Origin of the sequence: Propionivibrio sp., from assembly GCF_049316945.1 — a bacterium.
GTDB lineage: Bacteria > Pseudomonadota > Gammaproteobacteria > Burkholderiales > Rhodocyclaceae > Propionivibrio.
Genome location: NZ_JBMOJE010000023.1, coordinates 1 through 51,638, shown reverse-complemented (window position 1 = coordinate 51,638; position 51,638 = coordinate 1). Strand labels below are relative to the sequence as shown.

General features: G+C 59.3%; 56 protein-coding genes and 1 pseudogene. 38 read left to right on the top strand and 19 right to left on the bottom strand.

The window, feature by feature from the left end; translation table 11 throughout:
• Positions 1–53 precede the first annotated feature (53 nt).
• The 13 genes and pseudogenes from ACOYNV_RS07720 to ACOYNV_RS07660 form a co-directional block, all read left to right on the top strand.
• Positions 54–458, top strand: a pseudogene (locus ACOYNV_RS07720) (arsenic resistance protein); the annotation flags it as partial.
• Between the two features lie 248 nt (positions 459–706).
• Positions 707–1,078, top strand: coding sequence for a hypothetical protein (locus ACOYNV_RS07715; protein ID WP_422899175.1), 372 nt, complete (start codon positions 707–709; stop codon positions 1,076–1,078).
• Positions 1,079–1,203: 125 nt separating this feature from the next.
• Positions 1,204–1,437, top strand: a complete 234-nt coding sequence (locus ACOYNV_RS07710; protein WP_422899174.1) for a DUF2789 domain-containing protein — start codon at positions 1,204–1,206, stop codon at positions 1,435–1,437.
• Between the two features lie 86 nt (positions 1,438–1,523).
• The gene (gene atpD, locus ACOYNV_RS07705; RefSeq protein ID WP_422899178.1) at positions 1,524–2,879 is read left to right on the top strand and encodes a F0F1 ATP synthase subunit beta; all 1,356 of its coding nucleotides are present in this window, start codon (positions 1,524–1,526) and stop codon (positions 2,877–2,879) included.
• On the top strand, positions 2,876–3,277 hold the full coding sequence (locus tag ACOYNV_RS07700; RefSeq protein ID WP_422899173.1) for a F0F1 ATP synthase subunit epsilon: 402 nt from the start codon (positions 2,876–2,878) through the stop codon (positions 3,275–3,277). Before atpD ends, ACOYNV_RS07700 begins: the two co-directional genes overlap by 4 nt.
• Before the next feature lie 178 nt (positions 3,278–3,455).
• The gene (locus ACOYNV_RS07695; RefSeq protein ID WP_422899172.1) at positions 3,456–3,728 is read left to right on the top strand and encodes an AtpZ/AtpI family protein; all 273 of its coding nucleotides are present in this window, start codon (positions 3,456–3,458) and stop codon (positions 3,726–3,728) included.
• Complete coding sequence (locus ACOYNV_RS07690; protein ID WP_422899171.1) at positions 3,728–4,396, top strand: F0F1 ATP synthase subunit A; 669 nt, start codon at positions 3,728–3,730, stop codon at positions 4,394–4,396. The genes ACOYNV_RS07695 and ACOYNV_RS07690 overlap by 1 nt, the downstream gene beginning before the upstream one ends.
• Positions 4,397–4,560: 164 nt before the next feature.
• Positions 4,561–4,818 carry an ATP synthase F0 subunit C gene (gene atpE / locus ACOYNV_RS07685; RefSeq protein WP_422899177.1) on the top strand — a complete coding sequence of 86 codons (258 nt, stop codon included), beginning with the start codon at positions 4,561–4,563 and terminating at the stop codon, positions 4,816–4,818.
• A gap of 9 nt (positions 4,819–4,827) precedes the next feature.
• Positions 4,828–5,586 (top strand): F0F1 ATP synthase subunit delta, encoded by a 759-nt coding sequence (locus ACOYNV_RS07680; protein WP_422899170.1) that lies wholly within the window; start codon positions 4,828–4,830, stop codon positions 5,584–5,586.
• Positions 5,576–7,057: a F0F1 ATP synthase subunit alpha gene (locus ACOYNV_RS07675; RefSeq protein ID WP_422899169.1), complete on the top strand. Its 1,482-nt coding sequence runs from the start codon at positions 5,576–5,578 to the stop codon at positions 7,055–7,057. Before ACOYNV_RS07680 ends, ACOYNV_RS07675 begins: the two co-directional genes overlap by 11 nt.
• Positions 7,041–7,949, top strand: a complete 909-nt coding sequence (locus ACOYNV_RS07670) for a F0F1 ATP synthase subunit gamma (RefSeq protein WP_422899168.1) — start codon at positions 7,041–7,043, stop codon at positions 7,947–7,949. The genes ACOYNV_RS07675 and ACOYNV_RS07670 overlap by 17 nt, the downstream gene beginning before the upstream one ends.
• Before the next feature lie 175 nt (positions 7,950–8,124).
• Positions 8,125–9,174, top strand: a complete 1,050-nt coding sequence (locus ACOYNV_RS07665; RefSeq protein ID WP_422899167.1) for a permease — start codon at positions 8,125–8,127, stop codon at positions 9,172–9,174.
• Entirely contained in the window at positions 9,171–9,428 is a 258-nt protein-coding gene (locus tag ACOYNV_RS07660; protein WP_422899166.1) for a thioredoxin family protein, read from the top strand. Before ACOYNV_RS07665 ends, ACOYNV_RS07660 begins: the two co-directional genes overlap by 4 nt.
• A gap of 187 nt (positions 9,429–9,615) precedes the next feature.
• On the opposite strand, the gene ACOYNV_RS07655 is transcribed toward ACOYNV_RS07660, so the two are convergent.
• Both ACOYNV_RS07655 and ACOYNV_RS07650 read right to left on the bottom strand, forming a co-directional pair.
• On the bottom strand, positions 9,616–10,983 hold the full coding sequence (locus ACOYNV_RS07655) for an ATP-binding protein (protein ID WP_422899165.1): 1,368 nt from the start codon (positions 10,981–10,983) through the stop codon (positions 9,616–9,618).
• Complete coding sequence (locus tag ACOYNV_RS07650; RefSeq protein ID WP_422899164.1) at positions 10,974–11,723, bottom strand: response regulator; 750 nt, start codon at positions 11,721–11,723, stop codon at positions 10,974–10,976. The genes ACOYNV_RS07655 and ACOYNV_RS07650 overlap by 10 nt, the downstream gene beginning before the upstream one ends.
• A gap of 235 nt (positions 11,724–11,958) precedes the next feature.
• Between ACOYNV_RS07650 and ACOYNV_RS07645 the strand changes: the two genes are divergently transcribed.
• Positions 11,959–12,372 (top strand): hypothetical protein, encoded by a 414-nt coding sequence (locus ACOYNV_RS07645; RefSeq protein ID WP_422899163.1) that lies wholly within the window; start codon positions 11,959–11,961, stop codon positions 12,370–12,372.
• Between the two features lie 135 nt (positions 12,373–12,507).
• On the opposite strand, the gene dnaB is transcribed toward ACOYNV_RS07645, so the two are convergent.
• From dnaB to ACOYNV_RS07605, 8 genes are all read right to left on the bottom strand, one after another.
• Positions 12,508–13,911, bottom strand: a complete 1,404-nt coding sequence (dnaB, locus tag ACOYNV_RS07640; protein ID WP_422899162.1) for a replicative DNA helicase — start codon at positions 13,909–13,911, stop codon at positions 12,508–12,510.
• A 294-nt stretch (positions 13,912–14,205) separates the two neighbouring features.
• Positions 14,206–14,655: a 50S ribosomal protein L9 gene (gene rplI, locus ACOYNV_RS07635; RefSeq protein WP_422899161.1), complete on the bottom strand. Its 450-nt coding sequence runs from the start codon at positions 14,653–14,655 to the stop codon at positions 14,206–14,208.
• A gap of 14 nt (positions 14,656–14,669) precedes the next feature.
• Positions 14,670–14,945, bottom strand: coding sequence for a 30S ribosomal protein S18 (gene rpsR / locus ACOYNV_RS07630; RefSeq protein WP_186411290.1), 276 nt, complete (start codon positions 14,943–14,945; stop codon positions 14,670–14,672).
• Complete coding sequence (gene priB, locus ACOYNV_RS07625; RefSeq protein ID WP_422899176.1) at positions 14,938–15,246, bottom strand: primosomal replication protein N; 309 nt, start codon at positions 15,244–15,246, stop codon at positions 14,938–14,940. The genes rpsR and priB overlap by 8 nt, the downstream gene beginning before the upstream one ends.
• Before the next feature lie 14 nt (positions 15,247–15,260).
• Entirely contained in the window at positions 15,261–15,653 is a 393-nt protein-coding gene (gene rpsF / locus ACOYNV_RS07620) for a 30S ribosomal protein S6 (RefSeq protein WP_422899160.1), read from the bottom strand.
• A gap of 254 nt (positions 15,654–15,907) precedes the next feature.
• Complete coding sequence (locus ACOYNV_RS07615) at positions 15,908–17,809, bottom strand: propionate--CoA ligase (RefSeq protein ID WP_422899159.1); 1,902 nt, start codon at positions 17,807–17,809, stop codon at positions 15,908–15,910.
• A gap of 38 nt (positions 17,810–17,847) precedes the next feature.
• Positions 17,848–18,990, bottom strand: a complete 1,143-nt coding sequence (locus ACOYNV_RS07610) for a GGDEF domain-containing response regulator (RefSeq protein ID WP_422899158.1) — start codon at positions 18,988–18,990, stop codon at positions 17,848–17,850.
• Positions 18,991–19,037: 47 nt separating this feature from the next.
• Complete coding sequence (locus ACOYNV_RS07605) at positions 19,038–20,033, bottom strand: acryloyl-CoA reductase (protein ID WP_422899157.1); 996 nt, start codon at positions 20,031–20,033, stop codon at positions 19,038–19,040.
• A gap of 251 nt (positions 20,034–20,284) precedes the next feature.
• Here ACOYNV_RS07605 and ACOYNV_RS07600 point away from each other — a divergent pair, with 251 nt between their 5' ends.
• From ACOYNV_RS07600 to ACOYNV_RS07585, 4 genes are all read left to right on the top strand, one after another.
• Positions 20,285–20,800 (top strand): C40 family peptidase, encoded by a 516-nt coding sequence (locus ACOYNV_RS07600; RefSeq protein ID WP_422899156.1) that lies wholly within the window; start codon positions 20,285–20,287, stop codon positions 20,798–20,800.
• A gap of 167 nt (positions 20,801–20,967) precedes the next feature.
• Complete coding sequence (locus tag ACOYNV_RS07595; protein WP_422899155.1) at positions 20,968–21,267, top strand: hypothetical protein; 300 nt, start codon at positions 20,968–20,970, stop codon at positions 21,265–21,267.
• Positions 21,251–21,958 (top strand): leucyl/phenylalanyl-tRNA--protein transferase, encoded by a 708-nt coding sequence (gene aat / locus ACOYNV_RS07590; protein WP_422899154.1) that lies wholly within the window; start codon positions 21,251–21,253, stop codon positions 21,956–21,958. Before ACOYNV_RS07595 ends, aat begins: the two co-directional genes overlap by 17 nt.
• Before the next feature lie 11 nt (positions 21,959–21,969).
• A complete protein-coding gene (locus ACOYNV_RS07585) occupies positions 21,970–22,725 on the top strand; it encodes an arginyltransferase (RefSeq protein ID WP_422899153.1) in 756 nt (251 codons plus the stop codon).
• A gap of 13 nt (positions 22,726–22,738) precedes the next feature.
• Here the strand turns inward: ACOYNV_RS07585 and ACOYNV_RS07580 are convergent, their stop codons facing one another.
• Positions 22,739–23,137: a hypothetical protein gene (locus tag ACOYNV_RS07580; protein WP_422899152.1), complete on the bottom strand. Its 399-nt coding sequence runs from the start codon at positions 23,135–23,137 to the stop codon at positions 22,739–22,741.
• On the opposite strand from ACOYNV_RS07580, the gene ACOYNV_RS07575 reads away from it, so the two are divergent.
• The 19 genes from ACOYNV_RS07575 to ACOYNV_RS07485 all read left to right on the top strand — a co-directional run bounded on the left by ACOYNV_RS07575 (position 23,136) and on the right by ACOYNV_RS07485 (position 42,551).
• Positions 23,136–26,672 (top strand): PAS domain S-box protein, encoded by a 3,537-nt coding sequence (locus tag ACOYNV_RS07575; protein ID WP_422899151.1) that lies wholly within the window; start codon positions 23,136–23,138, stop codon positions 26,670–26,672. The two genes, ACOYNV_RS07580 and ACOYNV_RS07575, sit on opposite strands and share 2 nt — an antisense overlap.
• 190 nt (positions 26,673–26,862) lie before the next feature.
• On the top strand, positions 26,863–28,512 hold the full coding sequence (locus ACOYNV_RS07570) for a site-specific DNA-methyltransferase (RefSeq protein ID WP_422899150.1): 1,650 nt from the start codon (positions 26,863–26,865) through the stop codon (positions 28,510–28,512).
• Between the two features lie 130 nt (positions 28,513–28,642).
• On the top strand, positions 28,643–28,855 hold the full coding sequence (locus ACOYNV_RS07565; protein ID WP_422899149.1) for a DUF2281 domain-containing protein: 213 nt from the start codon (positions 28,643–28,645) through the stop codon (positions 28,853–28,855).
• Between the two features lie 38 nt (positions 28,856–28,893).
• On the top strand, positions 28,894–29,100 hold the full coding sequence (locus tag ACOYNV_RS07560) for an addiction module protein (RefSeq protein ID WP_422899148.1): 207 nt from the start codon (positions 28,894–28,896) through the stop codon (positions 29,098–29,100).
• Positions 29,100–29,399 (top strand): type II toxin-antitoxin system RelE/ParE family toxin, encoded by a 300-nt coding sequence (locus ACOYNV_RS07555; RefSeq protein ID WP_422899147.1) that lies wholly within the window; start codon positions 29,100–29,102, stop codon positions 29,397–29,399. Before ACOYNV_RS07560 ends, ACOYNV_RS07555 begins: the two co-directional genes overlap by 1 nt.
• Positions 29,396–32,149: a DEAD/DEAH box helicase gene (locus ACOYNV_RS07550; RefSeq protein WP_422899146.1), complete on the top strand. Its 2,754-nt coding sequence runs from the start codon at positions 29,396–29,398 to the stop codon at positions 32,147–32,149. The genes ACOYNV_RS07555 and ACOYNV_RS07550 overlap by 4 nt, the downstream gene beginning before the upstream one ends.
• A 196-nt stretch (positions 32,150–32,345) precedes the next feature.
• Entirely contained in the window at positions 32,346–33,404 is a 1,059-nt protein-coding gene (locus ACOYNV_RS07545) for a quinone-dependent dihydroorotate dehydrogenase (protein WP_422899145.1), read from the top strand.
• A 105-nt stretch (positions 33,405–33,509) separates the two neighbouring features.
• The gene (rsxA, locus tag ACOYNV_RS07540) at positions 33,510–34,094 is read left to right on the top strand and encodes an electron transport complex subunit RsxA (RefSeq protein ID WP_422899144.1); all 585 of its coding nucleotides are present in this window, start codon (positions 33,510–33,512) and stop codon (positions 34,092–34,094) included.
• A 13-nt stretch (positions 34,095–34,107) separates the two neighbouring features.
• Positions 34,108–34,650 (top strand): electron transport complex subunit RsxB, encoded by a 543-nt coding sequence (gene rsxB, locus ACOYNV_RS07535; RefSeq protein ID WP_422899143.1) that lies wholly within the window; start codon positions 34,108–34,110, stop codon positions 34,648–34,650.
• Positions 34,651–34,837: 187 nt separating this feature from the next.
• On the top strand, positions 34,838–36,532 hold the full coding sequence (rsxC, locus tag ACOYNV_RS07530) for an electron transport complex subunit RsxC (protein WP_422899142.1): 1,695 nt from the start codon (positions 34,838–34,840) through the stop codon (positions 36,530–36,532).
• Positions 36,529–37,545 carry an RnfABCDGE type electron transport complex subunit D gene (locus tag ACOYNV_RS07525; RefSeq protein ID WP_422899141.1) on the top strand — a complete coding sequence of 339 codons (1,017 nt, stop codon included), beginning with the start codon at positions 36,529–36,531 and terminating at the stop codon, positions 37,543–37,545. Before rsxC ends, ACOYNV_RS07525 begins: the two co-directional genes overlap by 4 nt.
• A complete protein-coding gene (gene rsxG / locus ACOYNV_RS07520; RefSeq protein WP_422899140.1) occupies positions 37,542–38,198 on the top strand; it encodes an electron transport complex subunit RsxG in 657 nt (218 codons plus the stop codon). Before ACOYNV_RS07525 ends, rsxG begins: the two co-directional genes overlap by 4 nt.
• A 189-nt stretch (positions 38,199–38,387) precedes the next feature.
• Complete coding sequence (locus tag ACOYNV_RS07515) at positions 38,388–39,068, top strand: electron transport complex subunit E (protein WP_422899139.1); 681 nt, start codon at positions 38,388–38,390, stop codon at positions 39,066–39,068.
• Positions 39,065–39,721: an endonuclease III gene (gene nth / locus ACOYNV_RS07510; RefSeq protein WP_422899138.1), complete on the top strand. Its 657-nt coding sequence runs from the start codon at positions 39,065–39,067 to the stop codon at positions 39,719–39,721. Before ACOYNV_RS07515 ends, nth begins: the two co-directional genes overlap by 4 nt.
• Entirely contained in the window at positions 39,718–40,848 is a 1,131-nt protein-coding gene (locus ACOYNV_RS07505; RefSeq protein ID WP_422899137.1) for an FIST C-terminal domain-containing protein, read from the top strand. The genes nth and ACOYNV_RS07505 overlap by 4 nt, the downstream gene beginning before the upstream one ends.
• Entirely contained in the window at positions 40,829–41,257 is a 429-nt protein-coding gene (locus tag ACOYNV_RS07500; RefSeq protein WP_422899136.1) for a DUF1841 family protein, read from the top strand. Before ACOYNV_RS07505 ends, ACOYNV_RS07500 begins: the two co-directional genes overlap by 20 nt.
• A 72-nt stretch (positions 41,258–41,329) precedes the next feature.
• Positions 41,330–41,557, top strand: a complete 228-nt coding sequence (locus tag ACOYNV_RS07495) for a DUF433 domain-containing protein (protein ID WP_422899135.1) — start codon at positions 41,330–41,332, stop codon at positions 41,555–41,557.
• Complete coding sequence (locus ACOYNV_RS07490) at positions 41,554–41,895, top strand: DUF5615 family PIN-like protein (protein ID WP_422899134.1); 342 nt, start codon at positions 41,554–41,556, stop codon at positions 41,893–41,895. Before ACOYNV_RS07495 ends, ACOYNV_RS07490 begins: the two co-directional genes overlap by 4 nt.
• Positions 41,868–42,551: a hypothetical protein gene (locus ACOYNV_RS07485; RefSeq protein ID WP_422899133.1), complete on the top strand. Its 684-nt coding sequence runs from the start codon at positions 41,868–41,870 to the stop codon at positions 42,549–42,551. The genes ACOYNV_RS07490 and ACOYNV_RS07485 overlap by 28 nt, the downstream gene beginning before the upstream one ends.
• A 136-nt stretch (positions 42,552–42,687) precedes the next feature.
• Here the strand turns inward: ACOYNV_RS07485 and ACOYNV_RS07480 are convergent, their stop codons facing one another.
• The 7 genes from ACOYNV_RS07480 to ACOYNV_RS07450 form a co-directional block, all read right to left on the bottom strand.
• Positions 42,688–44,481, bottom strand: a complete 1,794-nt coding sequence (locus ACOYNV_RS07480; protein ID WP_422899132.1) for a GspE/PulE family protein — start codon at positions 44,479–44,481, stop codon at positions 42,688–42,690.
• Between the two features lie 219 nt (positions 44,482–44,700).
• Entirely contained in the window at positions 44,701–45,201 is a 501-nt protein-coding gene (locus ACOYNV_RS07475; RefSeq protein ID WP_422899131.1) for a hydrogenase maturation protease, read from the bottom strand.
• Positions 45,201–46,691 carry a Ni/Fe hydrogenase subunit alpha gene (locus ACOYNV_RS07470; RefSeq protein ID WP_422899130.1) on the bottom strand — a complete coding sequence of 497 codons (1,491 nt, stop codon included), beginning with the start codon at positions 46,689–46,691 and terminating at the stop codon, positions 45,201–45,203. The genes ACOYNV_RS07475 and ACOYNV_RS07470 overlap by 1 nt, the downstream gene beginning before the upstream one ends.
• Before the next feature lie 171 nt (positions 46,692–46,862).
• Positions 46,863–47,417 (bottom strand): NADP oxidoreductase, encoded by a 555-nt coding sequence (locus ACOYNV_RS07465; protein ID WP_422899129.1) that lies wholly within the window; start codon positions 47,415–47,417, stop codon positions 46,863–46,865.
• 1 nt (position 47,418) lies between these two features.
• Positions 47,419–48,147: a 2Fe-2S iron-sulfur cluster-binding protein gene (locus ACOYNV_RS07460; RefSeq protein ID WP_422899128.1), complete on the bottom strand. Its 729-nt coding sequence runs from the start codon at positions 48,145–48,147 to the stop codon at positions 47,419–47,421.
• Positions 48,144–49,970, bottom strand: coding sequence for an NAD(P)H-dependent oxidoreductase subunit E (locus ACOYNV_RS07455; RefSeq protein ID WP_422899127.1), 1,827 nt, complete (start codon positions 49,968–49,970; stop codon positions 48,144–48,146). Before ACOYNV_RS07455 ends, ACOYNV_RS07460 begins: the two co-directional genes overlap by 4 nt.
• A gap of 96 nt (positions 49,971–50,066) precedes the next feature.
• The gene (locus tag ACOYNV_RS07450; RefSeq protein WP_422899126.1) at positions 50,067–50,228 is read right to left on the bottom strand and encodes a hypothetical protein; all 162 of its coding nucleotides are present in this window, start codon (positions 50,226–50,228) and stop codon (positions 50,067–50,069) included.
• Positions 50,229–50,492: 264 nt separating this feature from the next.
• On the opposite strand from ACOYNV_RS07450, the gene ACOYNV_RS07445 reads away from it, so the two are divergent.
• Positions 50,493–51,353, top strand: a complete 861-nt coding sequence (locus ACOYNV_RS07445) for a tyrosine-type recombinase/integrase (RefSeq protein WP_422899125.1) — start codon at positions 50,493–50,495, stop codon at positions 51,351–51,353.
• Between the two features lie 105 nt (positions 51,354–51,458).
• Here the strand turns inward: ACOYNV_RS07445 and ACOYNV_RS07440 are convergent.
• On the bottom strand, positions 51,459–51,638 hold a 180-nt coding region (locus tag ACOYNV_RS07440; protein ID WP_422899124.1), incomplete at its 5' end, for a hypothetical protein.

Sequence of the window (51,638 nt, the reverse complement as noted above, 5' to 3'; positions counted from 1 at the left end):
GAAGGGTCACCGCGCAACCAGCTGAATCTATTCGATTTTTAACCGGACAGTAGTGGTATCACACCCGTTTCGTGCCGAAGATCGGGCCGCTCACGCTGGTTGCGCTGCTGTTCACCATCGTGCTCATGTTCAGCTTGAAGGGCAAGCTGATCGTCAGCATTCCGCTCGATGTGGTGCGTATCGCCATTCCGCTGCTGATCTATTTTGTGCTGATGTTCATCTTTGCGTTTTTCATGACCATGCGACTAGGGGCGAGTTACGAAAAGTGCGCCACGCTCTCGTTCACTGCCGCCAGCAACAACTTCGAACTGGCCATTGCTGTCGCCGTGGCGGTTTACGGCATCGATTCGGGCGTTGCGTTTGCGGCGGTCATCGGGCCGCTGGTCGAAGTGCCGGTGATGATCGGCCTGGTCAATGTCTCGCTGTGGTTGCAGAAGAAGTATTTCGTGGCGGCCTGAGAACAGAACGGAAAAATTCGCCGAGCCCATCCCGACTGATTCACCCTTGGCCTGCCTCAACCGGGCGTACTGGTTGTCGGGTAGTTGAAAATACGGTGATCGGGGAATTCTTATTTGTCCCTTTGCTACGTATGTTGGAGCACTCCGATTGGGCGGCCGATTTCAGGGTTTATGGCGGGGCTCCTTCTGAGCGTATTTGACCTGCAACAAGCTTTTTTCCTTAATTTGTCCCTCTCGGGAGATCCGTCATGGCAATGGTACAAAGTCCGATGGTAGCCAGGCAATCCACTTACCAACCGGTGCTTTCGAGCGCCGCTGCACGCTCTTCCGCTTATTTCGTTTCCAGTAATAGCAAGCATCTGCTTGAAGGGGTTGTACGAGTTGGCCGGATGTGGGTGATAAGCCTCTCTGTCCATCAACCGGAGCGGCAGAACGCTAGTCGCCTGGTCGCCTTGGCCGAGTCGCTCATCAAGAATGAAGATGCTTCGTCACTTGGCATGTTCAATGCCCGGACCCTGATGTGCAGCAATTGCGACAGTCTCGATGCGGTCCACGGGCAATGTCCCGGGCGGTCACTGGATCGTTGTCTGTTGCTCAAGGCGCTACATCCGTCATCCTAGAATCCGCTTGGCCTTCGTTTCATCAGCAAAGTTGCATGGCGCACTCCAAGAGTGCTTCCTGTTCCTGCGGGGCTCATGGGTGTCTCCTTGCGTTCGTCGCGCCGTTCACAACAAGGAGAATTAACATGGAAAACGCCATTCACAAACTCGGCGATTTATTTCGCCAGCTCGGGTTGCCCGATGACCCGGCCAGTATCGAAGACTTCATCACCTGCCATCGGCCCTTGCCCCCCGAGGTTCATGTCGCCGAGGCAGCCTTCTGGACACCGAGCCAGGCGCTGTTTCTGAGGGACCAAATCAACGACGACGCCGACTGGGCGGAACTGGTCGATTCGCTGGCTGTGCTTCTCTCTCGATAAGTGTGGCTGGTTAGGCCGAGTTCGTGATCTCACCTTCGCTGCTGAAAACGGCCAATCCCCCGTGCGGGTTTCCTGAGTTCCCGCCGCTGGGCGTCATCGAGGAAGTTCACGGGCCGGTGATCGACATCCTGTGCAATCGCCTGCCACCGCTGCATCAGGCGCTGTACGTCTGCCTCGATGGCGAGCGCTACACCTTTGAGGTGCATCGCCATCTCGACGAATCCCGGGCGCGGGCCATCGCCCTGCACCGCACTTCCGGGCTGCGCCGGCTGCTGCCGGTTTTCGATAGCGGCGGGCCGCTACAGGTGTCGGTAACGCCGGATTGCCTGGGGCGGCTGCTCGATATTTTCGGTCATCCGCTGGACGGCGGTCCGCCACTGAATGCAACCGAATTCCGCCCGATTGTCGCCGCCCCGGCGCCGCTTTCCGAGGCGGCCGGGATGGGCGAAATCCTGCCGACCGGGATCAAGGTGATTGACCTGCTGTGCCCCTTCGTGCGCGGTGGAAAAACCGGCCTGTTCGGCGGCGCCGGCGTCGGCAAGACGGTGCTGATCATGGAGTTCATGCACGCCATCGTCCGCCTGCACCAGGGCGTTTCGGTCTTCGCCGGGGTCGGCGAACGCATCCGTGAAGGCCATGAACTGTGGCACGACATGCAGGACGCCGGCGTCATGCCGCGCACGCTGATGGTGTTCGGACAGATGGACGAATCGCCCGGCGTGCGTTTCCGCATCGGTCTGTCGGCGCTGACCTATGCCGAATACCTGCGCGACCACGTGGCCAGGGACGTGCTGTTCCTGATGGACAACGCCTTCCGCTTTGTGCAGGCCGGCAGCGAACTGTCCGGGTTGCTCGGGCGCATGCCGGCAACGGTCGGCTATCAGCCGACGTTGCTTTCCGAGGTAGCGGAATTGCAGGAGCGTATTTCCTCCACGCGCAGCGGCAACATCACGGCGGTCGAAGCCGTCTATGTGCCGGCTGACGACATGACCGACCCGGCTGTCGGCGCCATCCTGGCCCACCTCGACACCACCGTCATCCTCTCGCGCAATCAGGCCGCCAAGGGCATCTATCCGGCCGTCGATCCGCTGGCTTCAGGCAGTCGCTTGATGGACCGCATCACCCTCGGTGATCGCCATTATCAGGTGGCACAAAGCGTGCGCGAGCATCTGGCGCGCTACCGGGAACTCGAAGACATCATCGCCATGCTCGGCATGGAAGCGCTGTCGGAAGCCGACCGGCGCACGGTATTGCGTGCACGCCTGCTCGAACACTATCTGACGCAGCCGTTCTTCGTCGTGGCCGAGCACACCGGCATTGCCGGGGCCTCGGTGCCGCTGGAAACCACGCTGGCCGATTGCGAGGATTTCATCGCCGGTAAATACGACGCGCTGCCCGAAGATCGCTGCTACATGCGTGGCCGCATGGAGGGCGCGCAATGAGCCTTTTCACCCTGCATCTGCAAAGCGCCGTGAGGACCGAGCGCGTCGATAACGTCGCCAGCTTTGTCGCCACCGACGCCAGCGGCAGCTTCGGCATCCAGCCGGGACGGGCGCGCTTGATGACCGTTCTCGACTACGGCCTCTCGCGTTTCCGCACCACGGATGGGGACTGGTTCTACCTGGCCTGCCCCGGTGCGGTGCTGAACTTTGCCGACGACCAACTGACGGTGAGCACCCGGCGCTACCTGTGCGACCAGGATTACGAACGGATTTCCGCCCTGCTGGCCGGGCAACTGGCGCAGGAAGAAGATGCGCTGAAGAGCGTCAAGGACAATCTGCAAACACTGGAGCAGGAGTTGTACCGGAGATTGCGGACGCTTGATCGGGGGTTGTCATGAGGCTGAAAAAAGCAGTTGGGGATAATGCCATTGCTGCTAGCCCTCATCCCCGGCCCTTCTCCCGCGGGGAGAAGGGTGCAAGCCCCCTCTCCCCGCGGGAGAGGGTTGGGGTGAGGGCTAACCACGCGTCAACCCTGGCTTTGCGGTCAATTTGTCGCGTTCAACTGCGGTTTTCAAGATGAACGATGAAAAATGGCACCGCGTCGTAGCCCGCGACAGCGAAAGGCTCAAGGAGGCCGAACGTAATCGCCGTTCGCTGCTGGCCCAGACCGTCTTCCTCGGCAGCCTTTCGGTACTGTTCGTGGTTCCCCTGCTGGCGGGGGCCTATCTGGGTCGCTGGATCGACAGCCAGGCTGACGGCTACACGGTGGGGTGGACGATCAACCTGATCATTCTCGGCCTCGCGCTGGGGGTGTTCAATGTCTATTTCTTCATCCGGAAATACTGGTAATGGAAGCGGCAAGCGTTGTCTTCAGCCTCGGCTGGTTAAAGATCACTTCCACGGTGGTGACTACCTGGGGGCTGTTGCTGTTTTTCGGAACAGGTTGCTGGCTGGTGACCCGACGCCTTTCGGTGGACCAACCCGGCCTTGTCCAGACTGCACTGGAAGGTGTCGTCCAGTCCATCGAAGCAGCCATCGAATCCGTATTGCCGGGCAGCGCGCAAATGCTCCTGCCATTCGTCGGCACCCTCTGGCTGTTCATCGCCGTGGCCAATCTCACCGGCATCGTGCCGCTGTTGCGTTCGCCCACCGGCGATCTGTCGACCACCGCCGCGCTGGCCATTCTGGTCTTCCTGTCGGTGCATTGGTACGGCATCCGCAGCGCCGGCCTGAAGAATTATCTGCGCCACTACCTGACCCCCAGTCCCATCCTGCTGCCGTTTCATCTGCTCGGCGAGCTATCCCGCACCCTCGCCCTGACCGTGCGCCTGTTCGGCAACATCATGAGCCTGGAAATGGCCGCTCTGCTGGTGCTGCTGGTAGCCGGGCTGCTGGTGCCGGTACCGGTGCTCATGCTGCACATCGTCGAAGCCCTGGTTCAGGCCTACATTTTCGGCACGCTGGCGCTGATCTACATCGCTGGCGGCATGCAGTCGCATGAAGCTGTGAAGCCATGACAAATCCACCGCAGAGGCGCAAAGGGGCAAAGGAAACGCAGAGGAACCCATTTATTTATCAAGGTTTTCTTTGCGAAACCTTTGCCCCTTTGCGCCTTCGCGGTGGGTGTGGTTTTTTCCAGCCCTGAATCTACCAACAAGAAAGGAAATGCATCATGAGCGACATGCACTGGTTCACCCTGATCTCTACCGTGGTGGCGGCGCTGGCCATTGCCATCGGCGTCATTTTTCCGGCCATTGCCATGGGCAAGGCCATTACCCAGGCGCTGGAATCGCTGGCACGGCAGCCGGAAGCGGAGAAATCCATTACCCGCACGCTGTTCATCGGTCTGGCAATGATCGAATCGCTGGCCATTTACGTTCTGGTGATCGTGCTGATCATCCTCTTCCGTAATCCGCTGCTCGAATACATGTTGAAGTAGGAGTCGTCCATGGAGCTGGACTGGACCACCTTTGGTCTCGAAATCGTCAATTTCCTGGCGCTGATCTGGATACTCAAACGCTTTCTCTATCGGCCGGTGCTGGCCACCCTGGCCGAGCGCCGGGCCGGGATCGAACGCTCGTTGAACGAAGCGCGCGAGACGCAAGCCGGGGCCGCCACGCTGAAGTCCGAGTTCGAAGGCCGTCTGGCCGATTGGAGTCAGGAGAAGGCCGCGGCCCGCACCCGTTTCGAGGCTGAACTGGCCGCCGAGCGAGCGCGTCAGATGGAAGCGCTGACTAAAGAACTGGCCGCCGAGCGCGAGCGCAGTGCGGCTCAGGATGCACACCGCCAGGAAGCACTGAAGCGCGAAGTGGTGGCCCAGGCCGGCACCGAAGCACGCCAGTTTGCCAGCGTGCTACTCGGCAAGCTGGCCGGGCCGGATCTGGAAGCGCGTCTGGTCGACCTTTTCGTCGAGGAATTGGCGGCCTTGCCCGAGGAACGCCTGGCTCCATTGCAGACCGGCCAGAATAGTCATGGAACAGGAATAACTGCCGGCATCGTAACCAGCGCCTATCCGCTTGCCGAAGCGCAGCGCCAGTTGCTCTCCAACGCCATCGAAGCACGATTGGGCCGGCATGAGCCGCTTGCGTTTGTCGAGGACAGCACGTTGCTTGCCGGCATTCGGTTATCGCTCGGGGCCTGGCAACTGGACTTCAGTTTGGCTGGTGAACTGGGTGTATTTGCGGAGGCATCCCATCTTGCTCAATGACCTGTCTGCCTTAAGCCCCGGCCCTAAGCGAAGCCCGTGGCTAAACACATACCGGCCCCAACTGCGCGTCAGCGAAATCGGCAAGCTGGTGTCGATCGGCGACGGCATCGCGCGGATTGAGGGCCTGCCCTCGGCGGCGATGGACGAAATCCTGCGTTTTGAAGATGGGAGCGAAGCCCTGGTCTTCGACCTTGGCAGCAAACGCATCGGCGCCATCCTGCTCAGCCAGAAGCAGGGGCTGGCCGCTGGCGCTTCGGCGCAACTCACCGGGCGGCGGCTGGATATCGGCGTCGGCGATGGCTTTCTCGGCCGGGTGGTCGATCCCCTGGGGCATCCGCTCGATGGCGGCAAAGAGCCAACATCCAGCCGGCGCCGCGCCCTGGAAGTTGCCTCTCCACCGATCACGGCACGAGATTACGTCGAGCGGCCCCTGCTCAGCGGCAACAAGATGGTCGACACCATGATTCCCATCGGCAAGGGCCAGCGCCAACTGATCATCGGCGACGCCGGCACCGGCAAGAGTTCGCTGGCGCTCGATACCCTGGTTGCGCAGAAGGGGCGCGATGTCCTTTGCGTCTATGTGCTGATCAGCCAGAAGCGTTCGGCAGTGGTCGCCACCATCGAAACCCTGCGCCAGGCTGGTGTTCTCGACATCACCTGCGTTGTCGTTGCCGAGGCCACCACCACGCCCGGCCTCAAGTACCTCGCACCGTTTGCCGGTTGCGCCCTGGCTGAAGAGTGGATGTGGGCCGGGCGCGACGTGCTGGTGATCTACGACGATCTGACCACCCATGCCCGCGCCTATCGCGAACTGTCGCTGCTGCTGCGCCGCCCACCGGGGCGCGAGGCTTACCCTGGCGATATCTTTTTCCTGCATGCGCGCCTGCTGGAGCGGTCCACCTGTCTTTCCGTCCGTTATGGCGGCGGCAGCATGAGCGCCTTGCCGATCGTCGAAACCGAGCAGGGCGAGATTGCCGCCTACATTCCGACCAACCTGATCTCGATTACCGATGGCCAGATTTACCTCGATCCGGCCCTGTATGCGCGTGGCTTCCTGCCGGCCATCGACATCACCCGCTCGGTATCGCGCATCGGCGGCAAGGCCCAGATGCCGGCGATCAAGGCCGAGGCCGGGCGCATGAAGCTGGATTTCCTGCAGTTTCTCGAACTGGAAGTGTTCACCCGTTTCGGCTCGCGCCTCGAAGCCGGCGTCGAGGCCAAGATCCGCCGTGGCCGGTTGCTTCGCGAACTGCTCAAGCAGGATCGCCTGGCGCCGCTGTCGCCGGAGCAGCACCTGGCCTGGCTGGTGGCCTACAACGAGGCTTACTTTGACGGGTTGGAAGGGGCCGCCGTCCACTTACGGTTGAGTACGTTGCTGCACAGGGCGGAGGCCGGTGCGCCGGGGCTGGCCGCCGGTCGGGACGCCGTTGTCCGTTGGTTGCGCGAGATCGGCGATGAGCCGCCGGCGTGAGATTTCCAGGCGCTTGGAGGCGCTCTCCTATATTGCCGGCATCATGTCGGCAATGAAGGGCCTGGCGCTGATGGAAGTCCGTATCCTGACCGATTTCCTCGCCAGCCAGCAACGGATGGTGGCAGGCATCGAGGCGGCCGCCGTCGATTTCCTGGCCTGGCATCCCGAATTCGCCAACGTGCCTGTGGCCGGCCAGGAATTATGTGTTCTGATCGGCTCGGAACAGGGTTTCTGCGGCGATTTCAACGAGGCCTTGCTGGCCCGCATGGAGACTCTGTGCGCGGAGAAGAACACACCGCTACGCTGGGTCATCGTCGGCCGGCGTCTGGCCAGTCGAATGGGCGAACGCGACTGTGTCGACCTGGCGCTGCCAGGGGCCATCGTTGCCGACGAGGTGCCGGCTGTTCTGTTGCGTCTGACCCGGGAACTGAGCCGCTTGCTGGCCGGTTCTGAACTGGCCGGCTACGGGCTGTCCGCGCTTTACCACTGCGCTGCCAGCGGCGAGATCCGCCTGCGTCGTTTGCTGCCCCTGCGCGATTTTCCGACTCCAGAGCGCGCCTATCCTTATCCGGCGGAACTGAATCTTTCTCCCGAGGAATTTTTGCAAGGGCTGACCGGGCACTACCTCCACGCCGCGCTCAACGAGGTGCTCTACAGCTCGCTGATGGCCGAGAACCGCCAGCGTCAGGCGCACATGGATCGTGCCTTGCAGCGGCTGGATGAGGACAGCGCACGCCTGCGCATCAACTACAACACCCAGCGCCAGGAGGAAATCACCGAGGAAATCGAGGTCATCCTGCTCTCGGCCGATATGCTCAATGAAGCAGAAGAACACTCGCTGGAAGCCGCGCCGATTGGCGTTCTACAGGCAGGCATGCTGGAGAGGCAATGAATACGGCACTCTACAGGCGTGAGTGTTGTAGAACGCCTTTTAATGCGCTCTGCAAGGCTGCTGAAAAATTATTTTTGCAGGCGCTGCAGCCTTTTCGTGCTTCCTTCGTCTTCTTGTTCATTGAGGCAGTCATACCGTACACTTGCCACCAATCCAACGGAAAACGGACTAGCCGATGAGCACTCTCCCGCTTGAAAAACCCCCAGAAAAATTCAGCCACTGGCTGCTCGGGATCGCCCTCGCCGTGCTGGCCTGGTTTGCCGCCTACAGCCAACTAACCGCCTTGGCCGACTGGATCGTCAATACGCTGGGCCTTTCGCGGCAGACGCATTTCGGCGCGGCCGTGCATTTCTTTTTCTTCGACACGCCCAAGGTATTGCTGCTGCTGACCGGCATCGTCTTCGTCATGGGCATCGTGCAGACCTTCTTCGCTCCGGAACGGACGCGGGCCCTGCTTTCGGGCAAGCGCGTCGGCGTCGGCAACCTGCTGGCCGCAACGCTTGGCATCGTCACGCCGTTCTGTTCCTGCTCGGCGGTACCGCTGTTCATCGGTTTTCTCTCGGCCGGCGTGCCACTCGGCGTAACTTTCTCCTTCCTGATTTCGGCGCCGATGGTCAATGAAGTGGCGCTGGTGCTGCTCTTTGGCATGTTCGGCTGGAAGGTGGCGGCACTCTACCTGGCCATGGGACTGCTGGTGGCCATCGTGGCCGGGTTCGTTATCGGCAAACTCAAGATGGAGCGCTATCTGGAGGACTGGGTGCAGAAGCTCCAGGCCGGGCAGGTGGGGCCTCATGTGGGTGAAGCGATGAACTGGGTCGAGCGTTTCGAGGCCGGTTGGGGACACGTCAAGGAAATCGTCGGCAAAGTCTGGCCTTACATCCTGCTCGGCATCGGGTTGGGCGCCGCCATCCACGGCTACGTGCCGGAGGATTTCATGGCCTCCTTCATGGGCAGGGATGTGTGGTGGGCCGTACCCGCAGCGGTTGTGCTCGGCGTGCCGATGTACACCAATGCGGCCGGCATCATCCCCATCGTCGAAGCGTTGATCGGCAAAGGCGCCGCCCTGGGCACGGTGCTCGCCTTCATGATGGCGGTGATCGCGCTTTCGGCGCCGGAAATGATCATCCTGCGCAAGGCACTCAAGCCGACGCTGATCGCCACCTTCGCCGGTGTTGTCGCCACCGGCATCCTGCTCGTCGGCTATGTGTTCAACGCCGTACTGTGAATTTATCCAAAAAAGGAAAGCGCATTAAAAACGTCAAGGTTCTCGGCACCGGCTGTGCCAATTGCAAAAATACCGTTGCGCTGGTCGAACAGGTTGCGCGTGAAAAGGGCGTGCAAATCACGCTTGAGAAAGTCGAGGATCTTCAGGCGATCATGGGTTATGGCGTGATGTCGACGCCGGGCGTGGTGATCGACGGCGTTGTCGTGCATTCCGGCGGTATCCCGGCGAAGGGCAAGGTCGAGGGCTGGTTTTAGCTGGTGAAGTTATTTCGGGCGACTGAGAGGTTGTGAATTAATTGGCACAAGCATCCAAGACCGTCATTCCGGCGAAGGCCGGAATCCAGTGCGTACCTCTGATATTCCAGAAAACAATCAGATTGACGAACTGGACCCCGGCCTTCGCCGGGGTGACGAGCAAGGCGATTCGGCTGAAATGAATTTTTCACAACCTCTGAGATCGCGGCAGCACAAGCGTTGCACTCAAGCCGCCTTGCGGGCGGTTGGCGAGCAGAAGTTCGCCGCCGTGCATCAGTGCGATGTCCTTGACGATTGAAAGGCCCAGCCCGACGCCGCCGGTTTCGCGGCTGCGCGATGCATCGGGCCGGTAGTAGGGTTCGGTGACGCGGACGAGTTCGGCCGGCGCTATGCCCGGCCCTTCGTCTTCAACCACGATGCGCAGCACGGCCGGATCATCGTCGATGCGGATGCGAGCGCTGTGGCCGTATTTGATGGCGTTGTCGATCAGGTTCTGCAGTGCACGGCGCAACGCCGAAAGTCGGCCTCTGTAGGGCGTCAGTGCCGTGCCCTCGACGCTGATTGCGCGGCCGATAACCTCGGCATCTTCGGCCAGGCTTTGCAGCAGGGCGTTCATGTCGATCGGCCGTGCCACTTCGCTGTCCTGAAGTCCGCGCAGGTAATCAAGCGTGGCGTCGATCATGGAAGCCATTGCATCGAGGTCGGCGGCCATCTGGTCGCGCAATTTCTCGTCGTCGACCAGTTCGGCACGTAGTCGCAGGCGGGTGAGCGGCGTGCGCAAGTCGTGCGAAACGGCAGCCAGCGCCCGCGCACGTTCGTCGATCAGGCGTTTGATGCGGGCCTGCATGCGGTTGAAGGCTTGTGCGGCACGGCGCGACTCGGCCGGACCGGTTTCGGCAAGCGGCGGTGCATCGAGGTCGCGACCGAGCGTGTCGGCGGCGTCGGCCATTTGTTGCAGCGGCCTGGTTGCCTGGCGGACGGCGATCATCACGACGGCAGTGACGATGATCAGGGTGATCAGCAATTGGGCGATCAAGTCGCCGGGCAGGGCCGGGGCTTCGGCTTCGCGCGCGGCTGTGATCCGCACCCATTGGCCGTCGTTCAGGCGCAGATCGAAACTGCGCAGCGGGTTGCCGCGCTGCATTCCACCACCGCCACCACCTCTTCCTCCTCCTCCTCCTCCACTTCCAAGCGAGCGAATTTCGCGTTCGCTGCCAAGGCGGGCGCCGATGGCGGCCTGAATCGGTCCGCGCGGGCTATTGGGCGAAACCTGATCGGCGTCGATCACCGAAACCCGCATATCGTCGGATTGCAGCGCCGAGATAGTGGAACTGCGTCGTGAAGGGTCGCCAGCTTCGAGCACCCGGACCGCTTCGGCAATGCGGTCGGCAAGATGCAGTCCGCGTGCCTGCGCAACCACCGTGGCGCGCTCTCCCCACTGCAGCCAGAGGCTGGCCAATTGTGCGGCAAGCAGCCCGACCAGCAGGATCAGCGCCATGCGGGCAAAGAGGCTGGAAGGGAAGGCGCGCAGCAAAGCGTGCAAATTCAGGCGCATGAATTGCGTCCTTCGACGCTGGCAGCGAGAACGTAGCCCTCACCGCGCACCGTCTTGATCAGTGCCGGTTCGCGGCTGTCGTCACGCAGGCGCTGGCGCAGCCGGCTGACCTGAACGTCAATGGCGCGGTCGTAAGCTTCGGCCTCGTGACCGTGGATCATTTCAGTCAACTGGTCGCGGTTGAGCACCCGATTGGGATGGTCGAGCAGAATGCGGAGCAGGCGGTATTCGCCGCCCGACAGCGGGGTGGCCACGCCGTCCGGCGCCGTCAGCAGGCGTGCCGCCGTATCCAGGCACCAGCCGGCAAAGCACAGGCAGCGTGCCGCTTCGGGGCGCAGATTGGGCGGCAGCGCTCGCGTCCGGCGCAGGATGCTCTTGATGCGGGCGAGCAATTCACGCGGATTGAACGGCTTGACCAGATAATCGTCGGCGCCCATCTCGATGCCGACGATGCGATCCGTTTCCTCGCCACGCGCCGTGAGCATCAGCACCGGGATGTTCAGAGCGTTGGACGAGCCGGATTTCGCACGCAAGTCGCGGCACAGCGTCAAACCATCGCTATCCGGCAGCATCAGGTCGAGCACGATCAGGTCAATGGCGTGCCGCTCGAGAGCCTGCCACATCTCGCGGCCATCGCGCGCGGCAACGGCTTCGAAGCCATTGCGCGCCAGATAGTCAACCAGCAGCCGGCGGATTTCCGGATCGTCGTCTACGATAAGAATGCAGTCAGATTTTTCCATGGCCATCGATCAGAAAACTTCGTGGTTCAGCTTCGCACCTATTGTTTATATTCCTATTGCCCAGCTTAAGGCAGCCTGTTTGTAACGCACTGTAACGCAATGCCGGTCTGCAACGTTGCGATGCAATTCGGCAGGGGCGTGCAACACGCCGCTTACATCATTGAGCTTTAATGATACTCAAGGACGAAGGAAAAACCGACGCCCTGATTGAGTTAAACAACCCAGGAGATTAATCATGAAAACCACGATGAACTTTAAGAGCATTACTCTGGTTGCGCTGCTTGGCGCCGCATTGGCCGCGCCGGTGCAGGCGCAACCCGGTCCAGGAATGGGCGGCGGCATGGGCGGCGGTCCCGGCATGCAGAATGCCGGACAGGGTGCCGGCCAGGGAATGGGCCCAGGAGCAGGCGGCGGTCGAGGGATGCGTTGCAACCAGGGCAACACCACCGGCTGGTCGCTGATGACGCCTGAAGAGCGTACCGAGCACCAGACCAAAATGCGTGCCGTAAAAACCTACGACGAATGCAAGCTGCTGCAGACCGAGCATCACGCAGCCATGGAAGTGCGTGCCAAGGAAAAAGGGGTAACCCTCCCGACGCCACGTCAGAACGGCTGTGACCGGATGAAGGCAAGGGGCTTCATCAAGTAAGGCAGGAAGGAGCAGGTGGTTCCGTTTGCTGTAGTCGGGTTATGTCAGTCATGCGAAAAGCTGCTGGCACGACCGGGCTGAAAAGGTGCAATCCTCAGAGGGTAGGTCGTTTCTGGCTTCATCCCAGAAACAGCCTCAATAAGACCCCGGACTGGCGAAGTTCTCGAAACGCGTGTATTCGCCGACAAAGGTCAGGCGAACCATGCCGATAGGGCCATTACGCTGCTTGCCGATGATGATCTCGGCGCTGCCCTTGTCAGGCGTGTCGGGGTTATACACTTCGTCGCGGTAGATGAACATGATCACGTCGGCGTCCTGTTCGATGGCGCCCGATTCGCGCAGATCGGACATCACCGGGCGCTTGTTCGGGCGCTGTTCAAGCGAACGATTAAGCTGTGAAAGTGCGATCACCGGAACGTTCAATTCCTTGGCCAGGCTCTTCAGCGAGCGTGAGATTTCCGAAATCTCGGTGGCCCGGTTTTCGCCGTGCCCGGCGGACGACATCAGTTGCAGGTAGTCGATCACGATCAGGCCGAGTTTGCCGCACTGCCGGTGCAGCCTGCGTGCGCGCGCTCTCAGGTCGATCGGGTTGAGCGCCGGCGTTTCGTCAATGTAGAGCGGTGCTTCGTGCATCTTGCCCAAGGCGAAGGACAGCCGCGACCATTCGTCGTCGTTGAGGCGACCGGTACGCACGCGATGCGCGTCGAGTTTGCCTACCGATGAGAGCATGCGCATCGCCAACTGTGTGCCACCCATTTCCATCGAGAAAACCGCCACCGGCAAGCCCACTTCAACCGCTACGTGCTCGGCCATATTCAGCGCCAGCGAGGTTTTACCCATCGACGGGCGACCGGCAATAATCAACAGATCGCCCGGTTGCAGACCGGAGGTTTTTGCATCGAGATCGTGATACCCGCTCGGCACGCCGGTGATATCCGAAGGGTTATCACGGTCATGCAGTTCCTGAATGCGTTCAACCACCTGCGTAAGCAGCGGGTTGATGTGCTGAAAGCCACTCTGGTGACGGAAACCGCCCTCGGCAATGGCAAAGACCTTGGCTTCGGCCTCGTCGAGCAGTTGTTTCGGGTCGCGGCCGAGCGGATTAAACGCGCTTCCGGCGATCTCGTCGCCCGCCGTTACCAGTTGGCGCAGAATGGCCCGTTCGCGGACGATTTCAGCGTAGCGCCGGATATTCGCAGCCGACGGTGTGTTGGCCGCCAGTTCGCCGAGGTAGGCCAAGCCGCCGGTTTCGCCACCCTCGCCAGCCAGATCGAGGCTTTCCGCCACGGTAACCACATCGACCGGCTTGCTACGTTCGAGCAGTTTGCGGATCTGACGATAGATGCGCTTGTGTTCGTCGCGATAAAAATCGCTTTCACCGACCAAGTCGGCGATCTTGTCGAAAGCCGCGTTATCGAGCAACAAACCGCCAAGCACCGATTGCTCGGCCTCGATCGAATGCGGAGGAATGCGCAGATGAGCAATCGCCGGATCAATCTGCGTTTTCTGTGAGTAATTTGAATTGAACGGCTTGGCCATGAAATTTCCGGTACGTGAAGCGAAATTGACTCAAAAGCATCACCGCAGAGGCACAGAGTCGCAGAGGTTTCGCAGAGGAAATCTTTGAGGGAAATGGTTTCCTCTGCATTTTCTCTGCGCCTCTGCGGTGGGTGTTCAGGAATTTCTTCCCACCCCCTGAGCTTTTCAGGATTTACAAGACATAGAGTCTACTCCCAGCCATGCTCAAGACCCTACCCGGAAATAAAAAAGCCTTGCACCAAGGCAAGGCTTTTTTTGTAGCGCCTGAAAACCGCGCCGTGTTATTTCAAGCGCTTACTGCTCGCCGACCACAACCACCTTGATGGTCGCCAGCACGTCAGTGTGCAGCGAGACTTCCAGCGAGGACTCGCTGACCGTCTTGATCGGGCCCAAAGGCATGCGAATATCGGATTTTTCGATATCGAAACCAAGGGCCTTGAGGCCATCGGCCACGTCATGGTTGGTCACGGAGCCGAACAGACGGCCATCAACGCCGGCCTTGCGGGCAACGGTAACCAGCACACCTTCCAGTTTCTCGGCAAACGCCTGGGCCGCCACCAGCTTTTCAGCAGCCGCTTTCTCAAGCTCGGCACGCTTGCCTTCGAATTCCTTCATCGTCACCGGCGTGGCACGTTTGGCCTTGCCTTGCGGAATCAGGAAATTGCGGGCATAGCCATCCTTGACCTTGACCAGATCGCCAAGGCTACCGAGATTGACGACCTTCTCCATCAGAATAATTTGCATCGTCTATTCCTCGATTATTGGTGATTGTCGGTGTATGGCAGCAGAGCGAGGAAACGCGCACGCTTGATGGCCACCGACAGCAGACGCTGGTAGCCGGCTTTCGTACCGGTCAGACGAGCCGGCATGATCTTGGCGTTCTCAGCAATGTATTCCTTGAACAGATCGACATCCTTGTAATCGATGCCATCCATTTTCTCGAGACTGAAGCGGCAGAACTTGCGGCGCTTGAACAGCCCGCTGCCACGTTTCTTGACGTTCTTGTCATCCTTCTTCTTGAAGAACCTACCCATTTTGATTCCCTTCTACAAATTCGATCATAGTTACATGCAATCTCAACTGTTTGCTGTGCTGGCTTTTAGCGGCCAGGAAGCCGGTCAAATGAACCTTGACTCCCGGTGTCGCCGCCTGTAGCCACTTGGCTGTCTCGCCCAGACCAATGGCCTGGATTTCACACTCGACACGCCTGGCGCTACCCGCTTCAACCTGTTCCGACTGGTGCCCGATCACGCATTCCATGACCGGCACAGCGGCCGGGGTGAAACGCAGCGCTTTGCGCTCGATCAGGATTCCGGTGAGTTCAACGCGGTTCAGTTGAGTCTCGACAATCAGGCCGCCGGCTCGGCTTCGGCAGTGGCTTCAACCACAGCGTCTTCACGGGCTTCCATCATCGACTTGGACTTCTCTTCCTTCATCATCGGCGAAGGCGTAATAATGGCCTTCTTCATTTTGATGATCAGGTGACGAAGCACCGCGTCGTTGAACTTGAAGCCATGCTCGAGTTCAGCCAGCACTTCCCCATTGCACTCGATGTTCATGAGTACATAGTGGGCCTTGTGCAATTTCTGGATCGGGTAAGCGAGTTGACGACGCCCCCAGTCTTCCAGGCGGTGAATGATTCCGCCATGCGTGGCAATGACCGCCTTGTAGCGATCAACCATCGCCGGAACCTGTTCGCTCTGGTCCGGATGGACGATAAAAACGATTTCATAATGGCGCATGCACACTCCTTAAGGTTAAAGCCCCCCGCCATGCGAACGGTGGAGCAAGGTGGAAAAGCCGGCGATTATAGCTGATTAATGGCTTGAGAATCAATGCTTTTCGATGCTTCCCGGCGTCTCCGGACACCCCTTCCGGCTGAAAAATCAGGTGCGCAGGCGCAAGAAAAAGCCCTCCTCCGGGCTGAATGCGCCGTATATGACAGCGCATTCAACACGGGGAGGGCAAGTGGTCTGGCCACTCTACACAATCTACATCAGCTTGCTTTGAATCCCAGCGCCTTCTGAAGTTGTTCCAGCGCCGCCGGATCTTCGATAGTCGTCAGATCGCCAGGGTCACGCCCTTCGGCCAAGGCCTGAATGGAACGGCGCAGCAACTTGCCGGAACGGGTTTTCGGCAACACGGTCAGGAAGTGCACGCGACTCGGACGGGCAATGGCACCCAGACTGTTATCAACCTGCTTGAAGATAGCCTTCTCCAACTCGGCACGCTTTTCTGGCGTGGAGATCGAGTCCGCATCCTTGACGACCGCGAAAGCCATCGGCATCTGCCCCTTCAACTGGTCGGCAACACCAACCACCGCCACTTCGGCAATCGCCGAATGCCCCTGGATCGCCTCTTCGATTTCGCGCGTCCCGAGGCGGTGACCGGCCACGTTGATCACGTCGTCGGTACGGCCAAGAATGTAGTGATAACCGTCCTTGTCCTTGATACCCCAGTCGAACGAGGAGTAAACCTGCGGTTCCCTGAACAACGAGAAGTAGGTTGAAACAAAACGCTCATCGTCGCCCCATACCGTCGTCAGGCAACCCGGCGGTAGCGGCGGCACAATGGCGACAATCCCCTTTTCATCAGGGTCGCAGACGGTGCCGTCTTCACGGAAAATCCTCAGGTCGAAGCCATAGACCGGGAAGCTCGGCGTTCCGAAGCGGATTTCGGTTTTTTCGACACCTGGCATCGCCGAAAGGATCGGCCAGCCGGTTTCGGTCTGCCAGTAGTTGTCGATCACCGGCAGATTGAGCTCGCCCATGATCCACTGGTGCGTCGGCTGGTCAAGCGGCTCGCCGGCCAGGAACAGGTGCTTCAAGCTCGACAAATCATACTTGTGCATGTAAGCGGTATCGTACTTCTTGAGCACACGCGCAGCGGTCGGGGCCGAGAACATCACGTTGACCTTGTACTTTTCGACGATCTGCCACCAGATACCCGGGTCAGGACGCAGCGGCGTGCCTTCGTACATGATCGTGCACATGCCGGCGATCAGCGGCCCGTAGACGATGTAGGAGTGGCCGACGACCCAGCCGATGTCGGAGGTCGCAAAGTAAGTCTCGCCCTCGCCGCCACAGAAGATATGTTTGACCGACGAGGCCAGCGCTACGGCGTAGCCGCCGGTATCCCGCTGCACGCCCTTCGGCTTGCCGGTGGTGCCTGAGGTATAGAGAATGTACGAAGGCTCGGAGGATTCCAGCCAGGTGACCGGCACTTCGGCATCCATGAACTGCGTGCGCAGCGTTGCGTAGTCGGCGTCGCGGCCTTCGATTTTGCTGAATTCCTTGTCGAGGCCACGATCAATCATCAACACTTTGGCCGGCTTGTGTTCGGCCAGGGCAATGGCTTCATCAAGGAGATGCTTGTAGGGTACAGGCTTGCCACCACGCATGCCGGCATCGGAAGAAACGATCAGCTTTGGCGTTGCATCATCAATACGCGTGGCCAGCGAACCGGAAGCAAAACCACCGAACACCACCGAGTGAATGGCGCCGATTCGGGCACAGGCCAGCATGGCAAACATGGCCTCGGCGATCATCGGCATGTAGATCAGGACGCGATCGCCCTTGCCGACACCGAGACTTTGCATGATTGCCGCCATGCGCATGACTTCTTTCTTGAGCTCGGCGAAGGAATAAACGACTTCCTGGTCGGTCTCCGTCGAGATGAAGACCAGCGCACGGTCATTCGGGCGTTTGGCAGCATGGCGATCGACCGCGTTGTAGCAAAGATTGGTTTCACCACCGACAAACCACTTGGCAAAAGGCGGTCGCGAAAAATCGAGCGTCTGGGTAAAAGGCTTGTGCCAGTCAATCAGCTTGGCTTCCTCTGCCCAGAAAACGTCTGGGTTTTCGATCGATTGTTTGTGGAACTCCTGGATTGTTGTCATAATTTTTCCTTGTAGCTGATACCCTGCACTAATGGAAGCTAATCCTGCCCGGCGTCTTCGGTTTCCTGCGCCTGGTCAATCAAGCACTTTTCAATATCTGCCATGGGCAGACCTAACTTCAAATCACGTTCCAACAGTTTCAACAACGGCAACACCTGACGGCCGAGTACGGCCAAATGCGGCAAAACCTCTCTCTCGTGCCCTGACTTGATCATGGCGATGGCCAGATCAATCCTCGGTGCAACAACCATGGTCGATGCCTGCACATTGCAGGCAATGACCCGGTTACCACCCGATTGCTGCGCCACCTTCAGACGCGCCCCCGCCAATTCGATCAAGGCGCCTGCAGAAGTTACCCCGTCGTTCGGGCTATTGCTGACCCCGACACTCACCGACAAGTTCAAGCGTTGGCCATGTACCGCGATAATAGCCACATGAATGGCCTCGCGCAGACGATTGCCAAATGACTCGCAGGCCGGATAGGGCGTACCCGGGGAGATTACCACCAACTGGCTGCCGGCAAAATGGCCCAGGCTGTCTTCCTTGCGTATCTTGCTGACCAGCATTGCGGTAAAACGCTTTTGCAACTGCTGTACGACTTCTATTCCGTGTTCTTCGCGTAATGCGCCGATGTTATCGAAACCCATCACGATGGCGCTGACTTCGCTGCCATGCCGCATGGCATGCGACATTCCCTGCGCCGCCTGCAACTCGATGTACTTGCGGGTAAAAAGACCTGTTTCCGGATTCTGGACATTCTGCTCCAGGTTTTCCTTGAGCTGGTTCTGCGCCTGAGAAAGCTTGAGCAGCGAATCGATACGCCCAAGCAGTTCGGCTCCGCCCGTACTCCGGGTGATGAAGTCGGACGCACCATGCGTCTTGGCCCGTTCGAGCGCTTCATCATTGTCGCCGGAAATCATCAGCATCGGCATCTGGGAAAGACGCGGCAGCTTCGAGGAACGGACCCGGTCCAGCAAGCCATTGCCGTCGAGTATCGGCAGGGAAAGCGAGCAAATCACCAGTTGAATTGATTGATCAAGAACCAGCACCTGCCAGGCGGCCTCACCATTTCCCTCCTCGCGGAAATCGTAGAGATCACGGATGTGCTTGATGATCATCGCGCGCACCATACGCGATTCATCAACAATCAATACACGGGGCAACTGGGTCGAGCTTTCCATTCGTAACTCAGTCCGAGATCACATTCAACCTTGCACTCAGGTGCAATCTAGGCACCGGCCAGTTCAACGACAACACGGCCGCGCGCCTTACCTTTCAAGAAACCATCAAAAACGTCCGGCACTTCATCAAAACTGATCCTGTGCGCCATTTCAAGCAAATGTGCTGGCCGCAGATCATCCCCAAGACGCTGCCAGATGCGGCTACGGTAAGGTTCGCCAATGTAACCGGAATCGATGCCGAGCAGGCAGGCGCCGCGCAAAATGAAGGGCATGACCGTAGTATTCAGTGTGGGGCTTGCCGCCAGGCCGATGCTGGCAATCGTTCCGCCCTGCTTCATGGTGCTGGCGATCCAGGCCAGGACGTCACCCCCAAGATTATCCACCGCACCGGCCCACAGCGTCTTGTCGAGCGGCCGGATACGGGAAAGATCGAGCGCCGAGCGGAACATGACTTCAGCCGCACCCAGCCGCTTGAGGTAATCAAACTCGGCCTCCTTGCCGGTCAGCGCCGTCACCTGGTAGCCAAGCCTGGCCAGCATGTCCACCGCCAGACCGCCCACCCCGCCGGTAGCCCCGGTGACGATAACCGGCCCTTTGCCGGGCGCAAGACCGTTCTCCTCCATGCGGACAATCGCCAGTGCCGCCGTAAAACCTGCGGTACCCAAGGCCATTGCTTCAAAGAGGGAAAGACCGACCGGCAGAGGAACCACCCAGTCGGCAGGAACGCGTGCGTACTCGGCATAACCGCCATGGTGCGCAACGCCGATGTCGAAGCTGGTAGCAATTACCGGATCGCCGGGCTTGAAACGCGAATCCGTGCTTTTTTCGACAATACCGGAAAGATCAATGCCACCGACGCAGGGGTAGCGACGAATGATGCGTCCCGCTCCCGTTGCGGCCAGCGCATCCTTGTAGTTAACGCTGGAATAAGCGACCTTGATCGTCACCTCACCAGCGTCAAGTTGCGATTCGTTCATGGCGACGAAAGCGCCTTGGATCTTGCCCTCGACTTCTTCAATCAGATAAGCCTTGAAGGGGCTCATGAACACTCCTTGCCATGAATACAATTATCGGACGGCTTGCCCGCCAGAAGGCAGAATACGCCCTCACGTAAATGCGAATTATAAGCATAAAACAATAAAACGCTGTAGATAACACTTATAAGCCAAGCTTACGTAAAACTTACAATAACACCATTAATTCATGGCATTAGGTCATCAAACAAAGCACTGGCCGGCAGAAATGCGTACCAATAGGTTTACACCCGGTAGTTTTTCTTTTAAATTGCGTTCCCATGACCAGTAACAAATTCATAACAATCCTGCTCAGCACCGCCGCAATCGCCCTGTCCGGGGTTGGCGCAGCCCAGGCTACCGAACAGCCGCAAAAGCTCATCAATGATGAGCCTTCCCTGTTTGAACGCTACACGAGCAGTGCTCAGGATCTGATCCTCAAGGGTCTTGAACTTGTCGGCATAAACTACCGCTATGGCGGCACCGATGCCGACACCGGGCTCGACTGCAGCGGCTTTGTTCAGCTTGTCTTCAAGGACGCGGTCGGCTTGCTGCTGCCGCGCACGGCCCGGGAGCAGAGCGAAATGGGCAACGTAATCGACAAAAAAGAACTCAAAGCGGGCGATCTTGTCTTCTTCAACACCATGCGTCGTACCTTCTCCCATGTCGGCATTTACCTTGGCGACAACCGTTTCCTGCACGCTCCGCGCACCGGTTCTGAAATCCGGGTTGAGGACATGAGCCAGGGCTACTGGGTTAAACGCTACAACGGGGCGCGCCGCGTCGTAGAACGTTGAGATAAACGCTGAGATAGTCAAAAACTGTTCACCAGGACGCCAAGGCGTCCTTTTTTATTGCCGCATTTCCAGGGAACGCCCTCATTTACAGAACAATGGATGCTGATTAGCCGTATATTTGGCGAGTGCGCCGTGGCGCTTGCCAATACTGCCATGTGGCGCGCCTGATGCGCTCGGAGGATGTCATTCACGACGACCGCAGCGAATTGCAGGCCGAAGTCCTGAACAGCGCCTTCCATGGGGCCGAGGTGCTTTCGCTCGTCCCCTCGCACCACAATGACGCGATCGGCGAGCGCATCGGAATCCGCCTGGACGTCGACCCTGTCGTTGCCTTCCGGACTTCAGCAAGTAAATCTCAGGGTTTGCGAAAAATGACTGAACACCCACCGCAAAGACGACCGAAGGAAATGCAGATATTTTCACTGACGCTCAACCCATTGTTTTTCTGCGATGATTCCCTGGCTTGAACGCGCCGACGCCTTTCCCCCGCTCGAACTCGCCCTCAGCGAACCGAACGGCCTGCTCTGCGCAGGCGGCGATCTTTCGCCGCAGCGCATCGTTCAGGCCTACCGGCAAGGCGTCTTTCCCTGGTATTCGGCAGGCGAACCGATTCTCTGGTGGAGCCCCGACCCGCGCATGGTGCTTGTTCCCTCCGAGTTCAGGATTTCGCGCTCGTTGCGCCGGACCTTGCGTAACGGCGACTACCTGATCCGGCTCGACAGCAATTTTCCGACGGTCATCCGTGCCTGTGCAAAAACACCGCGCAACGGCCAGGCAGGCACCTGGATCAGCGCCGAAATGCAGGCTGCCTACTGCAAACTTTATGAACTTGGCTTCGCGCACTCGGTCGAAACCTGGGTTGATAATAAACTGGTGGGCGGCCTTTATGGACTGGCCATCGGCAAGATGTTCTACGGAGAATCAATGTTCTCGCACGCCACCGACGCTTCCAAGATTGCCATTGCCCACCTCACACGCTTTCTTGAGGCACAAGGCTTTGGCCTGATCGATTGCCAGATGAATACGCCGCACCTGGCCTCGCTCGGCGCCCGCGAAATTCCGCGCAACGAATTCATTGCCAGCCTGCACGAACTGACCGCCATCCCACCCCTGAAAGGCCGTTGGGCGAGCGATGGCGCAAGCCAGGGCTGGGTCTAGAAAAGCCGTCAATGTCACGCATTAACGACTCCGAACTCCCTCTATCGCTGTTGCAGTTCTACAGCACGGCCGCCTATCCGTGCAGCTACCTGTCGGGCGAGAAAGCCGTTTCCCAGGTCGCCACGCCGACCCATCTGATCAGCACCGAAGTCTACGGTGATCTGGTGCGCCGCGGCTTCCGTCGCAGCGGCGTCTTTTCCTACCGGCCCAACTGCGAGGAATGCCGCGCCTGCGTTCCGGTACGACTGCCAATCCAGCGTTTCCAGCCGAACCGCAGCCAGCGGCGCTGCCTCAAGGAACATGGAACACTGCGCGCGCGCGAACGGCCACTGATGTACGTCGACGAGCACTACCGGCTCTACCTGCGCTATCAGGCGGCACGGCACCTCGGCGGCGGCATGGATCAGGATGACCACGAACAGTACTCGCGCTTCCTGCTGCAAAGCCGCGTCGACACCCGGCTGATCGAATTCACCGAGAATGGCGTGCTGCGCATGGTGAGCATCATCGACGTGCTGAACGATGGCCTGTCTTCGGTCTATACCTTCTACGACCCCGATGTTGCAGGCGCCAGTTTCGGCACCTACAACATCCTGTGGCAGATCGCCCAGTGCGCCGCCAACGATCTGCCCTACCTGTACCTTGGCTACTGGATTCGCGACAGCCACAAGATGGCCTACAAAACCAGGTTCCGGCCGATCGAAGGGCTGATCGACGATGAATGGCGGGAGTTCGAGGACTCCGATCTCAAGGTCGGACAGCGATAGTTTCCAGATAGCTTCAAAAGAGCGGGTCTGCGACGCCCGCCAACTGGCGGTCCAGCCGGGCCATGCCGTAGCTGCCAGTGTTTACGCCATCCTTCACGGCAACACCTTGAAGATCGCCTATCCATGCGGCTTCCAGCGTTGATTCAGAAAAGAACGCCTGAGCCAATGATCGCGCATACACCACGCCCGCTAGTCGACCATCACTGATCATCAGAAAACCGCTAACGGCGTCTGGAAACCGGCTGAAACCCGGCTCCAGGCGCCGTTTCTTCGTCCAGGCTTTTCTTGCTCTTTCGCGCTGGCGATTTCCGATGGATGCCCGAATTACATAACCGGAGTAATATCGCGGTGATTCAAGCGCGTCTGCGCTTCCAACTGGAATAACGAACCTTCCCAAGGTGGCAACCAGCATGGCTTCGACGTTTCTTCCCAAGCATTCACTTAAAACCAGAATCACCCTGTTCACCCTGGCCATCTTCCTGGTCAGCCTGTGGTCGCTTTCGTTTTTTGCCAGCCGGCTGTTGCGCCAGGACATGGAGCGCTTATTGGGCGAGCAACAGTTTTCGACGGCATCGTTTGTGGCAGCGCATGTAGATGAAGAGTTGAAAGACCGGATAAATGCACTGGAACTGATCGCCCGCGCCATTGATCCTTCCTTGCTCGAAAATCGACCTGCCCTGCAGAAATTCATTGAGCAGCGTTTTATTCTGCACAGCCTGTTCAACGCTGGCGTTTACGCTACCGGCCCTGATGGCACCGCGGTTGCCTCTGTTCCAGTAGAGACCGGACGAATCGGCGTCAATTACATCGAGCGGGATCACATCGCCGCCGCACTCAATGAGGGCAAATCGTCGGTTAGCCAGCCAGTCATCGGCAAGCGGCTGCAGGCTCCGGTGTTCTCCATGGCGACACCCATTCGCGATTCTCAGGGCAAGGTGATCGGTGCCCTGGCGGGAGTGATCAACCTGGCCGAGCCCAATTTCCTGGACAAAATCACCGATAACACCTACGGCAAGACCGGTGGCTATCTGCTTGTCGCACCGCAGTACCGGTTGGTCGTTACGGCGACCGACAAAAGACGCATCATGGAAACGCTCCCGGCCCCCGGTATCAATCCGATCCTCGACCGCTTCGTCCAGGGCTATCAGGGGTCGTCCGTTCTCGTTACCCCGCTTGGCGAAGAAGTGCTGGCCTCGGCCAAAAGCGTTCCCGTGGCGGGTTGGTACGTAGTGGCCTCGTTGCCCACCGCCGAAGCCTTTGCGCAGATCCACGCCATGCAGCAACGCATGCTGCTCGCCACGCTGCTTCTCACCCTGCTGGCGGGGGGACTGACCTGGTGGATGTTGCGGCGCCAACTCTCGCCACTGCTGGCTACCGCGACAACGCTGGCCACGCTGTCGGATAGCCGCCAGCAGCACCTGCAACCCTTGCCCATCATCCGGCAGGACGAAATCGGCCAACTGATCGGCGGCTTCAATCATCTGCTGCAAACCCTGGGAAAACGGGAAGCGGCCTTGCTCGATAGCGAAGCAAGTTACCGGACGCTGTTCAGCGAGATGCTGAACGGCTTCGCGCTGCACGAGATCATTTGCGACGACCAGGGAAACCCTGCCGACTACCGCTTCCTGGCGATCAATCCGGCGTTCACCCGGATGACCGGCCTGCAGCCTGGAAGCACCGTCGGACGCACCCTGCTGGAGGTCATGCCCGGCAGCGAGCGGTACTGGATCGAAACCTACGGCAAGGTGGCGCTGACCGGCGAACCGGCCTTTTTCGAAAACTACTCGGCCGAACTGAAGAAATATTTCGAGGTCACGGCCTTCCGTCCGGCACCCAAGCAGTTCGCCTGCCTGTTCGAAGACATCACCACGCGCAAGAAAGCGGAGGAAGTCCAGACTTTCCTGGCAAAAACCAGCAGCACTGCTTCCGATGGCGCCTTCTTTCAAGTGCTGGCACGCTACCTGGCAGAAAGCCTCGGCATGTTCTACGTCTGCATCGATCGCCTCGAAGGCGACGGACTGAGTGCCCGCACACTGGCCGTCTGGTGCGACGGAAAATTCGAGGACAACGTCACCTACGCCTTGAAGGATACGCCCTGTGGCGATGTCGTCGGCAAGGAGGTCTGCTGCTTCCCGGCCAGCGTTTGCCAATTCTTCCCGCGTGATCAGGTGCTCCAGGATTTAAGCGCCGAGAGTTATATCGGCGTCACGCTCTGGAGCCATACCGGCCAGCCGATCGGCCTGATTGCCGTTATCGGACGCACCCCGCTGGTGAACCGCCCACTGGCCGAAGCCATTCTGAAACTGGTGACCGTGCGCGCGGCGGGCGAACTGGAACGACTACGCGCCGAAGAAGCGTTGCGCGACAGCCACGAGAACCTGCGCAGCATTCTGGATACAACGAAAGACGGCTTCTGGCGCGTCGATGTCCAGGGACATTTGCTCGACGTCAACCAGGCCTACTGTCAACAGTCCGGTTACACCCGCGAAGAACTGCTCGGCATGCGCATAGCGGATCTGGAAGCGGAGGAAAGCCCCGCCGATACCGCTGCCCGTGTGCAGTACATCATCGAACATGGCAGCGCGCAGTTTGAATCCGCACATCGGCGCAAGGACGAGTCGATCTGGCATATCGAAGTGAGCACCACTTACCGCGACGTGGGTGGAGGCGAAATGTTCGCCTTTCTGCGTGACATTACAGAGCGCAAGCAGACCGAGCAGGAACTTGAACAGCACCGCCACCACCTCGAAGAACTCGTCATCTCGCGCACCGCCGAACTGGCCAAAGCCAAGAATGCGGCCGAAGCGGCCAATCTCGCCAAGAGCGCCTTCCTGGCCAACATGAGCCACGAAATCCGCACCCCGATGAACGCCATCCTGGGTATGGCCCACCTGTTGCATAGGGATAACGTGACGCCCAGGCAGGGCGAGCGCCTTGAGAAAATAGACGCCGCCACCAAGCACCTGCTCGGCATCATCAACGACATTCTCGACCTCTCGAAGATCGAGGCCGGCAAGTTTGTCATGGAGGAAGCACCCGTCGCCATCGCCAGTTTGCTGAGCAATATCATCTCGATCCTGACCGAACGCGCCCAAGCCAAGGGCATCCGGCTAGAGATCGACAGCGAGTCCTTTCCGCCCGACCTGCAGGGCGACCCGGCGCGCTTGCAACAGGCATTGCTCAATTACGCCACCAATGCCATCAAATTCACCGGCCAGGGCACGGTGACCCTGCGTGCCATCAAACACCTGGAAAGCGCCGATTCGCTCATGGTCCGCTTCGAGGTCCAGGATTCCGGCATTGGCATCCCGCCCGAAACCCTGCCCCGCTTGTTCAGCGCCTTCGAGCAGGCCGACAATTCCACCACGCGCAAGTATGGCGGCACCGGTCTCGGCCTGGCGATCACCCGCCGACTGGCCGAACTGATGAGCGGCGAGGTCGGTGTCGACAGCACGCCGGGCGTCGGCAGCACCTTCTGGTTCACCGCCCGACTACGCAAGAAAGCCAGCCAGAAAACCCTCGCCCCGGTGGCCACCGCCGATGCCGAGCGGGTGATCCAGCAACGCCATCACGGCCGCCGTGTCCTGGTTGTCGACGACGAACCGCTCAACCTGGAAATAGTCAGGATACTTCTGGGGGATGCAGAACTGTGCGTCGATACGGCGGAAGACGGTGTTCAGGCCATCCATATGGCCAGGGAAAACGCCTACGCCCTGATCATCATGGACATGCAGATGCCCAAGCTCGATGGTCTGGAGGCAACACGGCGGATACGCGACCTCCCCGGCTACCTGAAAACCCCGATCCTGGCCATGACCGCCAACGCCTTTGCCGAAGACAAGGCACGCTGCTTCGAGTCCGGCATGAACGATTTCCTGGTCAAGCCGATAAACCCCGACCTGATTTTTTCAACCTTGCTACGCTGGCTGGATCAGGTGCCGGCATAGGCCAGCATCCGAGCTGCAACGCCCGTAAAATGGCGATCTACACACGCCATGCCGTGAGAGCCACTGTTTACGCCAACCTTCAAGCAAATTGCCTGAAGACAGCCAGATCATAAGGGTTGCAGAGCAGGCATCAACCGCTGTCAGGTTACGCTACGCTAACCCGACCTACACGCAGATAACAGGAAACCTGATGCCCACGCTGAACTGGATCGGCAAAGAAGCCGTCGTCAAACACCACAAGGAAGTCCCCTTTCGCCTGCTCGAGCCGGTGCCAGAACTGTCCTGCTCCCCTCGCCCGCTTGCGGGGCCGGGGGAGAGGGAAAGCACCAAAGACAGCGCCAACCTCATCGTGCACGGCGACAACCTGCACGCCCTCAAAGCCCTGCTGCCGCGCTACGCCGGCCAGGTCAAATGCATCTACATCGACCCGCCGTACAACACCGGCAACGAAGGCTGGGCGTACAACGACAACGTAAACAGCCCGGAAATCCGCCGCTGGCTCGGCGCTGTGGTCGGCAAGGAAGGCGAAACGCTGGACCGCCACGACCGCTGGCTGTGCATGATGTATCCGCGACTGGTGCTGCTGCGGCAGTTCTTGCGCGAGGACGGGGCGATTTTTATTTCCATCGACGATAACGAGGTGGCGACGCTGCGCTTGCTGATGGATGAAATTTTTGGGGCGAAGAATTTTGTCGCGACGGTGCTTTGGCAGAAGGTGTATTCGCCCAAAAATTCGGCTCGACACCTTTCAGAGGATCACGACTACGTAATTATCTACGCCGCAAAAGCCGAGACCTGGAAACCGAATCTCCTTCCGCGAACTGAAGAACAGAACGCCGCGTACAAGAACCCGGACAAGGACCCACGCGGAATCTGGAAAACCAGCGATCTTTCAGCGCGAAATTATTATTCCGCAGGAACCTATTCGATCACATGTCCTTCTGGACGAGTGATCGAATCACCTCCCAAGGGAATGTATTGGCGCGTATCGGAAGCACGATTCAAGGAAATGGATCTCGATAATCGAATATGGTGGGGCAAGGATGGCGGCGCTATTCCACAGACAAAACGCTTCCTGCACGAAGTAAAAGATGGTCGCGTTCCACAAACGATGTGGTTCTATAACGAGGTCGGACACACGCAAGAAGCCAAGAAAGAGCTGCTGGAGTTGGTGGACTTTGAGACCTCAGATGACGTATTCATCACCCCCAAACCCACTCGCCTGATCCAGCGCATCCTGCAAATCGCCACCGACCAGGATTCGCTGATTTTAGACAGCTTCGCCGGCTCCGGAACCAGCGGCCATGCGGTGCTCAAGCAAAACGCAGAGGACGGCGGAGCGCGCCGCTTCATCCTGGTCGAGATGGATGAACACATCGCCGCTAGCGTTACCGCCGAGCGCGTCAAGCGCGTGGCTAACGGCTATACCAACGCCAAAGGCGCTGTCGTCGATGGCTTGGGCGGCGGCTTCCAGTTCTGCCGCCTGTCCGCCGAACCGCTATTCACCGCCGACGGGCAAATTCGCTCCGACGTGAGTTTCGTCCAACTGGCCGAGTTCGTCTGGTTTGCCGAAACGGGAAGCGGACGCCCGCCTGACGCAAGCGAAGCACTGTCGCCCTTGCTCGGCGTGCATGAAGGCCGCGCGATCTATCTGCTCTACAACGGCATTCTCAAGGACAAATCGGTCGGCGGCGGCAATGTGCTGAGCGGCCCGGTGTTCGAGCTATTGCCCAAGTTCGCCGGCCCCAAAGTGATCTACGCCGCAGCCAACCGCATGGGCGCACGAACCGCTCGCGAGGGCGTGACCTTCAAGCAAACGCCGTATGCGCTTGAGGTGTGATCAATGCGGATTTTTCTTTCCTGCACGTGAGAACAAGGCCGATTTTCATGGCGCGCTTGCCGCGCTGTAACGTGCCGCTGACAATGTTTACAATGCGACCTTGGAATAGATCCAATAAAGGAGTGTGGATATGAACCTGCCCGATACGATTTACGCCCATGCGCGGGCACTACCCGCCGATCTGCAACGTGAGACGCTGGATTTCATCGCTTATCTCGAACAGCGCTACCACATTGCCCCAGCCACGCCCAGCCAACTGACGACAGAAGCGTTTATCAAACGCTTCGCAGGCAGTGTGGGTGATGATTTTCCGGACGCTATCGATACTACCGGACTGGCCTAGTCCCATTTTTGCTCAAGCTTCTTTGAAAGGAGATTCTCATGAGAACGGAAGAAATCATCGCGCAGGCGATCAAGCTCAAACCGTCTGAGCGATTCGATGTGGTAGAGAAAATTCTGCACAGCCTCGACCGCCCCAACCCGGAAATTGACCGCATTTGGCAGGAAGAAGCCGAAAAGCGCCTCACTGCGTACCGTGCGGGCAAGGTAAAGGGCATCCCGGCCGAAGATATTTTCGGGGAGTTCTGATGCGCCTGATTTTTTCCCCCGAAGCGAAGCTGGAACTGGAGGAGGCCGAACGTTATTACAACCGGCAAGAGCCAGGGCTTGGGGTGCATTTGCGCAAGGAAATCCGTTCTGCCCTGCCGCGCATTCGTGCCTGGCCGCTATCCTGCCCCATTGAACATGGCGATATTCGAAGGCTGACATTGAGCCGCTTTCCCTACAAATTGCTGTACTCGGTGGAAACCGATCATCTCTATGTGATTGCCTTGGCGCACCAGCATCGTGAGCCCGATTACTGGATCGACCGCACGGAATCGTCATGACCGCCTTCTCCCCGAAAACCTACCAGTCGCAGGTGCTTGAGAGCGTCGAGGCGTTTTTCAAGGCCTGTCATGAGCTGCCCTCGCCGTCGATAGCCTTTACCGCGACCACCGAACGCCTGTGGGGGCGCGGTCTGGCTTATAACCCGCTGGCGGGTTTCCCGGCTGACATGCCGTATTTCTGCCTGCGCGTGCCGACCGGCGGCGGCAAGACCTGGCTGGCGGCGAAGAGCGTGGCGCTGGCCAATACGCATCTGTTGCGTGGCGAACACAGCGTGATCCTGTGGCTGGTGCCGAGCAAACCGATCCGCGACCAGACGCTGCGTGCCTTGAAAAATCGCCAGCACCCTTACCACGCGGCCTTGCGCGAAGCCGGGCCGCTGACGGTGCTCGATCTGGACGAGGCGAAAAGCGTGACGCGCGCCGTGCTGGATACTTCGACGACGATCATCGTCGCCACCCGGCAGGCGTTTCAGGTGGAGGATGAGGAGTGCCGCAAGGTGTATCAATCGAGCGGCGCGCTGATGCACCATTTCGACAACCTGGCGCCGGTGCAGCGTGGCGAGTTGCTCAAGGACGGTGAGGGCGCCGGGCAGACGACGCCCTTCTCTTTGGCCAACGTGCTGCGCCTGCGCCGGCCTTTCGTGATCGTCGATGAGGCGCATAACAGCCGTACCGAGCTGGCCTTCGACATGCTGGCGCGCTTTCGCCCGAGCGGGGTGCTGGAGCTGACGGCGACACCCGATCTGGAGCGCACGCCGTCGAACGTGCTGCACAGCGTTTCGGCCGCCGAATTGAAGGCGGAGGAAATGATCAAACTGCCGGTGGTGCTGGAAACCGAGCCGGACTGGCAGCAGTGCCTGGCCGATGCCATCGGCCGCCGCGAGGCGCTGCATAAGCTGGCCGACGAGGAGCGCCGGACCGGTGCCGCTTATTTGCGCCCGATTGTGCTGATCCAGTCCGAACCGCGTCGGGCCGGTATTGAGACGCTGGATTTCGAGCGGGTGCGCCAGGAGTTGATTAGCAACCAGCGCATTCCGGCCAATGAAATCATCGTCGCCACCAGCGAGGAAAAGGGGCTGGAGAAGATCGATGCCGACTTCACGCTGGGCATTGCCGACCCGAACTGCCCGGTAAAGTTCGTCATCACGCAGAAGGCGCTGGCCGAGGGCTGGGATTGCCCGTTTGCCTACATCCTGGTCAGCATGGCCTCGCTGCATTCGGCGACGGCGGTCGAGCAGTTGCTGGGCCGCGTGCTGCGCCAGCCGGGCGCCAGCCATCGGGTGAACCGGCCGCTCAATCAGTCGTATGCCTTCGTGGTGTCGCGCAACTTTGCGGAAACGGCGAGCGCGTTGCGTGACCGTCTGGTGGCCGGCGCCGGTTTCGAGCGGCGCGAGGTGAGTGAGTTCGTCACCGCCGCCAATCATGACCAGGCGCGGCTCGATCTGGAAAGTGGCCGTGTGCTGTTCAAGCCGGTGCCGGTGGTTTTAACCGAGAAGCCCGATCTCCAGCGCCTGCCGAAGCCGATCCGCGACAAGCTGAGTTGGGATGGCCAGCTCAATACCCTGACCCTTATTGCGCCGCTGAGCGAGGATGAAACGGACGCGCTGAAGGTTTCGGTGAACTCTGAAGCGGCGCTGGCGGCCATTGTGCAAGCGGCAGAGGTGAGCCGGACAACGGCGATCGAATTTTTCCAGACACCGGCGGAACTGGGGGAACGCTTCCGCATTCCGCAACTGGCTCTGCGCTTGCCCTCTCCCCCAACCCCTCTCCCGCGAGCGGGAGAGGGGAGCAAGGCGGGGAGCCAGTTTGTATTGTTCGACGACCCGGAGGTGCTGGAATATCCGTGGGATCTCTCGCCTTACGATGCGGCGCCTACCGCGGACAATCTGAGCGCGCTAGGTGCCGGTTTGAAGGTTTCGGAGGGCGGGGAAATCGACGTGGACTCGACCTCCGGACGGGTCGTTTCGCGTTTTCTGCCCGAACTGCAACGCGATCTTGGCCTGGCTTACCAGCCGGAAAACTGGGACCTCGTGCGCCTGGCGACCTGGCTGTGCCGTAATCTGCCGGAGCCGTCGCTCACCCATGCCGCCAAGCAGGCCTTTGTTGCCGCGTGGCTGAGCGAGCTACTACGCCGGGAAAATTTCACTCTGGCCCGTGTCAATCTGCAGAAATTCCAGATCCGCAACCTGATCGAGGCGCGCATCCGGGAATTGCGCAAGCAAGCGGTCGGCAAAGCCTTTCAGCAGGTGTTGTTTGGCGATGAGGCCGCATCGCGCGTGGCGGTCAGCGATGTTTATGCCTTCGACTTCCACCCGCAGGCTTACGCACCGAGCCGCGACTACGATCCCAAGCGGTCGATTTTTGGCAGCTTCGATTTCCGCAAGCACTACTACGGTCGCATCGGCGACTTCGACAGCAAGGAAGAGTTCGAATGCGCCTGCTGGCTGGACGGGCAGGCCCAGAAAGGGCTGCTCCGCTTCTGGGTGCGCAACCTGGTGCGCCGCGAAGGTAGCTCCTTCTTCCTGCAGAAAGCCGATGGCCGTTTCTACCCCGACTTCCTGTGCCAGTTGCCCGGCGCAGGCGAGCAGCCGGGCGCCGTCCTCGCCGTCGAGTACAAAGGCGCCGACCGCTGGCTGGCGGCCGAAGATGACCGTCTGATCGGTGGTTTATGGGCCGGGCTTTCCGACGGCCGCTGCCGCTTCGTGATGGTGAAAGAGAAGCGCTGGGACTGGATTGAGGCTTTGCTGTGATGGCATGAGTTGCGGAGAATTCTACACCGAATGGCTATAGGCCTTATGAATAGGCGATCTACAAGCAATAAGTCTGAAGAGTGGCGTATTCATTGGCTCTTCGGCTTGTATACTTGTACATCGCCAATTGGCAAGGCTTTCAGCCTGGCAGGGTGCAATAAGCCCGCTGACAGGCCCCTTAAGGTAAAATCCGCCGATGCTTTATTCCCTGATCCGCAAGGTTTTCTTCTCGATCGACCCCGAAATCGCCCACGGCTTGGGGATGTCCGGCGTCGATTTCCTTAACCGTGCGGGGATTGCCTGCCTGCTGGCCAAGCCGATACCGCCTGCTCCGGTTACCGTGATGGGGCTGCGTTTCCCCAATCCGGTCGGGCTGGCGGCCGGGCTGGACAAGAACGGCGAGCACGTCGATGCCTTGGCTGGACTTGGCTTTGGCTTTATCGAGATCGGCACCGTCACGCCGCGCCCGCAACCTGGCAACACGAAACCGCGCATGTTCCGCATCCCGGAAAAACAGGCGATCATCAATCGCATGGGCTTCAACAACCAGGGCGTCGACCAGTTGCTGGCCAACATCTCGACGGCGCAGTTCCCCAAGCGCGGCGGCATTCTCGGCATCAACATCGGCAAGAATTTCGATACGCCGATCGAGAAAGCGGCCGACGACTACCTGATCTGCCTGGAACGGGTCTATACCGTGGCCAGCTATGTCGCCGTCAATATTTCCAGCCCGAACACCAAGAATCTGCGCGAGTTGCAGAAGGACGATGCGCTTGACGCGCTGCTTGGCCGGCTGAAGGCCGAACAGCAGCGGCTGGCCGACAAGTACGGCAAGTACGTTCCACTGGCGCTGAAAATCGCCCCGGATCTGGAAGACGCCCAGATTGAGTCGATTGCCTACCTGCTGCGCCAGCATCGCATGGACGGCGTGATTGCGACCAATACGACGCTTTCGCGCGACGGGGTACAGGGCCTGCCGAATGCCGACGAAACCGGCGGACTTTCGGGTGCGCCGGTTTTCGAGCGATCGACGGCGGTATTGAGAAAGCTCTCCCTCGCTCTGGCCGGAGAAGTGCCGATCATCGGCGTCGGCGGCATCATGAGCGGCGCCGACGCGGTCGCCAAAATCGAAGCCGGCGCCAGTCTGGTGCAGATTTATTCGGGTTTCATCTATCGCGGTCCAGCGCTGGTCGCCGAAGCGGCAGCGGCACTGGCCCGATTCAACAACCCAAAGCGGGCGCCGGCGCTGGCATAGCGTCACTTCGAAGAGGGTTGAACGCCCCCCGGCAAAAGGGGATAATTCCGGGGCTTTGAAGCCCTAGCCGCCCATGCAGCCTTTTCCTGCCTTGCCACGCGAACCATGACCCATTATTTGTTCATCATCATTGGCGCTGTTCTGGTCAACAACGTCGTGTTGGTGAAAATTCTTGGCCTGTGTCCGTTCATGGGTGTTTCCAAGAAAGTGGAAACGGCCTTCGGCATGGGCGCGGCAACCACCTTCGTGCTCACCGTGGCCACCGGCGCCAGTTATGTCATCGACCACTACCTGCTGATGCCGTTCGGGCTGGAATACCTGCGTACCCTTTCATTCATCGTCACCATTGCCGCCATCGTCCAGTTGACCGAGATGGTGATCCAGAAAACCAGCCCGGTCCTGCATCAGGTGCTCGGCATCTATCTGCCGCTGATCACCACCAACTGCGCGGTACTCGGCGTGCCGCTGCTCAACGTTGCCAACAAATACAACTTCGTCGAATCGCTACTTTTCGGCGCTGGGAGCGCCATCGGTTTCTCGCTGGTGCTGGTTCTCTTTGCCGGGATTCGCGAACGTGTGGAAGGCGCCGACGTTCCAGTCTATTTCCGCGGCGTTGCCATCGCCATGGTCACCGCCGGGCTGATGAGTCTCGCCTTCATGGGCTTTGCCGGCCTGGACAAGTACCAATAATGATGCGCACCCGATGATCACCGCCATCCTCATCATGGCACTCGGCGCCATCGTCCTCGGCGCCGCGCTGGGTTACGCCTCGATCAAGTTCAAGGTCGAAGGCAACCCGCTGGTGGAAAAAATCGAGGCCATCCTGCCGCAAACGCAATGCGGACAATGCGGCTATCCCGGCTGCAAGCCCTACGCCGAGGCCATTGCCGAAGGCGAAGCCGAGATCAATCTGTGCCCGCCCGGTGGCCAGGAAGGCGTGCGCAAGCTGGCGGACCTGCTCGGGCGCGAAGTCAAACCGCTCGACGCGGAAGAGAAACCCAAGCAGGTCGCCATCATCGACGAGCAGACCTGCATCGGCTGCACGCTGTGCATCCAGGCCTGCCCGGTGGACGCTATCGTCGGCGCCGCCAAGCAGATGCATACCGTCGTCGAGTCGTTGTGCACCGGCTGCGAGCTGTGCCTCAAACCTTGCCCGGTGGAATGCATTCGCATGGAAACCATCACCGAGAACATCGATAGCTGGAAATGGAAATATCCGGTGATCGAGTTGAAAAGAGTGGCATGAAGAACCAGAAAATCCACCGCAGAGGCGCGGAGGCGCAGAGGAAAAACAGAGAAATTACCGCATTCCCAAAGGTTTTCTCTGCGTTGCCTCTGTCCCTCTTCAGGGAGGCTTCGCGCCGCCTTTGCGCCTCTGCGGTGGGTGTTAAAGCATTTTTTCACAGCCTCTGAGACCGCCAGCGACAAACCGAATGCTCCAGCAACTTTTCAAATTCAAGGGCGGCGTCAAGCCCGACCCAAAAAAGACACCTTCGGTGCAGTTGCCGATCGGGATTGCGCCGTTGTCTCCGCTGTTGATCGTCCCGCTCCACCAAAGCATTGGCGGCATACCCAATCCCCTGGTTGAAGCTGGCGAACGCGTCCTCAAGGGCCAGTTGATCGGCAAGGCCGACAAGTGGATTTCCTCGGCGGTTCACGCACCCACCTCCGGCACCGTGCTGGCGGTCGAGGAGCGCATCGCCGCGCATCCTTCCGGGCTGCCGACGCTCTCGGTGGTCATCGAAACCGACGGCCGCGACGAGTGGATCGAGCGCACGCCGGTCGATTACAAGACACTGGCTCCAGAGCGCGTGCGCGAGATCCTGCGCGATTCCGGCGTGGTCGGCCTCGGTGGCGCCGTATTTCCCAGCCATGCCAAGCTCACCGCCGCAAAATCGGTGCCGATGGATGCGCTGGTGATCAACGGCGGCGAGTGCGAGCCGTTCATGACCTGCGACGATATCCTGATGCGCGAGCGTGCTGAAGGCATCGTTCTTGGCTCGGGAATTTTCCGTGACCTGCTCAACCCCAAGCGGGTACTGATCGGCATCGAGGACAACAAGCCGGAAGCCGTTGCGGCCATGAAAGTAGCCGTCGAAAAGCTCGGTGAAAACTTTGAGGTCATTGCCGTACCGACACGCTACCCGGCCGGTGGCGCCAAGCAATTGATCCGCGTTCTGACCGGCAAGGAAGTCCCGGCCAGCAAGCGCTCGCCCGAAATGGGCGTGCAGTGTTTCAATGTGGCGACCGCCTACACCGCCTGGCGTGCTCTGGCCCACGGCGAACCGGTGCTCTCGCGCATCGTCACCCTCACCGGCAACGTCGAACAGCCGCGCAACTGGGAGGTGATGTTCGGCACCCCGCTCAGGGACTTCGTTGCGCTCGGCAAGCCAAAACCCGATACCGACCGTTACCTGATGGGTGGCCCGATGATGGGCTTTGTCCTGCCCAGCCTCGACGCGCCGCTGGTCAAGGCCACCAATTGCATCATCGCCGGATCGCCGGCGCTGTTCCCGCCGGCGCCGCCGGAAATGCCGTGCATCCGCTGCGGCGCCTGTGCCGACGTCTGCCCGCACGAGTTGCAGCCTTTCGAAATGTACTGGTTCGCGCGCGCCAAGAACTTCGGCAAGACGCAGGAATACAACATCTTCGACTGCATCGAATGCGGCTGCTGCAGCTACGTCTGTCCCTCGCACATCCCGCTGGTGCAATACTTCCGCTTCGCCAAGAGCGAGATCTGGTCGCGAGAACGGGACAAGAACATGGCCGATGCGGCCAAGGCACGCTTCGAATTCCGTAACGAGCGCGACGAACGCGAGAAAGCCGAAAAAGCCGCACGTCTGGCCAAGGCGGCTGCCGCCAAGAAGGTCACCGCGGTTAGCAGCGAAACGCCTTCCGGCGAAGCTGCAACGCCCCCTGCAGCCGCAGCACCCGTCGATCCCGAAGCGGCCAAGAAAGCGGCCATCGCCGCCGCCATGGAACGTGCCCGGCAGCAACGTGGAAGCGTGCAACCGAAGAATACCGACGCCCTGAGCATCGCCCAGCGCAAGGAAATCGCTGAAATTGAAGCACGCCGCAGCGCATTGGAACAAACCGCTTCGAGCCCGGAGACACCGCCAACAACATGAACTTCACCACCCCGCCCTATCTCGTCCAGAACGTCAGCGTCAGGCGTGTCATGCTGCAGGTGCTGGCCGCGCTGCTGCCGGCCATCGCCGCCTACGTATGGCTGATCGGGCCGATTGTCCTGGTGCAGATCGCCATTACCACCGCTGCTGCACTGCTTGCCGAAGCCTTCATGCTGAAGCTGCTCGACAAGCCGCCAAGCCTGTTTCTGGGCGACGGCAGTGCCATCGTCACCGCCTGGTTGATCGCGCTGGCCCTGCCGCCGCTCGCCCCCTGGTGGCTGCTTGTCGTCGGCGCACTGTTCGCCATTGTCGTCGCCAAACATCTCTACGGCGGACTCGGCCAGAACCCGTTCAACCCGGCCATGATCGCCTTCGCCGTGTGCATCGTTTCCTTCCCGGCACTGATGTCGCAGTGGCCGGAGATCGACCTGAAGGCCGACTTCAGCCAACAATTGGCGCTGGTCTTCGGCATCGCTCCGCGCCTCGATGCAATGAGCGGTGCCACCCCGCTCGACGCGCTGAAAACCGCGCTCAAGCTCGGCGAAGGCCAAACCTCGGTCGCCGCCATCCTGGCCGATACGCGCGTCTTTGGCCGTTTTGCCGGCAAGGGTTGGGAATGGGTCGCCGCCGGCTATCTGATCGGTGGACTGTGGCTCTGGCAACGCCGGGTCATCAGCTGGCACGCGCCCTTCGGCTTCATTGCCGGGCTCTCGCTGCTGGCTGGCGGGCTCTGGCTGTGGAATCCGGATCAGTTCGTGAACCCGGTCTTCCACCTGTTCTCGGGCGGTGCCATGATGTGCGCCTTCTTCATAGTCACCGACCCGGTTTCCGGCTGTACGACGCCCAGGGGCAAGCTGATCTTTGGCCTCGCGGCCGGCGTAATGGCTTATGTAATCCGCGTTTTCGGCGGCTACCCGGATGGCGTCGGCTTTGCCATCCTGCTGATGAATATCTGCGTACCGCTGATCGATCTTTACACGCAGCCGCCCATTTTCGGCATGAAGAAGCAATGACGCCTCCGCTCAAACCGATTACCGCAGCGAAGATGGCCGCCCGCACGGCGATCATCCTGTTCATCTTCGTCGCCATCTTTACCGGCTTGCTGTCGAGCGCCTATTTGTGGACGCTGCCGACCATCGTGGCCGCTGCCGCCGAAGAAAAAATGAAGCTGATCGACGAGGTACTGCCGCGCAACCGCTACGACAACGATCTGCTGAAAGATACCGTGCCAGTCGCGCCAAGCGCCGCACTCGGCCTTGACGAAGAATCGACGGCCTATCGGGCGCGCAAGGACGGCAAGGCCAGCGCGCTGGTGCTTGAAGCCGTTGCCCCCGACGGTTATTCCGGCAAGATCCGCCTGCTCATCGCCCTTGGCGCCGACGGTGCATTGATCGGCGTGCGCGTAACGCAGCACAAGGAAACGCCGGGACTCGGCGATTACATCGAGCCGAAGAAGGACAAGAACAAGGAGCGCCCCTGGATCACCCAGTTCAACGGTCTGACGCCAACGTCTGCCGGCGAGCGCGAATGGAAGGTGAAGAAGGATGGCGGGCACTTCGACTCGGTGGCCGGCGCCACCGTTACGCCGCGCGCCGTGATCAAGGCGGTACGCAAGGCGGCCTTGTATGTCGCCGAGAACCGCGAACAGCTTTTCGACAAGCAATGAAAACCTTAAAAATCCATGGCCCGAGGCCAGGCTACGCGCCCGCAGAGGCGCAAAGGCGCAGAGGTTTCGCAGAGAAAACCTTAAGAAAATGGGTTCCTCTGCGTTTCCTTTGCGCCTTTGCGCCTCTGCGGTGGGTGTTCAGGCATTTTTTTCAACCTCTGAGCAGAACGATGTAAAAGGAGTGAAGCCATGATCACCCGTGACGAATTCCGCCAGATCGCCGCCAATGGCGCCTGGAAACAGAACACCAGCATCGTCCAGATTCTCGGCCTGTGCCCGCTGCTGGCGGTTACCACCAATCTGGTCAATGGCGTGATGCTGTCGCTGGCTACCATCGTGGTCATGGCCATCTCCGGGCTGGCCATTGCCAGCTTGCGCAACCTGATCCCGCACGAAATCCGCATCCCGGTATTCATCCTGATCGTCGCCGCATTGGTCACGGTAGTTGATCTGCTATTCAACGCCAACCTGCATGAACTGTATCTGGTACTCGGCATTTTCATCCCGTTGATCGTCACCAACTGCATCGTACTGGCGCGCGTCGAGGCCTTTGCCAACAAAAACCCGCCGCTGCAATCGATGTTCGACGGCATTTTCATGGGCGTCGGCATGCTGTGGACGCTGGCGCTGCTCGGCGGCATGCGCGAATTTATCGGTGGTGGCACGCTGTTCTCGGGCATCGACATGGTTTTCCCCGGCCTGCAACCGCTGCAACTGCTCCCGAAAGAGTACCCCGGCCTGCTGCTGGCCATGCTGCCGCCCGGCGCCTTCATCCTGCTCGGCTGCCTGATCGCCTGGAAAAACTGGGTCGAGGCACGTGCTGCGGCGCGCCAGCAACGCCGCGCGCCGGAGCCGGCACCCGCACAATGAACGCGGCCAAGCGTGCCGAAATATTCAAACGTCTGCACGCGGCCAATCCGGCACCCACCACCGAACTCGAATACGCGACCACCTTCCAGTTGCTGGTCGCCGTCATCCTCTCGGCTCAAGCCACCGACATGAGCGTCAACCTGGCAACGCGCCAGCTTTTTGCCGATGCGCCGACGGCGCAAACCATTCTTCTACTCGGCGTAGACGGGCTGGCCGGATACATCAACCGCATCGGCCTCTACCCGACCAAGGCGAAGAATGTGATTGCCACCTGCCGCCAGCTTATCGAACGCCATGGCGGCGAGGTACCGCACGACCGGGCAGAACTCGAAGCGCTGCCCGGCGTCGGCCGCAAGACCGCCAACGTGGTACTCAACATCGCCTTCGGCGAACCGACCATCGCTATCGACACACACCTCTTCCGCCTCGCCAACCGGACAAGACTGGCACCGGGCAAGACACCGCTTGAAGTCGAACTCAAGCTGCTAAAATCGGTCCCAGAGGAGTACAAGCGGGACGCCCATCATTGGCTGATCCTGCACGGGCGCTACGTTTGCAAGGCGCGCAAGCCGGAATGCTGGCACTGCGCCATCGCCGACCTGTGCGAATACAAAGAGAAAACTGATCCCTATAAAGAAGCCACGCCAAGATGACCGTCGCTACCGCCCTTGTTTCAGGCAATGACCCGCTGCCCCAGCTTGCTGAAGAGGCTGTCCATCAGGCGCTCGAAAAGGCCGGGCTGACGCACGCCAATGGCGTACTGCTGTTCCTGACTCCCGAGTTTTCCCGCCACGCCCAGCAAACCATAACCGCCGTCGCCCGCACGGCTCAATGCACCCAGGTTGCCGGTGGAATAGCCTCGGGGGTTTTTACCGAGTCCGGCTGGACCCTTGATCGCCCGGCAGCGGCGGTCATGGTTTTTGGCCGAGGTCTTTCACTGGGTCACCCGGAGGCCGGCAAGCACCCGGTGCTGAGCTATGCCGGGGGCACCTTCCCGCCGGAGTGGAGCAATACCGGGCCTCGTTTTGGCGGCAGTTTCTCCGGCAACGCAGGCTATGCCGAAGCGCTCGTCTGGCAACAGAGCCGGCTCAGCGAGCAACAGCGCTGTTGCGTGCAACTATTGGGCGCGAAGGTGGACATCGGGGTTTCCAGTGGATTGCAACTGCTCGGCGAAGCGCAAGTGGTCGACAGCAGCAACGGCTTCGACCTGGAAAAGCTTGGTGGCCAAACCGCTTTAAAAAGCCTGAACCGCTTGCTGCCAGCCGCGCTGCGCCATCCCACGGCCTTGCAGTTGCATCACGTTACCGCCGTGCTGATGGAAGGCGAAAACAACACCAGAAATGCGCTGGCCGAAGGTCGTTATCACCCGATTCCCATCATTTCCGCCAACCCCGACAACTCGCTGACGCTGGCCGAACGTGTCTTGCCGGGGCAACTCCTGGCCTGGGCCATCCGGCAACCGATCAGCAGCGAAGCCGACATGCGTCAAACGCTTGATCAGTTGGCCGATCAGTTGGCCAAAACGACCGACAAACCTGCCTGCGCCCTGATGTTTTCGTGCATTGGTCGCGGCCCCTATTTCTACGGCGGCGATGACCGCGACCTGGACGTTCTTTGCGAACGCTTCCCCGGCCTGCCCGTACTCGGCACTTACGGCACCGGCCAGATTGCACCGATGACCCAGGGAGCGCATTGCCTGAACCGGCAGACACAGAACAGCGTCGTCACCGCACTGGTCAGCAAGCAAACCAAGGATGACCATGTTCAATCCATCACGTGAGCAGGTTCGCCGCTTCTTCTGCGAAGCCTGGCGCAAACATCGCCAGCGACTGGTCCTCGAAGGTGCCGAAGCCACTGCCGCCGACCTGATCGAAGAGCATCCGGAATACCACGGTCTGCTGGACAATCCGGAGGCCGCCGTCGAACAGGAGTTCACCCCCGAAAGCGGGCAGATGAACCCCTTTCTGCATCTTTCGCTGCACCTGGCCATCGCCGACCAGATCAGCATCGATCAGCCGCCGGGAATTCGCGCCGCCTACCATACCCTGCGCGAGCGGCTCGATGTACACGACGCCGAACACGCGATCCTGGAGTGCCTGGGCGAAACCCTCTGGCGCGCCCAGCGCGAGGGCGGCACGATGGACGGCGAGCAGTATCTTGAATGTGTCCGGCGCGCTGCCGGAAGCTGAAACCAAAAATATATACTCGACCGGTACGAGACTTGCTGTAACGTTGAGGCGATTGTTATTGGAGGAAAATCCATGCCCGACTTGTCGAGAATCACGCTGGAAGCTGGAAAACGTGGCGGACGGTCGTGCATAAGGGGTCTGCGCATCACCGTCTATGATGTTCTCGCGATGCTGGCGGACGACATGAGCGAGGCCGAGATACTTGAAGACTACCCCGAACTGGAAGTGGCGGATATTCGTGCTTGCCTGGCCTTTGCCGCGCAAAGAGAGCACAACCATTACTCCCTCGCCGTGCAATGAAGTTGCTGCTGGACGAGTATCTTTCGCGGCGCCTGATCCCTTTTCTGCAAGCTGACTACCCTGGCAGTTCGCAAGTAAGCCTGCTCGGTTTGGAAAGGGCTACCGACCGCGAAATTTGGAACTTTGCCCGTAACAATGGTTTTGTGATCGTAAGTCGCGACGCTGACTTCAGCGAACTGTCTACCTTGCTTGGCCACCCTCCTCAATTAATATGGCTGAGAATTCCGAATCAATCCAAGGCCGCCGTACTGAACCTGCTTTGTTCCAATATGTCTCAAATTGAACACCTACTACTCTCGGATGAATTGGCATGCCTCGAATTGACCTCAGTAAAATAAACCGTCGCCGCCAGTTGCTGAAACACTTCGCCGCCGCCGGCTTGCTCGGCAGCGCAGGCCTCAGTGGCCTGATCCGCGATGCCTTGGCCAATGGGGAAAAACCCATCGCTCCCGGTGTGCAAAAGGTTACGGGAATTGTCACCATCAACGGCAAAGCGGCCCGGCCCGGGATGTCCGTCGGAACCGGTGACACGATCAACACTGACTCCGACAGCGAGGCCATTTACGTCATCGGCAAGGACGCCTATCTGCAAAGGGAAAGCAGTACAGTGAGTTTCTCCGGCGTCAGCGCAGACGTAATGCGCGTACTGACCGGCAAGATCCTCTCGGTATTCGGCAAAGGCAACAAGAAACTGGAGACAGCGACGGCCACGATCGGCATTCGCGGCACCGGTTGCTACATCGAATCCGAGCCCAGGCGGGTGTACTTCTGCCTGTGCTATGGCGCGGCGGATCTGATTCTCGCCGCCGACCCGAATCACGTCGAACGTATCGAGACAAAGCATCACGACCATCCGCTCTATATTTACCGCGATTCGTCGATGCCGATGACGGTCGATGCCTCGGTGATCAACCACAGCGACGAAGAACTGGAATTGCTGGAAAGCCTCGTCGGCCGCTGGCCACCGTTCATCCATGGCGGCTATCGCTACTGATGCCCTGCAAGGCGCATGGATAGGCAATCTTCAGCACATGCATCTGGAGATCCGCATGAATGCTTGCTCTCAGGGCACATCGCTTGCAGATCGCCATTCCATAAGCTCTACAGCCCGGTTGTATGGAGCATTAAAATCAGGCGCGCTCGGACGGAGGTGCGACCTTGAATACTTCGGCGAGCGTCGTGGTGCCGGCCGCTACCTTCATTGCGCCGGAGATACGCAACGGTTTCATGCCTTCGCGGTAGGCCAGATCGCGAATCTTGGCCACATCGGCGTTATCGCTGATCGCCTGCTTCATGTCCGGCGACAGCATCAATATTTCATAGAGCCCGACGCGCCCGCGATAACCGGTCATGCGACATTCAAGACAACCCACCGAATGATGGAACTGACTGGGGCGATTGGCTTTCCACGGGGCGACCAGGCGATCCCACATGGCTTCATCGTCGGCAGTCGCCGGATTGGCCTTCTTGCAATGCGGACAGAGTACACGCACCAGACGCTGCGCCATGATGCCCAGTACCGTGGCGCTGATCAGATACGAGGGAACGCCCAGATCGAGCAGGCGCGTTACCGCCGCAGGAGAGTCATTGGTGTGCAGCGTGGACAGCACCAAGTGGCCGGTCAGCGCCGCCTGGACGGTCACTTCGGCCGTTTCCAGATCACGGATTTCGCCGACCATGATGATGTCCGGGTCTTGCCGCATCAGCGCCCGCACGCCTTGCGCGAAATCCAGGTCGATCGAGCTCTGTACCTGCATCTGGTTGAATGCACCTTCGACCATTTCTATTGGATCTTCGATGGTGCACACGTTGACCGCTGGCGTGGCCAAGTGTTTGAGCGTCGAGTAGAGCGTTGTCGTTTTTCCAGATCCGGTTGGGCCGGTGACCAGAATGATGCCGTTGGGGCTTTCCGACATCGACTTCCAGCGCGTCTGATCCTCTTCAGAAAAACCGAGATCGGTAAAATTTCGTACCAGCACTTCGGGGTCGAAAATCCGCATCACCAGCTTTTCGCCAAAAGCCGTCGGCAGCGTCGATAGGCGCATTTCCGCCTCCTGCCCGTCGGCCGTTCGCGTCTTGATGCGCCCATCCTGAGGCCGTCGCTTTTCGACCAGATCCATGCGCCCAAGGATCTTGATGCGGCTGACCATCGCCGCCATCACGCTCATCGGTATCTGGTAAACCTGATGCAACACCCCGTCGATGCGAAAACGCACAATCCCCAGTTCACGCCGGGGCTCGATATGAATGTCGCTGGCGCGCTGGTCGAAAGCGTACTGCCAGAGCCAATCGACGATATTGACGATGTGCTGATCGTTGGCGTCAAATTGTCGATTGCTGCGACCCAACTCGACAAGTTGCTCGAAAGAAGACAGCCCGGCGCTTTGCCCACCAGCTTGCGTAGCCTTCTTGACCGAGCGCGCAAGGTTGTAAAACTCGATCAGATAGCGTGCCACATCGACCGGGTTGGCAAACACTCTGCGGATGTTCTTTTTTACAATCGGCCTGATCTCTTTTTCCCAGTCCCGCAGATAAGGTTCGGTTGTCGCAAAAACGACTTCCAGCGAGGTCACTTGCACCGGAAGAATGCCAAAGCGCGTCGCATAGGCGCTCGACATGACATCCGTCACGGCCGTGAAATCGATTTTCAGCGGGTCGATGTGGTAATACTCCAGACCGATTTTGGCGGCATACCATTCTGAAATATCCTCCAGAGTCAGAATCCGAAAGGGCGCCAGCAGCGATTTCCACTTCCGGTCAGCGACAATCACCAGAGGATGTGCGACCAGACGCTTCAGCCGACACTCGGCAACCAGCGCGGCGGCTTCGGTATTGTCGACGAGACCATCGGCCACCAGCAAACCGAGAACTTCCGCCACCGTCAGTCGATGGTCAGGCACGTTATTCACCATCGGATCGGGCATCAGGAACATTCCAATGAAGTCAATCGGAGACTATACCCGACAAGCCACAGGCGGCTCAATGGCAACGAGGGAAAGACCTCGGTAAATTTTTTCTCTCCTCGAGATCAAGGCGATAGAGGGCGAGTCGGGTTATCCTCAAAACCGCAGTTCTAACCACGGCGACACGGCGCAGGCGAGAGCCCGCGGGGCCTGGAGGATTGCTCAGCGCCCAGAGTGTGGTTAGCTACCATCCACAATCACTTTGTCTCGCCAGGACAGCAGCGTCGGCTGGTGAAACAATCGCTGGCAATAGGCGAAGCATTGATCCAGATGCAAAGCCGCCATGGCAGAAAGAGGGGCGCCCAGTTCAAAGCTCACCCCGGCCAGACAGAGGATGAAAGCCGGTGGCGGGGACGCTTCGTTCACGGTGACATAAAGACCGAGCAAGGATTCCGGTGCTACAGAATGCGTGCTGTGCCCATCCATTCGCTTCGCTCGGGCTTCATGAAAATTGAACGGCACCGGCGTCCCTTGCCCGGCATCGATGAACAGCACCAGTTGGCGATCCTTGATATCCAGCGTGTGCTCGATCTGTAACTGGAACTCCTCGATGATCTCGACCTGGCTGTCCATGCCGATGCTTTCCAGCCAGGTTTGCAAGCGACGGGCCAAAAATGGACCCAAGGCATCGTCGCCACGGCTTTCATTGCCGATCGCCAGCAGCAAGATCGGCTTTGGCATCACCCTTGGCAAAATTCGCCATCGCCGGACTTGGTGATGCGGCTGACTTCACGCCCCTCGACATCCAGCAACTTGATTTCCAGCGGCATTTTGCCCATCGCGTGAGTGGCGCAGGAGAGGCAGGGATCGAAAGCGCGAATCGCCACTTCAATATGATTGAGCAAGCCTTCGGTCAGCTTGCGGCCATTCAGATAACGCCTGGCGACGCGGCGAACGGCTTCGTTCATCGGCTGATTGTTGTGCGTGGTCGACACAATCAGGTTGCACATGGTCACCAGATCATTCTCATCAACGTGGTAGTGATGAATCAGAGTGCCGCGCGGCGCCTCGATGACGCCGACGCCCTCGCGCTGATGCGGGCCGGAAGCGACCAGATCGGTGCCCGAGAGGTCGTTGTCCTGCAACAGCTTCTTGATCGTTTCGGCGGCATGCAGCATTTCGATCATGCGCGCCCAGTGATAGGCCAGTGGTGCGTGGATCAAACTGCCCTTGCCGTAGTCCAGAAACTCAAGGCGCTCGGATTCGGCGCGGGGTGACGGGATGAAATCGCAGTTCTGCACGCGTGCCAGCGGCCCCACCTTGTACCACCCGGCCTCGGGGCCAAGCGAAGCCAGGAAGGGAAACTTCATGTAGCTCCACGGTTTGACTTCCTCGCGGATCAACTGGTGGTAGCACTGCACATCGGCGCCATCGACGATGATCTTGCCGTCGGCATCACGCGCGCGCAGTTTGCCGTCGTAGAAGTCGAGCGCGCCATTCGCGCCGACGATCGACAGGATATTTGACCGGAAGGTGCCGAATTCGTCGTACAACTCGGGGTTGGCTGTATGCAGGCCCTTGGCCATCTGCACCGCTTCGCGGCTCCAGTTGATGATCTGCTGGATATCCGCCAGTAGCCCGTCGCGCTCTTCGCGGCTGAGCGAGCGATTGACGCCACCCGGAATGGCGCCGGTGCCATGGATGCGTTTTCCGGCGGTCAGGCGAATCACTTCCTGGCCGAACTTGCGCAGCAAAATGCCTTTCCTGGCGACCTCGGGATACGCCGCGGCGACCCCGACAATATTGCGCTTGCCGACCTCGCTGTCAAAACCAAACAACAGATCGGGCGAGGACAGGTGGAAGAAATGCAGCGCATGCGACTGCAGAATCTGGCCGTAATGCATCAGGCGGCGCAGTTTCTCGGCCGACGGGGTCAGTTGCGGTGCACCGACCACCCAATCGAGTGCCTTGGAGGCGGCCAGATGGTGCGATACCGGACAGATGCCGCACAGGCGCTGCACCATCACCGGCACTTCCCAGTAGGGGCGGCCCTGAATGAATTTTTCGAAGCCACGGAATTCGACGATATGCAGGCGTACCTGCTGCACTTCATCGTTTTCATCGAGCAGCAAGGTCACCTTGCCATGCCCCTCGACACGCGACACATGGTCAATGGCAACACGGCGCAGTGTCTTCGGATCGGCGGAAGCAGTTTCCAGTTCAAAGCTCATGATTTCTCTCAGAAGTTGTGAGGGAATGGCTGAACACCCACCGCAGAGACGCAGAGGCGCAGAGAAAAAGCGGAGAAAACTCCCGCTTCGCAAAAAGGTTTTCTCTGCGAAACCTCTGCGCCTCTGTGCCTCTGCGGTGGATTCTTAAAATTGTCACAGGCTCTCCGTCATTCAATCGAAATGCAACATCGGATGGCCCAGGCGAGGTGTCCGCCCTTCGAGCAGATCGGTCAGAAACTTCCAGATCGCGTCGCCCGAGGGTGGGCAACCGGGAATGAAATAGTCGATGCGGACGATTTCGTGGATCGGATAAACCTTGTCGAGCGGCAGCGGCAACTCCGGGTCGTTGGGAATCTGCCCGTTGACGATGCCTTCGCCGGTCAGATAAACCTCCTGCAGGCATTGCCCGAGGTCAAGATGGTTGCGCTGCGCAGGCAGCCCGCCATTGACCGCGCAGGCACCGAGAGCGATCAGGATCTTGCAGTTCTGCCGGAACTCGCGCAACACATGCACATTCTCGGCATTGCACACACCGCCCTCGATCAGGCCGATGTCGCACGGACCGCAGTGCTTGATGTCGGTAAGCGGCATGCGATCGAACTCGACCAGTTCGAGGAGCTTGAGCAGGCGCTCGTCGATATCGAGAACTGACATGTGGCAGCCAAAGCAACCAGCCAGCGAGGTAGTGGCAAGTCGGAGTTTCTTTTTTTCCAGTACGGCGTCCATCTCAACCCTCCACTTTTGAGGTGCGTCCTGCCAGACGTTCCATCTGCTGTCCAATCGGCTTTTCATCGAACAGGCGCTTGCCGATAGGCACGGCAAAACCCTTGCGCTTTTCAAGTATGACGCCGACCGGGCAGACATGCGCCGCACGGTCCAGCAGCGAAAAATTCGTATCGGCCAGTCGGCCGGATTTGGCATTGACGATCAGATGCTTGGTCATGCCACGACCCGAAAGCGCGAAGACGTTCTTGCCGTCGACATCGCGACTGGCGCGCACGCACAACTCGCAAAGAATGCAGCGATTGAAATCGAGCAGGACATCCGGGTGCGAAGCATCGAGCGGGCGATCCGGGTAGAACTGGTCGAAATGCGGCGTCAGCATTTCGAGTTCGTAAGCCAGCGCCTGCAGCATGCAGTTGCCGCTCTTTTCACACGAAGGACAGAAATGATTGCCCTCGACGAAAAGCATCTGCAACATCGTCCGTCGCTTGTCGTTCAGATCCGGTGTGTTGTTCTCGACCTCCATGCCGTCCTTGGGGTGCATGGTGCAGGAAGAAACGTAGCGGCCATTGGCCTTGACAGTGCATAGTTTGCAACTGCCCTGCGGCTTGAATTCCGGGTGGTGGCACAGGTGCGGGATGAAAATGTCGGCCGCCATGGCGGCGTCCATGATCGTCTGACCTTCTTCAAAAGGTACCGGCATGCCATCCAGCAACATCGTGGCCTGTTTCATGATTGAACCCCCTGTTCCCTGGCCTGCAGACCGAAGTGTGCGCCCGGATCGTCGCGCCCGGTCATCTGGCGGGCCGCCGCCAGCGCTTCATCAAGATCGAAGGACGGCTCGAAGTCGAGTGAGCGCAATCGCCGCTCGTAAGCCGGCCGGAACTTCAGCAAGGTATCGATGATCGGATTGCACGCAGCCTGCCCCAGTCCGCAATGGCTCGCCACATTCATCAGGCGGTGAATCTTGAAAATCTCGTTGATCTCGTACTGCGAACCATGTTCATTGGCGATCTTGTCCATGAAATTGGCTACCAATGTAGTCCCGACACGGCACGGTGTGCAGAAACCACAACTTTCGTGGGCAAAAAAGTGGGAAAAATTTCGCGCCACTTCAAACATGTCGCGATGTGCGCCAAAGACCATGAAGGCGCCGGCCGTCGGTACATCTTCAAACGAGATATGCCGGGCAAACTCGTGCGTTGCCAGGCAGATACCGGAAGCGCCGCTGACTTGCACCGCTTGCGCGTTACCGGCACCGCAGTCGTTGAGAACCTGGGTCACCGAGACGCCGAAGGCATACTCGTAAATCCCTGGATTTTCGACATCGCCGGAAATGGACAGCAATTTGGTGCCGGTTGATTGCTTGGTGCCCAGACTGGCATACCAGGCGCCACCCTTCTGCGCGATGAGCGCCGCCTTGCACAGCGTTTCGACGTTATTCACCACCGACGGCTGCCCAAGATAACCGTAGGTTACGGGGAAAGGCGGGCGTACCCGCGGCACACCCCGCTTGCCTTCAAGCGATTCGATCAGCGCCGTTTCCTCGCCACAGACATAAGCGCCCGCGCCGACATGAATTTCAATATCGAAGTCGAAGCCCGCCTGCCCGCACACCGCCGTACCGAGCAGGCCATTGCAGCGTCGTCCGTCAAGGTTGGCCTGCAAAGCCGGCAGCAGATAAAGGTATTCGCCGCGCAGGTAAACCAGGCCTTTCGCTGCGCCAACGGCGAAACCGGCCACGGTCATGCCGTCGAAGACCAGATCGGCATAGCTGGTCAGGAGAACACGGTCTTTGAAAGTACCCGGTTCACCTTCGTCGGCATTGCAGATGATGTAACGCATCGGATTGTCTGGTTGGCACGGGGCGACCCGCGCCGATTCCCATTTGATGGCGGTGGTAAAACCGGCGCCGCCGCGTCCGCGCAGATTTGAGAGCTTCATTTCGGCCATCATTGCCTCGGCGCCGCGCGCGATGGCGGCCCTGATCGCCTCACCCACATGCCAGTCACCGGAGAGCAGCACATCCCGCCGACGGATATTGTCTTCAACCACGAAATACTCTGGTGGCCAGTCTGTAAGCGGCGTATTGGCGCGAATCAGTTCGCAGATACGGTCGATTCGTTCGGCCGACAGGCGGGTGATTGCACGCCCATTGACCAGTAGCGCCGGACCCTGGTCGCACATGCCGGTGCACGAGGTGGTATCGATGCTGACCAGGCCATCTTCCGAAATCTTGCCCGGTTCGACCCACAGATTGCGGCACATACGTTCCATCAGCGCCTGATTGCCCAGCATGCGGTCGGTAATGTTGTCGGAGAACAGTACACGGTATTTGCCGCAGGGCTGCAGATGGAGAAAGGAATAAAAGCCCGCTACGCCTTCGATCCTGGCGCGTGGCCATTTGAGCTTTTCACTCAGGTAATCAATGGCATCGGGGTGCAGGTAGCCGAAATGTTCCTGCGCTTCACGCAGAATCTGCACCAGATTCCGGGGCTGATGAGCATGGCGGATCAGGATCGGATCCAGATAGGAACTGTGGTTGGAATCTAGCATGAACAAGACCTCCGCCATTCGACTTCGGAAACTACGAATCAAGTGCTTGCGGCACCGCCAGTTTGCCTGGCAACATACGTGCCCCCGCGCCTTGCATCACATCCACCTTGGCCGGCTCAACTCAGGGCTTGGCCTCGAACCAGCCATCGAAATAAATTCTACATCAAATAATTGCACATCAAAATACGGTATAGACAAAACGTGGTTGGAAACGCCAAATTTTTGCCGGGTTTTTTGACCATCAACAAATTTGCGCATGGTTGGAATCCAGGGGCCGATTGATTTTATCGCTTTGGGTACTGTGGTCGGAAACTGCCGAAATGCGCAAACAGTTATACATCTGGAATTGCTGCGAAACCGGCCACTTTCGACCCTATGCACAGTTTGAAACTATGTGTAGTCGGTGTTCTTGGAAACCGTACGGACCAATTGTAGCAAGGGATACGTTGCAGTAGTTTGATGTAGATCTGGACATGGTTTTTTCGGAAAGGTGCAGTGATGGTCCCTCATAAGGAGATCATCATGAAACTCAAACTGCATGACATAAGTATCGTTTCTCGGCCAAAGGCAAGGCGGAGTCTGGCGGACAAAGAACTGAATCGCTACGGCGAGTATATGGATCACGTACGCGGCCTGGCACCCAAGACTCGGAGCATGAACTTGCGGATTGTCAGTCGGCTACTGACTTCTCAATTCTGCGATGGTCCCATCAAGATATCTGCGATCAAACCAGACCATGTACGACGGTTCTTCGCAGAGCAGGCCAAGCTTTACAGCAAGCCGGCGAATGCCGGAACAGTCGTTGCGGCGTTGCGCGGTTACTTTCGCTACCGTGCAACACGTGGCAATGCGGTACATGGGTTGGTTGGTGTGCTGTCCTACCCCGCCAACTGGCAACTGTCATCGTTACCCAAGACTCTGACGGCCGAAGAAGTGGAACAGTTGGTGAAGTCGCTCGGCCAACCCGGTCGTTCCATGCGGCGGGCTGACGCCATTGTGCGTTGTGCGCTCGATCTCGGGCTACGAAGCGGCGAGGTCGCTCGAATCAGCCTTGACGACATCGACTGGCGTGCCGGTACGATCACGCTCCGTCACACCAAGAGTCGCCGCGACGATGCGATGCCATTGCCGGCAACCACGGGCAAGGCCATCGCCGCTTACCTGAAGCATGAACGTCCCAAGACGGAGAGTCGTGCGGTTTTCGTGCGTCACACCGCGCCACGTGGTTTATGCGCCTATTACTATGACTATGAAGTGCGGGGCATACTCTACGAATGGCTGAATCGGCGAGGCAAGTCGGGGTGTTACAGTTGGGCGAAATTTGGAAAGCTGTTAGCTCGCTATTCATTGCCGACACCGAGAATCATGGTCAATCTGTTCTAACTCTGTGAAATGGTTCTAATGAGGAGCCGTGTGCGTTAATAGCGCAAGCACGGTTCTGTGAGGGGCTTGGTGACAATTAATGATGCACAGCAAAATCGTTTGCGATCACGTAGTAGCCGCGTGCGGCGAGGCGTCCAATAAAAGTGTCGACAGGTGGATAGCGCGGACTTCATTGAGAGAAACCGGTCTACTCGACGATGGAGTCAGCCACCCGTGAAAACTGAGGGGCTGCTTAGGAACGGCTACGAAATAACTTCCCGATTTTATCTTCTCACCTGCATTGAT

Coding starts and splice junctions, on each gene's coding strand:
- ACOYNV_RS07455 (WP_422899127.1), bottom strand. CDS start 49,970: ATGCTAGATTCCAACCACAGTTCCTATCTGGATCCGATCCTGATCCGC.
- nth (WP_422899138.1), top strand. CDS start 39,065: ATGAACGCGGCCAAGCGTGCCGAAATATTCAAACGTCTGCACGCGGCC.
- ACOYNV_RS07595 (WP_422899155.1), top strand. CDS start 20,968: ATGCGCTCGGAGGATGTCATTCACGACGACCGCAGCGAATTGCAGGCC.
- ACOYNV_RS07600 (WP_422899156.1), top strand. CDS start 20,285: ATGACCAGTAACAAATTCATAACAATCCTGCTCAGCACCGCCGCAATC.
- ACOYNV_RS07695 (WP_422899172.1), top strand. CDS start 3,456: ATGAACGATGAAAAATGGCACCGCGTCGTAGCCCGCGACAGCGAAAGG.
- ACOYNV_RS07490 (WP_422899134.1), top strand. CDS start 41,554: ATGAAGTTGCTGCTGGACGAGTATCTTTCGCGGCGCCTGATCCCTTTT.
- ACOYNV_RS07465 (WP_422899129.1), bottom strand. CDS start 47,417: ATGGACGCCGTACTGGAAAAAAAGAAACTCCGACTTGCCACTACCTCG.
- rsxB (WP_422899143.1), top strand. CDS start 34,108: ATGATCACCGCCATCCTCATCATGGCACTCGGCGCCATCGTCCTCGGC.
- ACOYNV_RS07445 (WP_422899125.1), top strand. CDS start 50,493: ATGAAACTCAAACTGCATGACATAAGTATCGTTTCTCGGCCAAAGGCA.
- ACOYNV_RS07550 (WP_422899146.1), top strand. CDS start 29,396: ATGACCGCCTTCTCCCCGAAAACCTACCAGTCGCAGGTGCTTGAGAGC.
- ACOYNV_RS07450 (WP_422899126.1), bottom strand. CDS start 50,228: ATGCGCAAATTTGTTGATGGTCAAAAAACCCGGCAAAAATTTGGCGTT.
- aat (WP_422899154.1), top strand. CDS start 21,251: ATGATTCCCTGGCTTGAACGCGCCGACGCCTTTCCCCCGCTCGAACTC.
- rsxA (WP_422899144.1), top strand. CDS start 33,510: ATGACCCATTATTTGTTCATCATCATTGGCGCTGTTCTGGTCAACAAC.
- ACOYNV_RS07545 (WP_422899145.1), top strand. CDS start 32,346: ATGCTTTATTCCCTGATCCGCAAGGTTTTCTTCTCGATCGACCCCGAA.
- ACOYNV_RS07655 (WP_422899165.1), bottom strand. CDS start 10,983: ATGCGCCTGAATTTGCACGCTTTGCTGCGCGCCTTCCCTTCCAGCCTC.
- ACOYNV_RS07500 (WP_422899136.1), top strand. CDS start 40,829: ATGTTCAATCCATCACGTGAGCAGGTTCGCCGCTTCTTCTGCGAAGCC.
- ACOYNV_RS07650 (WP_422899164.1), bottom strand. CDS start 11,723: ATGGAAAAATCTGACTGCATTCTTATCGTAGACGACGATCCGGAAATC.
- dnaB (WP_422899162.1), bottom strand. CDS start 13,911: ATGGCCAAGCCGTTCAATTCAAATTACTCACAGAAAACGCAGATTGAT.
- ACOYNV_RS07460 (WP_422899128.1), bottom strand. CDS start 48,147: ATGAAACAGGCCACGATGTTGCTGGATGGCATGCCGGTACCTTTTGAA.
- ACOYNV_RS07680 (WP_422899170.1), top strand. CDS start 4,828: ATGGAGCTGGACTGGACCACCTTTGGTCTCGAAATCGTCAATTTCCTG.
- ACOYNV_RS07575 (WP_422899151.1), top strand. CDS start 23,136: ATGGCTTCGACGTTTCTTCCCAAGCATTCACTTAAAACCAGAATCACC.
- ACOYNV_RS07645 (WP_422899163.1), top strand. CDS start 11,959: ATGAAAACCACGATGAACTTTAAGAGCATTACTCTGGTTGCGCTGCTT.
- ACOYNV_RS07570 (WP_422899150.1), top strand. CDS start 26,863: ATGCCCACGCTGAACTGGATCGGCAAAGAAGCCGTCGTCAAACACCAC.
- atpE (WP_422899177.1), top strand. CDS start 4,561: ATGCACTGGTTCACCCTGATCTCTACCGTGGTGGCGGCGCTGGCCATT.
- ACOYNV_RS07700 (WP_422899173.1), top strand. CDS start 2,876: ATGAGCCTTTTCACCCTGCATCTGCAAAGCGCCGTGAGGACCGAGCGC.
- ACOYNV_RS07580 (WP_422899152.1), bottom strand. CDS start 23,137: ATGCTGGTTGCCACCTTGGGAAGGTTCGTTATTCCAGTTGGAAGCGCA.
- rsxG (WP_422899140.1), top strand. CDS start 37,542: ATGACGCCTCCGCTCAAACCGATTACCGCAGCGAAGATGGCCGCCCGC.
- ACOYNV_RS07710 (WP_422899174.1), top strand. CDS start 1,204: ATGGAAAACGCCATTCACAAACTCGGCGATTTATTTCGCCAGCTCGGG.
- ACOYNV_RS07495 (WP_422899135.1), top strand. CDS start 41,330: ATGCCCGACTTGTCGAGAATCACGCTGGAAGCTGGAAAACGTGGCGGA.
- ACOYNV_RS07555 (WP_422899147.1), top strand. CDS start 29,100: ATGCGCCTGATTTTTTCCCCCGAAGCGAAGCTGGAACTGGAGGAGGCC.
- ACOYNV_RS07615 (WP_422899159.1), bottom strand. CDS start 17,809: ATGACAACAATCCAGGAGTTCCACAAACAATCGATCGAAAACCCAGAC.
- rpsR (WP_186411290.1), bottom strand. CDS start 14,945: ATGGGTAGGTTCTTCAAGAAGAAGGATGACAAGAACGTCAAGAAACGT.
- ACOYNV_RS07525 (WP_422899141.1), top strand. CDS start 36,529: ATGAACTTCACCACCCCGCCCTATCTCGTCCAGAACGTCAGCGTCAGG.
- ACOYNV_RS07565 (WP_422899149.1), top strand. CDS start 28,643: ATGAACCTGCCCGATACGATTTACGCCCATGCGCGGGCACTACCCGCC.
- ACOYNV_RS07715 (WP_422899175.1), top strand. CDS start 707: ATGGCAATGGTACAAAGTCCGATGGTAGCCAGGCAATCCACTTACCAA.
- ACOYNV_RS07560 (WP_422899148.1), top strand. CDS start 28,894: ATGAGAACGGAAGAAATCATCGCGCAGGCGATCAAGCTCAAACCGTCT.
- ACOYNV_RS07605 (WP_422899157.1), bottom strand. CDS start 20,033: ATGAGCCCCTTCAAGGCTTATCTGATTGAAGAAGTCGAGGGCAAGATC.
- ACOYNV_RS07610 (WP_422899158.1), bottom strand. CDS start 18,990: ATGGAAAGCTCGACCCAGTTGCCCCGTGTATTGATTGTTGATGAATCG.
- ACOYNV_RS07480 (WP_422899132.1), bottom strand. CDS start 44,481: ATGCCCGATCCGATGGTGAATAACGTGCCTGACCATCGACTGACGGTG.
- rpsF (WP_422899160.1), bottom strand. CDS start 15,653: ATGCGCCATTATGAAATCGTTTTTATCGTCCATCCGGACCAGAGCGAA.
- ACOYNV_RS07515 (WP_422899139.1), top strand. CDS start 38,388: ATGATCACCCGTGACGAATTCCGCCAGATCGCCGCCAATGGCGCCTGG.
- ACOYNV_RS07505 (WP_422899137.1), top strand. CDS start 39,718: ATGACCGTCGCTACCGCCCTTGTTTCAGGCAATGACCCGCTGCCCCAG.
- rplI (WP_422899161.1), bottom strand. CDS start 14,655: ATGCAAATTATTCTGATGGAGAAGGTCGTCAATCTCGGTAGCCTTGGC.
- rsxC (WP_422899142.1), top strand. CDS start 34,838: ATGCTCCAGCAACTTTTCAAATTCAAGGGCGGCGTCAAGCCCGACCCA.
- ACOYNV_RS07690 (WP_422899171.1), top strand. CDS start 3,728: ATGGAAGCGGCAAGCGTTGTCTTCAGCCTCGGCTGGTTAAAGATCACT.
- ACOYNV_RS07665 (WP_422899167.1), top strand. CDS start 8,125: ATGAGCACTCTCCCGCTTGAAAAACCCCCAGAAAAATTCAGCCACTGG.
- ACOYNV_RS07470 (WP_422899130.1), bottom strand. CDS start 46,691: ATGAGCTTTGAACTGGAAACTGCTTCCGCCGATCCGAAGACACTGCGC.
- ACOYNV_RS07475 (WP_422899131.1), bottom strand. CDS start 45,201: ATGCCAAAGCCGATCTTGCTGCTGGCGATCGGCAATGAAAGCCGTGGC.
- ACOYNV_RS07585 (WP_422899153.1), top strand. CDS start 21,970: ATGTCACGCATTAACGACTCCGAACTCCCTCTATCGCTGTTGCAGTTC.
- ACOYNV_RS07485 (WP_422899133.1), top strand. CDS start 41,868: ATGCCTCGAATTGACCTCAGTAAAATAAACCGTCGCCGCCAGTTGCTG.
- ACOYNV_RS07670 (WP_422899168.1), top strand. CDS start 7,041: ATGAGCCGCCGGCGTGAGATTTCCAGGCGCTTGGAGGCGCTCTCCTAT.